The organism is Streptococcus sp. 79 (genome assembly GCF_013277425.1).
Taxonomy (GTDB): Bacteria; Bacillota; Bacilli; order Lactobacillales; family Streptococcaceae; genus Streptococcus; species Streptococcus pseudopneumoniae.
The window spans coordinates 1-55,622 of sequence record NZ_VMMW01000017.1 but is presented as its reverse complement, the minus strand read 5'-3'; the positions used below and the strand labels follow the sequence as shown (position 1 = coordinate 55,622).

General features: G+C 36.5%; 49 protein-coding genes, 4 tRNA genes and 2 pseudogenes. 31 read left to right on the top strand and 24 right to left on the bottom strand.

Annotated features, from left to right (window positions below; translation table 11 throughout):
• Nucleotides 1-177: 177 nt before the first annotated feature.
• Nucleotides 178-249 (bottom strand) — tRNA-Glu (locus HT729_RS04355).
• 98 nt (nucleotides 250-347) lie between these two features.
• Here HT729_RS04355 and HT729_RS04350 point away from each other — a divergent pair.
• Nucleotides 348-1,243 (top strand): annotated as a pseudogene (locus HT729_RS04350) (ISNCY family transposase); the annotation flags it as partial.
• A 296-nt stretch (nucleotides 1,244-1,539) separates the two neighbouring features.
• Here the strand turns inward: HT729_RS04350 and HT729_RS04345 are convergent.
• The 16 genes from HT729_RS04345 to HT729_RS04275 all read right to left on the bottom strand — a co-directional run bounded on the left by HT729_RS04345 (nucleotide 1,540) and on the right by HT729_RS04275 (nucleotide 18,482).
• Nucleotides 1,540-2,019: a sigma-70 family RNA polymerase sigma factor gene (locus HT729_RS04345; RefSeq protein ID WP_000588858.1), complete on the bottom strand. Its 480-nt coding sequence runs from the start codon at nucleotides 2,017-2,019 to the stop codon at nucleotides 1,540-1,542.
• Between the two features lie 119 nt (nucleotides 2,020-2,138).
• Nucleotides 2,139-4,097 (bottom strand): ATP-dependent zinc metalloprotease FtsH, encoded by a 1,959-nt coding sequence (gene ftsH / locus HT729_RS04340; RefSeq protein WP_000744568.1) that lies wholly within the window; start codon nucleotides 4,095-4,097, stop codon nucleotides 2,139-2,141.
• A gap of 15 nt (nucleotides 4,098-4,112) precedes the next feature.
• Nucleotides 4,113-4,655 carry a hypoxanthine phosphoribosyltransferase gene (hpt, locus tag HT729_RS04335; RefSeq protein ID WP_000892175.1) on the bottom strand — a complete coding sequence of 181 codons (543 nt, stop codon included), beginning with the start codon at nucleotides 4,653-4,655 and terminating at the stop codon, nucleotides 4,113-4,115.
• A 4-nt stretch (nucleotides 4,656-4,659) separates the two neighbouring features.
• The gene (tilS, locus tag HT729_RS04330) at nucleotides 4,660-5,937 is read right to left on the bottom strand and encodes a tRNA lysidine(34) synthetase TilS (RefSeq protein ID WP_054388171.1); all 1,278 of its coding nucleotides are present in this window, start codon (nucleotides 5,935-5,937) and stop codon (nucleotides 4,660-4,662) included.
• On the bottom strand, nucleotides 5,934-7,202 hold the full coding sequence (locus HT729_RS04325) for a serine hydrolase (protein ID WP_172931714.1): 1,269 nt from the start codon (nucleotides 7,200-7,202) through the stop codon (nucleotides 5,934-5,936). The genes tilS and HT729_RS04325 overlap by 4 nt, the downstream gene beginning before the upstream one ends.
• The gene (locus HT729_RS12375; protein WP_000429334.1) at nucleotides 7,195-7,317 is read right to left on the bottom strand and encodes an SP_0009 family protein; all 123 of its coding nucleotides are present in this window, start codon (nucleotides 7,315-7,317) and stop codon (nucleotides 7,195-7,197) included. Before HT729_RS12375 ends, HT729_RS04325 begins: the two co-directional genes overlap by 8 nt.
• A 4-nt stretch (nucleotides 7,318-7,321) precedes the next feature.
• On the bottom strand, nucleotides 7,322-7,690 hold the full coding sequence (locus tag HT729_RS04320) for a septum formation initiator family protein (protein ID WP_000041903.1): 369 nt from the start codon (nucleotides 7,688-7,690) through the stop codon (nucleotides 7,322-7,324).
• Nucleotides 7,683-7,949, bottom strand: coding sequence for an RNA-binding S4 domain-containing protein (locus tag HT729_RS04315; RefSeq protein WP_001234978.1), 267 nt, complete (start codon nucleotides 7,947-7,949; stop codon nucleotides 7,683-7,685). Before HT729_RS04315 ends, HT729_RS04320 begins: the two co-directional genes overlap by 8 nt.
• 57 nt (nucleotides 7,950-8,006) lie before the next feature.
• Complete coding sequence (gene mfd, locus HT729_RS04310) at nucleotides 8,007-11,516, bottom strand: transcription-repair coupling factor (RefSeq protein ID WP_023936245.1); 3,510 nt, start codon at nucleotides 11,514-11,516, stop codon at nucleotides 8,007-8,009.
• Nucleotides 11,517-12,086, bottom strand: coding sequence for an aminoacyl-tRNA hydrolase (gene pth, locus HT729_RS04305; RefSeq protein ID WP_000163917.1), 570 nt, complete (start codon nucleotides 12,084-12,086; stop codon nucleotides 11,517-11,519).
• Nucleotides 12,087-12,157: 71 nt separating this feature from the next.
• On the bottom strand, nucleotides 12,158-13,273 hold the full coding sequence (ychF, locus tag HT729_RS04300) for a redox-regulated ATPase YchF (RefSeq protein ID WP_001218715.1): 1,116 nt from the start codon (nucleotides 13,271-13,273) through the stop codon (nucleotides 12,158-12,160).
• A gap of 83 nt (nucleotides 13,274-13,356) precedes the next feature.
• Nucleotides 13,357-13,551, bottom strand: coding sequence for a DUF951 family protein (locus HT729_RS04295; protein WP_000285186.1), 195 nt, complete (start codon nucleotides 13,549-13,551; stop codon nucleotides 13,357-13,359).
• Between the two features lie 64 nt (nucleotides 13,552-13,615).
• The gene (gene dnaN / locus HT729_RS04290; RefSeq protein WP_023940601.1) at nucleotides 13,616-14,752 is read right to left on the bottom strand and encodes a DNA polymerase III subunit beta; all 1,137 of its coding nucleotides are present in this window, start codon (nucleotides 14,750-14,752) and stop codon (nucleotides 13,616-13,618) included.
• A 158-nt stretch (nucleotides 14,753-14,910) separates the two neighbouring features.
• Nucleotides 14,911-16,272, bottom strand: a complete 1,362-nt coding sequence (gene dnaA, locus HT729_RS04285; RefSeq protein ID WP_023936251.1) for a chromosomal replication initiator protein DnaA — start codon at nucleotides 16,270-16,272, stop codon at nucleotides 14,911-14,913.
• A 212-nt stretch (nucleotides 16,273-16,484) separates the two neighbouring features.
• Entirely contained in the window at nucleotides 16,485-17,243 is a 759-nt protein-coding gene (locus tag HT729_RS04280; protein WP_000410378.1) for a ParB/RepB/Spo0J family partition protein, read from the bottom strand.
• Between the two features lie 57 nt (nucleotides 17,244-17,300).
• Complete coding sequence (locus HT729_RS04275) at nucleotides 17,301-18,482, bottom strand: S1C family serine protease (protein WP_000681604.1); 1,182 nt, start codon at nucleotides 18,480-18,482, stop codon at nucleotides 17,301-17,303.
• 182 nt (nucleotides 18,483-18,664) lie between these two features.
• Here HT729_RS04275 and rlmH point away from each other — a divergent pair, with 182 nt between their 5' ends.
• The 7 genes from rlmH to HT729_RS04240 all read left to right on the top strand — a co-directional run bounded on the left by rlmH (nucleotide 18,665) and on the right by HT729_RS04240 (nucleotide 21,845).
• Nucleotides 18,665-19,144 (top strand): 23S rRNA (pseudouridine(1915)-N(3))-methyltransferase RlmH, encoded by a 480-nt coding sequence (gene rlmH, locus HT729_RS04270; protein WP_000695932.1) that lies wholly within the window; start codon nucleotides 18,665-18,667, stop codon nucleotides 19,142-19,144.
• Between the two features lie 40 nt (nucleotides 19,145-19,184).
• Nucleotides 19,185-19,258, top strand: a tRNA-Arg gene (locus HT729_RS04265).
• 164 nt (nucleotides 19,259-19,422) lie between these two features.
• Nucleotides 19,423-19,548, top strand: coding sequence for a competence-stimulating peptide ComC (gene comC / locus HT729_RS04260; protein ID WP_000799687.1), 126 nt, complete (start codon nucleotides 19,423-19,425; stop codon nucleotides 19,546-19,548).
• Nucleotides 19,549-19,568: 20 nt separating this feature from the next.
• Nucleotides 19,569-20,894: a competence system sensor histidine kinase ComD gene (gene comD / locus HT729_RS04255; RefSeq protein ID WP_001048117.1), complete on the top strand. Its 1,326-nt coding sequence runs from the start codon at nucleotides 19,569-19,571 to the stop codon at nucleotides 20,892-20,894.
• The gene (gene comE / locus HT729_RS04250) at nucleotides 20,891-21,643 is read left to right on the top strand and encodes a competence system response regulator transcription factor ComE (protein ID WP_000866065.1); all 753 of its coding nucleotides are present in this window, start codon (nucleotides 20,891-20,893) and stop codon (nucleotides 21,641-21,643) included. Before comD ends, comE begins: the two co-directional genes overlap by 4 nt.
• A gap of 51 nt (nucleotides 21,644-21,694) precedes the next feature.
• Nucleotides 21,695-21,766: transfer RNA gene (locus tag HT729_RS04245), tRNA-Glu, on the top strand.
• A gap of 5 nt (nucleotides 21,767-21,771) precedes the next feature.
• Nucleotides 21,772-21,845: transfer RNA gene (locus HT729_RS04240), tRNA-Asn, on the top strand.
• A 40-nt stretch (nucleotides 21,846-21,885) separates the two neighbouring features.
• On the opposite strand, the gene HT729_RS04235 is transcribed toward HT729_RS04240, so the two are convergent.
• A complete protein-coding gene (locus tag HT729_RS04235; protein WP_119919413.1) occupies nucleotides 21,886-22,428 on the bottom strand; it encodes a TetR-like C-terminal domain-containing protein in 543 nt (180 codons plus the stop codon).
• 127 nt (nucleotides 22,429-22,555) lie between these two features.
• Between HT729_RS04235 and HT729_RS04230 the strand changes: the two are divergent.
• Nucleotides 22,556-25,198: pseudogene (locus HT729_RS04230) on the top strand (YhgE/Pip domain-containing protein).
• A 29-nt stretch (nucleotides 25,199-25,227) separates the two neighbouring features.
• Here the strand turns inward: HT729_RS04230 and HT729_RS04225 are convergent.
• Together HT729_RS04225 and HT729_RS04220 are read right to left on the bottom strand one after the other, a co-directional pair.
• Complete coding sequence (locus HT729_RS04225) at nucleotides 25,228-27,780, bottom strand: YfhO family protein (RefSeq protein ID WP_016397294.1); 2,553 nt, start codon at nucleotides 27,778-27,780, stop codon at nucleotides 25,228-25,230.
• Between the two features lie 59 nt (nucleotides 27,781-27,839).
• The gene (locus HT729_RS04220; RefSeq protein WP_172925908.1) at nucleotides 27,840-29,462 is read right to left on the bottom strand and encodes an ATP-binding cassette domain-containing protein; all 1,623 of its coding nucleotides are present in this window, start codon (nucleotides 29,460-29,462) and stop codon (nucleotides 27,840-27,842) included.
• A 205-nt stretch (nucleotides 29,463-29,667) separates the two neighbouring features.
• Here HT729_RS04220 and trpS point away from each other — a divergent pair, with 205 nt between their 5' ends.
• Both trpS and guaB read left to right on the top strand, forming a co-directional pair.
• The gene (gene trpS, locus HT729_RS04215) at nucleotides 29,668-30,693 is read left to right on the top strand and encodes a tryptophan--tRNA ligase (protein WP_000165458.1); all 1,026 of its coding nucleotides are present in this window, start codon (nucleotides 29,668-29,670) and stop codon (nucleotides 30,691-30,693) included.
• A 151-nt stretch (nucleotides 30,694-30,844) separates the two neighbouring features.
• Complete coding sequence (gene guaB / locus HT729_RS04210) at nucleotides 30,845-32,323, top strand: IMP dehydrogenase (protein ID WP_000073412.1); 1,479 nt, start codon at nucleotides 30,845-30,847, stop codon at nucleotides 32,321-32,323.
• Between the two features lie 56 nt (nucleotides 32,324-32,379).
• Here the strand turns inward: guaB and recF are convergent, their stop codons facing one another.
• Both recF and yaaA read right to left on the bottom strand, forming a co-directional pair.
• On the bottom strand, nucleotides 32,380-33,471 hold the full coding sequence (gene recF / locus HT729_RS04205; protein ID WP_172931713.1) for a DNA replication/repair protein RecF: 1,092 nt from the start codon (nucleotides 33,469-33,471) through the stop codon (nucleotides 32,380-32,382).
• Between the two features lie 2 nt (nucleotides 33,472-33,473).
• Nucleotides 33,474-33,842, bottom strand: a complete 369-nt coding sequence (gene yaaA, locus HT729_RS04200) for a S4 domain-containing protein YaaA (protein WP_000455902.1) — start codon at nucleotides 33,840-33,842, stop codon at nucleotides 33,474-33,476.
• A 158-nt stretch (nucleotides 33,843-34,000) separates the two neighbouring features.
• On the opposite strand from yaaA, the gene HT729_RS04195 reads away from it, so the two are divergent.
• The 12 genes from HT729_RS04195 to tsf all read left to right on the top strand — a co-directional run bounded on the left by HT729_RS04195 (nucleotide 34,001) and on the right by tsf (nucleotide 45,172).
• On the top strand, nucleotides 34,001-35,251 hold the full coding sequence (locus HT729_RS04195; RefSeq protein WP_166727474.1) for a pitrilysin family protein: 1,251 nt from the start codon (nucleotides 34,001-34,003) through the stop codon (nucleotides 35,249-35,251).
• A complete protein-coding gene (locus HT729_RS04190; RefSeq protein ID WP_023933019.1) occupies nucleotides 35,248-36,531 on the top strand; it encodes a pitrilysin family protein in 1,284 nt (427 codons plus the stop codon). The genes HT729_RS04195 and HT729_RS04190 overlap by 4 nt, the downstream gene beginning before the upstream one ends.
• A 41-nt stretch (nucleotides 36,532-36,572) precedes the next feature.
• Complete coding sequence (gene rodZ, locus HT729_RS04185) at nucleotides 36,573-37,415, top strand: cytoskeleton protein RodZ (protein WP_023936269.1); 843 nt, start codon at nucleotides 36,573-36,575, stop codon at nucleotides 37,413-37,415.
• Nucleotides 37,416-37,425: 10 nt separating this feature from the next.
• Nucleotides 37,426-37,971 (top strand): CDP-diacylglycerol--glycerol-3-phosphate 3-phosphatidyltransferase, encoded by a 546-nt coding sequence (gene pgsA / locus HT729_RS04180; protein WP_000712127.1) that lies wholly within the window; start codon nucleotides 37,426-37,428, stop codon nucleotides 37,969-37,971.
• The gene (locus tag HT729_RS04175) at nucleotides 37,968-38,795 is read left to right on the top strand and encodes an energy-coupling factor ABC transporter ATP-binding protein (RefSeq protein ID WP_000835726.1); all 828 of its coding nucleotides are present in this window, start codon (nucleotides 37,968-37,970) and stop codon (nucleotides 38,793-38,795) included. The genes pgsA and HT729_RS04175 overlap by 4 nt, the downstream gene beginning before the upstream one ends.
• Nucleotides 38,780-39,619: an energy-coupling factor transporter ATPase gene (locus HT729_RS04170; RefSeq protein WP_138699845.1), complete on the top strand. Its 840-nt coding sequence runs from the start codon at nucleotides 38,780-38,782 to the stop codon at nucleotides 39,617-39,619. Before HT729_RS04175 ends, HT729_RS04170 begins: the two co-directional genes overlap by 16 nt.
• Complete coding sequence (locus HT729_RS04165) at nucleotides 39,612-40,406, top strand: energy-coupling factor transporter transmembrane protein EcfT (protein WP_023936273.1); 795 nt, start codon at nucleotides 39,612-39,614, stop codon at nucleotides 40,404-40,406. The genes HT729_RS04170 and HT729_RS04165 overlap by 8 nt, the downstream gene beginning before the upstream one ends.
• Before the next feature lie 59 nt (nucleotides 40,407-40,465).
• Nucleotides 40,466-41,284, top strand: a complete 819-nt coding sequence (mreC, locus tag HT729_RS04160) for a rod shape-determining protein MreC (protein ID WP_023933021.1) — start codon at nucleotides 40,466-40,468, stop codon at nucleotides 41,282-41,284.
• Complete coding sequence (gene mreD, locus HT729_RS04155; protein WP_001249443.1) at nucleotides 41,284-41,778, top strand: rod shape-determining protein MreD; 495 nt, start codon at nucleotides 41,284-41,286, stop codon at nucleotides 41,776-41,778. The genes mreC and mreD overlap by 1 nt, the downstream gene beginning before the upstream one ends.
• Nucleotides 41,779-41,871: 93 nt before the next feature.
• Nucleotides 41,872-43,050, top strand: coding sequence for a CHAP domain-containing protein (locus HT729_RS04150; RefSeq protein WP_000727004.1), 1,179 nt, complete (start codon nucleotides 41,872-41,874; stop codon nucleotides 43,048-43,050).
• Between the two features lie 223 nt (nucleotides 43,051-43,273).
• A complete protein-coding gene (rpsB, locus tag HT729_RS04145) occupies nucleotides 43,274-44,053 on the top strand; it encodes a 30S ribosomal protein S2 (RefSeq protein ID WP_000268466.1) in 780 nt (259 codons plus the stop codon).
• 78 nt (nucleotides 44,054-44,131) lie between these two features.
• Nucleotides 44,132-45,172, top strand: coding sequence for a translation elongation factor Ts (gene tsf / locus HT729_RS04140; protein ID WP_172931712.1), 1,041 nt, complete (start codon nucleotides 44,132-44,134; stop codon nucleotides 45,170-45,172).
• Nucleotides 45,173-45,293: 121 nt separating this feature from the next.
• On the opposite strand, the gene cysK is transcribed toward tsf, so the two are convergent.
• Together cysK and HT729_RS04130 are read right to left on the bottom strand one after the other, a co-directional pair.
• Nucleotides 45,294-46,220 carry a cysteine synthase A gene (gene cysK / locus HT729_RS04135; protein WP_000029884.1) on the bottom strand — a complete coding sequence of 309 codons (927 nt, stop codon included), beginning with the start codon at nucleotides 46,218-46,220 and terminating at the stop codon, nucleotides 45,294-45,296.
• 285 nt (nucleotides 46,221-46,505) lie between these two features.
• Nucleotides 46,506-47,141, bottom strand: a complete 636-nt coding sequence (locus HT729_RS04130; RefSeq protein ID WP_050259866.1) for a YigZ family protein — start codon at nucleotides 47,139-47,141, stop codon at nucleotides 46,506-46,508.
• Nucleotides 47,142-47,196: 55 nt separating this feature from the next.
• On the opposite strand from HT729_RS04130, the gene HT729_RS04125 reads away from it, so the two are divergent.
• The 8 genes from HT729_RS04125 (at nucleotide 47,197) to cbpD (ending at nucleotide 55,211) form a co-directional block, all read left to right on the top strand.
• Complete coding sequence (locus HT729_RS04125; RefSeq protein ID WP_172931711.1) at nucleotides 47,197-48,495, top strand: DEAD/DEAH box helicase; 1,299 nt, start codon at nucleotides 47,197-47,199, stop codon at nucleotides 48,493-48,495.
• A complete protein-coding gene (locus HT729_RS04120; protein WP_172931710.1) occupies nucleotides 48,492-49,154 on the top strand; it encodes a ComF family protein in 663 nt (220 codons plus the stop codon). The genes HT729_RS04125 and HT729_RS04120 overlap by 4 nt, the downstream gene beginning before the upstream one ends.
• 79 nt (nucleotides 49,155-49,233) lie before the next feature.
• Entirely contained in the window at nucleotides 49,234-49,782 is a 549-nt protein-coding gene (gene raiA / locus HT729_RS04115) for a ribosome-associated translation inhibitor RaiA (protein WP_000599099.1), read from the top strand.
• A 135-nt stretch (nucleotides 49,783-49,917) separates the two neighbouring features.
• Nucleotides 49,918-51,891 carry a DHH family phosphoesterase gene (locus HT729_RS04110; protein ID WP_119941818.1) on the top strand — a complete coding sequence of 658 codons (1,974 nt, stop codon included), beginning with the start codon at nucleotides 49,918-49,920 and terminating at the stop codon, nucleotides 51,889-51,891.
• Nucleotides 51,888-52,340 (top strand): 50S ribosomal protein L9, encoded by a 453-nt coding sequence (gene rplI, locus HT729_RS04105; protein ID WP_000864214.1) that lies wholly within the window; start codon nucleotides 51,888-51,890, stop codon nucleotides 52,338-52,340. Before HT729_RS04110 ends, rplI begins: the two co-directional genes overlap by 4 nt.
• Before the next feature lie 43 nt (nucleotides 52,341-52,383).
• A complete protein-coding gene (gene dnaB, locus HT729_RS04100; RefSeq protein ID WP_000852490.1) occupies nucleotides 52,384-53,736 on the top strand; it encodes a replicative DNA helicase in 1,353 nt (450 codons plus the stop codon).
• Between the two features lies 1 nt (nucleotide 53,737).
• Nucleotides 53,738-54,004, top strand: coding sequence for a Veg family protein (locus HT729_RS04095; RefSeq protein WP_001278160.1), 267 nt, complete (start codon nucleotides 53,738-53,740; stop codon nucleotides 54,002-54,004).
• Between the two features lie 88 nt (nucleotides 54,005-54,092).
• Entirely contained in the window at nucleotides 54,093-55,211 is a 1,119-nt protein-coding gene (cbpD, locus tag HT729_RS04090) for a choline binding-anchored murein hydrolase CbpD (RefSeq protein WP_172931709.1), read from the top strand.
• Nucleotides 55,212-55,622: the final 411 nt, after the last annotated feature.

Below are 55,622 nucleotides of genomic sequence, written 5' to 3'. Positions count from 1 at the left end.
ACAGTTTTTGTAGTGCCCTGCACATTGGTTCGTTTTTTTCAGTTTTAAAAGGTCTTTGTCACTCGCTTCCCTCAAGCGACAACTATATTAGTATATCACAGTCGCTTTCGCTTGTCAACACTTTTTTGAAACTTTTTTAATCTTTTTTTTACCAAGTGTTCCTACCGCAACATACCATAGTCCGTACGGGATTCGAACCCGTGTTACCGCCGTGAAAAGGCGGTGTCTTAACCCCTTGACCAACGGACCAGAGTTGTTATTTTCAACTCTTACTATTATACCGACTTTTTCAGACTTGTCAACACCTTTTTCTAATTTTTTTTAAACTTTTTACAATTTTTTGGCGAGAAGTCATCTAAATGGAGGCTAGCCCTCATGCCTGGTTTGGAGCAGAAACCTCTAACTTACACCTAGCCATTGATGATGCTTCTGGCAATATCCTAGGCGCTTATTTTGATAAACAAGAGACCTTGAATGCTTACTATCATGTCCTCGAACAAATTTTAGACAACCACGGCATTCCCCTTCAAATCAAAACAGATAAAAGAACAGTCTTTACCTATCAAATCTCCAACTCTAAGAAAATGGAGGACGATACCCATACACAATTCGGATACGCCTGTCACCAACTGGGGATTCTCCTTGAGACAACCGCTATCCCTCAAGCTAAAGGGAGAGTCGAAAGACTCAATCAGGCACTACAATCTCGCCTGCCTATTGAACTGGAACGAAACAATATTCATACCTTGGAAGAAGCCAATACTTTCCTTCTTTCCTACATTCAAACCTTTAATGAACAGTTTGGAAACAAGACAAAACTCTCTGTCTTTGAGGAGGCTCCTAAGCCCTCTGAACGAAATCTCATTCTGGCTAGACTGGCGGAGAGAGTCGTCGATAGTGGACACCATATCCGATTCCAAAATCGTTGCTATATCCCTGTTGAACAAGGAAAAGAAGTCTACTTCAGCAGAAAGACGAAAGCATTCGTTATAAAAGAAGTTGACGGTGACATCTACCTCAATATCGCTGACAAGATCTATCACACAAAGGAGCTACTAGTTCATGAACTCTATTCGAAAAACTTTGAATCAGAACCAGAACAAAAAAAGAAAGACGCAAGTATGTCCCTCCACAAACCCATCCGTGGAAACTCACATCTTTCAAACAATATCTTCAGAAAAATAAAAAGGATTATGAAGAGTTTACTAGTGAGGAGCTTCATTCTCCTCAGCTACAAGTATAATCTATTTCTCGCTAAATGGGAAGCTGTTCCTTAAAGGAAATCACTCTATCCCTTACATTTAGGAGAGAGAAAGTAAGGAGTCTAAGACAAGCATTTCATTTGATAAGAGGCTTGGAGTTGTGAGGCTAGAGAGCCAAGGCTAAGACTAGCCTTGGTTTAGCTGAAAAAACAGCTTCAAGGGTTCCTCGTGTCAAATGAAAGCAAAATAATTGCCCTCAATCTCACCATTTTTTGGGGCATCATCACTTTCGATTGACACACCTTTTCCTATTTTTTTCATTTTTTTGCATTGCTTCTTACCGGCTACGGATGTCAAACTCTTTAAACACAATACGTAAGTCTCTTAACACTCTTTGACGCCCTCGGAATCGTTCATTTCTTAAAATGCGTTCTAGCTCTTCTTGTTTCTCTTTACTTTGTTTGTTTCTATAATCTCTTAGTGTTTCATAAAAGAGATAATAGTCATCTATCCACAGACCTCCCTCACTTATACGATGACTAATCTCACCTACTTCTTCATATGGTTCTTTATTATATCTTCGTTTGTAGCTTTCTTGTTTACGGATATAGTCTAGAATTCGATTCCGAAACTTAGTCTTAAAATATTTCCTTAAACGAGAGATATCTTCTACTAATCCTTCTTCTTTACTAATCAATTCATATAGACATATCATTCCCTCTTGGTCCCAATCCGACAATTCCCATAAATGAAGGTAATATTCATTTCTACACTTATACACAGTCCCTTGGACTTCTTCATACAATTCTTTAATCATAATTTTCCCCTTTCTAGATACAGTCTAACAGATTAGAAACACTTTTGGTACATTTCATCCATTCTGCACCCTTTAGCTCCTCAACTGCACAAAAAAGAGAGGTCTTGCCTCTCTTTGGGTTATTTTTCATCATTCATTTTTGACTTTACTTCATCATAAGATAATGCATGAGATTCCTCTTCTACTGCTTCAGGCATCTTTCCTGTTTCATAGAGAGATTTAATTTGTGTACTATCCAATGTTTCGTATTTCAATAGTGCTTCTGCAATCAACTTGTGAGTTTCACGATTTGACTGAATAATTTCAGCAGCTTTATTTCGTGCTTCATTCAATAATAAACGAACCTCTTCGTCAATTTCATAAGCTGTTTGTTCTGAAATTGATTTTTGAGGACTCTGTGCACCAAACATAGCATGATTTCCTTCATATTGTACTGGGCCAAGTTTTTCACTCATACCGTACTCTGTAACCATTGCACGCGCCATTTGTGTCGCCTGTTCAAAGTCGTTTGAAGCTCCTGTAGTTTGGACATTAAAGATAATTTCTTCAGCTACACGTCCACCCATTAAGCCAGCCAATTGCTCTTTCATATCTTCTTTAGATAGAAGCATTTGATCTTCTTTAGGAAGTGCAATCATGTATCCGCCTGCACGGCCTCTTGGTACAATTGTAACCTTATGAACAACGCGGGCATTCGATAAGACTAGGCCAACAATGGTATGTCCTGCCTCATGGTAGGCAACCAATTCACGTTCTTTTTGTGAAACTGTCTTATCTTTCTTAGAAGGTCCAGCAATCACTCTATCTTCTGCTTCATCAATATCTGAAGCATCAATTATCGATTTATTGCGACGAGCAGCAACCAAGGCTGCTTCATTCAAGACATTCTCTAAATCAGCACCAACAAAGCCTGGAGTTTGTTGAGCCACTAATTTCAAATCAACATCTTCTGCTAAAGGCTTGTTCTTAGCATGAACTTTCAAGATTGCTTCACGACCTTTAACATCAGGGCGACCAACCAATACTTTTCTATCAAAACGTCCTGGACGTAAAAGGGCAGGGTCTAGTACATCTGAACGGTTTGTCGCAGCAATGACGATAATCCCTTCATTTCCCTCAAAACCATCCATCTCAATCAAGAGTTGGTTCAAGGTTTGCTCACGTTCATCATTTCCTCCACCGAGGCCGACACCACGTTGGCGACCAACAGCATCAATTTCATCGATAAAGATGATAGCTGGCGCTGCTTTTTTGGCATCTTCAAAAAGAGAACGAACACGACTAGCTCCAACTCCGACAAACATTTCTACAAAATCAGAACCTGAGATACTCAAGAATGGAACACCTGCTTCTCCGGCGACTGCTTTAGCAAGCAAAGTTTTACCTGTTCCCGGAGGTCCCTCCAGAAGGACACCTGCTGGAATACGAGCCCCAAGTTTTGTAAATCGTTTTGGATCTTTTAAGAATTCAACAACTTCAACTAGTTCTTGTTTTTCTTCCTCAGCTCCAGCAACATCTGAAAATCTTACTTTAATATCTTCTTTATTTGCAGCTTTAGCCTTACTACGTCCAAAACTCATTGGATTACGGCCATTTCCTCCTCCCATATTTCCCATCATAGAGAATAGGAAGAAGAATAGAATTCCAAATGGCACAATGGATACGAGTAGATTAATCCACATACCACTTGAACTTTCATGCTTAACAGTTACTTCTGCTTTATGGTCAGTAGCAAGTTTTTGCAATTCTGATACGGTAGTATCTGCAGGAAGAATAGTGCTGGTAAATTTCTCTACCTTAGTAACAGATGGCGTGAAAAACTGAATGCCTGTTTCTTCTCTACTTGTTTTAGGATTTTTATAAACACCCGAAACTTCGATAACACTGCCATTTGGTTGGTAGGTTAATTCTTTTACATTGTCATCGGTAATTTCTTTTACCAATTCTGTATAATTAATTTGCTCACTTTTCCCTGCAACACTACCTGTACTAAAATACTGGTAAGCTGTAACTAGGAAAAAAATAAGTAATAACCATAGAAATGGATTTTTAATTAAACCATTATTTTGTTTTTTCATTAAAAATTATTCTTTCTAATTTGAATACACTTCTTCTTTCAATACTCCAACATAAGGAAGATTACGATAATTTTCTTTGTAGTCTAAACCATAACCTACTACAAACTCATTTGGGATAGTAAAGCAGGTATAGTCTGCCTCAATTTCTACAACACGTCCTTCTGGTTTATCCAACAAGGTTGCAATCTTAACAGAAGCTGCTTCTCTTGCAATAAACATATCTCGCAAATTCTTCAAAGTTTGACCTGTATCAATGATATCTTCTACAAATAGAACATGTCTTCCTTTGATATCTTGAGTCACATCTTGTTTAATATTGATAACACCACTACTTGCTGTTCCACCATGGTAGCTAGAAACCATCATGAAGTCCATTTCAATATGTGTATCAATATGTTTAACCAATTCAGCCATAAAAGGAATAGATCCTTTTAAAATCCCGACTAAGATTGGATTTTTTCCTGCATAGTCTTTAGTGAGTTGAGCACCTAATTTTTTAGCAGCTTCTGTAATTTCATCGTGTGAAACGAGAATTTTTTTAATATCGTTTTCTAACATTTTTTTACCTATCTATTTTTTCTATATAAAGTACAGTGTTCATTATATCATTTTTCGTGTTTTTACTCAAATTACTGGTCGCAATTCCCAAAATTGAGACAATTTCACCAAATTGCTCAATAATCAGAGCAGATTTTCGCTTTTCCATAGGGATTTTCAAATCAATAAATAAACGTCTGAGTTTTTTTCTATGCCCATTTTGAATCAAAACATCTCCTGTTTTTCGATGACGAATGTGTATGGATGTTTCACGTGAAACAGGTATTTGTTGAATTGATTCACCTTCTAATGGAAGTCCAAAAGAAAATAAATATCCTTGATAAGCTACCTGATTTTGATAGTGTAACACAAGTTCATCTTCCTTTTCATCAGCCTGCGGACTGATTTTACAAATCTGAAACTGTTGGTACTCTTTTATCAATTCATAGCCATTTTTAATCGGATGACGATACTGGCTTTTAGATTTTAAAATCTGCTGAACTTCAGCAAACTGAGCTTTTGTAAGATTCAAATCTGGAAAACGATTCAGATAAGTTTGAAGTAAAACTCTTTGTGTAGACTCAGAGTAAGAAAATAACTGCTGTAAATCTTCCACATTAATATTGTTAGATAATTCAGCTATTGCCAAATCATAATCTAAAATTTCATTGCCAATGCCTAAGATTGCATCCCTAAATCGAGGATTTTCTTTTTCCAATTCTGGTAAGTAAGAGTTTCGAATACGATTTCGAAAATAATGATTCTCCTGATTTGATGTATCTTCAAAGTGAAAAATTGATGGAAAGTCTTTTTTCTGAAAATGCAAGAAGGGACGAATGATTTCTATCTCTCCGACTACTTGCTTCTCCTTAATTCCTGATAGATAGCGCAAGCGAGTACCTCGAATCAAGCGCATCAAAATCGTTTCCACCTGGTCATCCGCATGGTGGGCAGTGACTAAGGCTGTCGCACCTGTCTTTTTCATGACCTCTTGAAAAAAATCATAGCGAAAATTTCGTGCACGCGCTTCTGAAAATTCTCCTGAAAAATTGCTGACATAAATAGGAAGTCCAGATTCAGCAGCCAACTTCCTTAATTCCTGTTCTTCCCAATCTGATTCAATTCTCTGCTTATGATTCACATGAGCCAGAATCAATTCAATCTCTAACTCTTTTTGATAAGTAAACAATACCTTAAATAGAAACATAGAATCTAATCCACCAGAAAGAGCTAGCACCACCTTAGTATGCTTTTTAAAATATCCTCTCTTGAGAAAATGATTTAAAAAATCTTGTTCTCTCATTTTAGAACCTCATAAACATCCTTGGCTATCTGAGAAATCGTATCATAATCAGAATTCTTAGTGAAAATAGAAAGAATAAATGGAAAATCTGCGTAGATAACACCCGTATCATGCTTAAATTCGTCCGCATCCCCAATTTTATGAGCTACCTTCACAGAAACACCTTTGGCAATTCGCTGATTATCAAAATCTGTTTTAGTCAAAGACTCTAGCACAAATCCATTTTGATTATAAATAGCTTCCATGACCTTCCCGGCCATCTTGGAAGAAATCAATTTTTCTTTTGGATTCCAATCATCTCCCATAATGGCAGACATCTTGGATTTGAATGTGGCATCAGATTGGTTTGAAATGTAATAACCCAATAGATTATGAGCTACATTATCAGATTCTTTAGATACTTTTGTGATTAAGTCCTTGAGAGAATACTCTTTATTATCCTCTTTTTTAGGAAGACTACCACTTCCCTCTGGTTTATAAGAACCTGGAAAATCATTGACTGCAGATACGTATTTTACAGTCGTATCTAACTGATAAAGACCATCATTTATTTTTTCTTGCGCATAATAGAGATAAGGGAGTTTCAAAACGCTAGCTGCATACATCTTTTCATCTTGATTGATACCTGCTTCTTTTCCAGTAGTCAGTTGCTTAACATAAATAGAGAATGAATCCTTCTGATATTTTTCCGATAACATTTCTTGGACTTTACTCATCCGATTATCTTCTTCAGAAGTTGATTCTTTAGCTACCCATCCAGCCTGATCAATATGTAGAAATTCTCTTCCTTCTACAAACATGGTTTTGTCGATTGATACTTGCGAATAAGCTGATAAGGATGATTTCACTTCTTTTAAATCATAAGGGCTATTATACAGTTTAAAGTCAGATTCTAACCATACTTTTTTTATTGTTGAAGTTACCTCTGACTGATCATATAAAAATCGTTTGTCCGCAGCTATAAATTGATGATTTGATAGCTTAAATACCGGAATTCCTTGTTTATTTAAGCGCCACTCGGTTATTTGAAAACTTGTTTTAGGAGTCAATTTTCCAGATTCCACTACTAAATCTTCATTCGCATAGACAGGAACTTCTCCATAAACCATAGGAGAACTTAGCTTTTCTCTAAAATAAATACCAAAGTCAGATTGTGAAAGGTAATAAATTTCTTTCGAAGTATAGACGACTTCTTTTTCTGTGCTAACGACTTTTGAGATGGTCAAAAAACTCGGTAGCAACAAAATAATTAAGAATTTACGCATTCTTCCTTTCCTTTTCTTCTTGTAAACGCAATAATTGATTTTTATCAGCCAATTCTTCCAGCTTTTCATCTGATAAACTCAAAAATTGCTCAATTACATCTAATAAATTTTCCATTTTATCACCTTTGAAGCAAGTCAGGAATCGTATAAACTATTTCCCTCGACTTAGAATAATAGTACTTCGCTCGTGTATATTTGGCAGCATAATCCTCATCTTTCAACTTGGTAGCAAATGCTGTCTCCTTATCCTTTTCATCACTCAAGGTTTGATACTGAGTTTGCAAGTCTGCTAATTGCTGACGTCTTTGGAGTAATTGCTGATAGCTCTGCGCTAAATTAAAAGTTGGCAAGATAAATAATAGCATAATCAAAATCAATACCCACCCCATAAAACGATTCCGTTTTTGTCGTTCTTTCATCAGGTAGCGACGACGTTGGTGTTCATTTTGAATAAAAGAATTATTCAATTGTACAATATTTTTAGACATTTTCTTCTACCCGTGTTTCACTGATAATTTCATACATGCCTGCTGCATCTTCTTTTTTTGTACTATCTTTCATCTCCAGTACTTTTACAAGTAGCAACTTATTGCCAAAGCGAATTTCAACTTGGTCATTAACTTTCAAATCCGTTGAACTTTTGGCCAAGATTCCATTAACCTTAATTCTGCCTTTATCTGCTACTTCCTTTGCGACTGTACGACGCTTGATAATTCGTGATACTTTTAAATATTTGTCTAATCTCATCCTTATTACCTCAACTTATTATTGTACCATTTTTATCTACTTTATAGAAGAAAAATATCAAATGGAATTTTCTTTCTTAGACTCTTTTATCTCTAATAAACTTTCTCCAAAAATCAGCAGACCTTCTAAAATTTCATAATCTTTCTTATTTCGGACATCAAATACAAGCTCCATTGATCCCTTATTCTCAGCGATGCCTGCTTTTAAGTTCGTTGCGGATAAAGATTTAAAATAATCTTGAGCTAAAAACAGTCGTTGAGTGACTTTTTCAAATTGAATTGTAATTTTATTATCTTTTCTTTCCACACGTTGAACAAAGACCTTGTCCAAATATGACTTGACTAAACCAATCTCTAAAAGATAAGCAACTACATCTGGGTATTCTCCAAAACGGTCTATCAACTCCTCTTGTAACTCTTCATAATTGACACGGCTGTCAATTTGACGAATTTTCTTGTAAATTTCAATCTTATGTCGTTGGTCAGAAATATAAGTATCAGGAAGATAGGCATCAATTTGCAAAATCAACTCAGCATTCCCTTTGGTTCTTGTGTTAGCGTTAGCATTACCGTTTCGTTTAGCAATAGCTTCCTCTAGTAACTGTGAATACAATTCAAAACCAACAGAATCAATGAAACCAGACTGGGATTTTCCTAGGAGATTCCCTGCTCCACGAATCGAAAGATCTCGCATAGCAATCTTAAATCCAGAGCCCAATTCTGTAAATCCTTTGATTGCCTCTAATCTCTTTTCAGAGACTTCACTGATTGATTTTTCTGGACGATACATGAGATAGGCATAAGCAATACGATTACTACGACCGACTCTTCCTCTTAACTGATACAAGGTTGACAAACCCATATGGTCCGCATTTTCAATAAACAAAGTATTGGCATTTGGAATGTCCACCCCTGTCTCAATAATGGTAGTCGTCACCAAGATATCGTATTGTCCCTCAATAAAGTCTAGTAGAGTATTTTCCAACTGGATTTCACTCATTCTACCATGAACATAACCAATCGAAGCCTCTGGAATCAACTCCTGTAATTCTGAAACCTTCTGGTCAATCGTGTCAACTTTGTTGTAAAGGTAGTAAACTTGACCTCCACGCTCCATTTCACGCAAAACAGCATCACGAATGACACTATCATTCTTTTCCAAAACATATGTCTGAACAGGATAACGATTAGTCGGCGGAGTTTCAATAACAGACAAATCTCTGATTCCCAACATAGACATATGGAGGGTACGAGGGATTGGAGTAGCGGTCAAAGTTAGGACATCCACTTGTTTCTTCAACTCTTTCAAGGTTTCCTTGTGCTTGACACCAAATCGTTGTTCTTCATCAATAATCATCAAGCCCAAATCAGCAAACACAACATCTTTTGACAAAACACGATGGGTTCCAATCAAAATATCAACTTGACCGTTTTTTAATTTTTCAAGTGTTTCAGTCTGCTCTTTTTTACTTCTAAAGCGACTCAATACATCAATATTAACTGCAAAATTTTGGAATCGTTCCTTAAAATTTGTATAGTGCTGTTGCGCTAAAACCGTCGTCGGAACTAAGACGACAGCCTGTTTGTGATCATTGACTGCCTTAAAGGCTGCACGCATAGCAACTTCAGTCTTTCCAAAACCAACATCCCCAACTAAAAGTCTATCCATTGGCTGAGAAGCCTGCATATCTCTCTTGATTTCCTCAATACTACGAAGTTGATCATCCGTTTCAACATAAGGGAAAGCATCATCAAAGGCATCTTGATCTTCATTATCAGCTGAAAAAGCAAAACCCTTCAACTGGTTACGTTCAGAGTAGAGTTTAATTAAATCGTCAGCTATATCCTCTACCTGGTTCTTAACCTTTTGCTTGGCCTTTTTAAAATGACCGTCATTTAATTTATTGAGCTTTGGAGCTTTCCCATCACTTGAAACATATTTAGACAGTAGATGAATCTGTTCTACTGGGATAGAGATTTGATCCCCGTTTTGGTATTGAACACTAACATAATCACGGTGAATCCCCTTGATTTCAATTGTTTCAATTCCTAGATATTGACCAATCCCATGAATATGGTGAACAACGTAATCTCCTTTTTCAAGTTCATTGTAATCTTTTAATCTCTCTGCGTTTGAAACATGCTGTCTTCGAAAACGACGTTTCAATTTCTTTTGAAAAATCTCATGTTCAGTTATCAATAAAATCTTTTCATCTACAAAATGAAAACCATGTCTTAGGTTACTCTCAATTAAGTTTACAGATTGTTGATAGATTCTTGACTTATCTCTGGAATCCAATTTAATCTGATATTCCTCTAACATATCCTCCAATGTTTTACTTCCCATTGAATTGCTAGATTGCAGGATAATAGTGTAATCCATTTTTTTGTATCGTTCAATTTCTTCTTTTAAAAAAGAAAATTGATTGAAAAACTCCTGCATAGGATATTGATTAAATTGATAAATTTGGTCAAACTTGAGATTTCCTAGTCCCTTTTGAAGATTAGAGAAAAAAGTCACCGGACTTTGTTTTTTATAGATTTGTTCAATATCAGCAAAATACTGCATATCAGAAAATGCTTTACTATTCTGTAATTCTTCTGTAAAGTACTGCGCTAATTCTCTTTCAAAGACTTCATACTGATTCATCAATTTTTGATAATCATCAAAGAATATTGGTATGTTTTTTTCAATATAATCAAATACAGTCCATGTCTTATCATAGCATAAAGATAAAAATTTCCGTGAATCAGAATGCATTTGTTTTTGGTGAAAACTTGAAAGAATTTCTTCTAAGTATGATTTTAAAATAGGTGATAACGTTTTTGAAATCTGTTTTTCTAAAGCTGACTGACCTCGTTGATAATCATTTTCTCTCAAAAGTATGTCGCTAGCTGGAAAGATTGTGAGTTCTGTCTTATTTTCTTTCGATAATTGTGTTTCTACTTCAAATGACCTGATACCATCAATTTCATCACCAAAAAACTCAATTCGGCAAGGTTCTAACTGGGATATTTCAAAAATATCTAAAATATCTCCTCGCAGACTAAATTCGCCTTGAGTTTGTACTTGTGTAACTTTTCGATAGCCAATTTCCTTTAACTGATGGATAAGCGCGTGTTGATCATATTCTTCACCAAGTGAGATTTTTACAATACTATCTTTGAATACATTGGGAGACGGTAAAATCAATCGACTTGCTGCGATATTACAAACTAAAATCCCTCTCTTAGATGAATCAGTCAAAAAACGCAAGGCTTCAACCCGTGAAATGATTTTTTCTTGTGAAGACATCAAAAACTCCACCATAGGAGTATCATCTACCAAAAATGGATAGACAAGTTCCTCACCCAAGATAGATAGAAGATCACTAACAAGTCCTTCTGCTTCTCCATAAGTTGACGTCAACAATACAATCTTATCTTCTTTTTCTAAACTGCTTGCAATTGCAAGAGACTTAGTAGACGTTGATAAACCAAGTATCAGTTGTCTTTTCTTATCTGTTAAATTTTGATGCCATTTTTTGATCTGATTATTTTCTGAGAATAAATCTAATAAGGTCACCATTTATCCATTATACCTCTGCATTGTTTTCTCAAAATTTTTCTCTTGTAAATAGTAGTTTACAGAATCGTCAACCTTGTCAATAGACTGTAAAATACCGATATAATCATCCCTGTCAAAGGTACTCAAAACATGGTGAACAACTGACATACCATTTTTAGGTCTCCCAATTCCAATCTTAACACGGTTAAAGACCTGAGTTCCAATATGTTGAATAATAGACTTAATACCATTGTGACCACCTGCTGAGCCCTTTGCTCTTAAACGAATCTTTCCAACTTCCATGTCAAGGTCATCGTAAATGATAAGTAAATCTTCAATATCCAAACCATAGTAAGTCAATAAAGCATGAACTGCTTTTCCACTTTCATTCATAAAGGTCGTTGGTTTAACCAGATAAATTTTTTCTCCATTGAAGAAAAAGGATGCTAGGTCTGCTTGAAATATCTTATCGTGTGTAAAAGTGACATTTTGTTTTTTCGCTAGTTGGTCAATCAACATGAAACCAACATTGTGTTTTGTTTCAAAATATTTATCCCCTGGATTTCCCAAGCCTACAAGTAATTTGGTCATTTATTTTTCCTTTCAAAAGCCAAAAGGGTTGGAATTTTTTTCCAACCTAATTGACACCATTTATTAATTTTTTAGACATTAAAGCGGAATTCCATGATATCGCCATCTTGAACGATATATTCTTTTCCTTCTTCACGCAAGCGTCCAGCTTCTTTTACGGCCTTTTCAGATCCGTATTTCACTAAATCCTCATATGACATGGTTACTGCACGAATAAATCCTTTTTCAAAGTCTGAGTGGATAATCCCAGCTGCTTGAGGAGCCTTCATACTACGTTTGAAAGTCCAAGCGCGAACTTCTTTTTCACCAGCTGTGAAGTAAGTTCCCAATCCAAGCAAGTGGTAAGCTGCACGCGTCAACTTATCTACACCTGATTCTGTCAAACCAATGGCTTCAAGAAACTCTTTTTTATCTTCATCGTCCAATTCAGAAATTTCTTCCTCAGCACGCGCAGAAATGACGACTACTTCAGCATTTTCTGTCGCTGCAAATTCACGAATTTGTTTGACATAGTTGATAGAGTCAGGTTCTGAAACCACATCCTCGTCAACATTAGCAACATAGAGCACTGGTTTAGTCGTCAAAAGGAAAAGACCTTTTACAACCTTTTGTTCCTCATCTGTAAATTCAATAGTTCGAGCTGATTTCCCATCTTCAAGGACTGGTTTAATCTTTTGAAGAACATTAAACTCAGCTACTGATTCTTTATCTTTTTGCGTACGTGCCATCTTTTCTACACGCGCATATCGTTTGTTCACCGATTCTAAGTCAGCAAGAATCAATTCTAGGTTAATGGTGTCAATATCGGCAAGTGGATCTACAAAGGCGTCTTCACGTCCTTGCTCGCGCATCACATTTTCATCATCAAAAGCACGAACTACGTGAACAATCGCATCTACTTCACGAATATTGGCCAAGAATTTATTCCCTAGCCCTTCTCCTTTTGAAGCTCCTTTTACAATCCCTGCAATATCTGTAAATTCAAATGTTGTTGGCACTGTCTTTTTAGGAGTAATCATTTCAGTTAGTTTTTGTAGGCGTTCATCTGGAACTTCAACCATTCCAACGTTTGGATCAATCGTCGCAAATGGGTAGTTTGCTGCCTCTGCTCCTGCTTTTGTAATTGCATTAAATAGTGTTGATTTACCAACGTTTGGCAAACCAACGATACCTGCTGTCAAAGCCATATTTCTCATTCTCCGTTTTCATTTCAATCCCTAATATTATAACACAAAAAGGGAAAACTTGCTAACCCTCTAACTAAGGGTTCTCAGTCAATAATTTTATTCATTTTTCGATCAAAATCATAGCGTCCCATCATGACAACATGGTCACAATTACTGCATTTGATTTTGATATCTGCTCCTACACGTGTAATTTCCCAACGATTAGCTTTTTTTCCTGTTGACTTGATGGTGCAAGCATGTGGTTTTTTCATTTCAACAAAATTTCCAACTTGATACATACTATTCTCCTTTTCTTTTTCGATTATATCATAAAAGAGGCGAGCTAAGCTCAACCTCTTTCACTTAATTTGTACGAACTGGTGTAATGAGCTGCATGAAGTCTTCGTCAGTATCTGCTGGCACAAGAGTAAATGGACGAACAGCTGAGATAAAGCTAATGGTAACCTTTTCGCTATTTAAAGCTTTAAGAGAATCAATTAAGTAAGTTGGGTTGAAACTAATGGTCAAATCTTCACCAGTAACCTGATCAGTATCGATTTCTTCGTTTACTTTACCAACTTCTGGAGAGTGAACATGGGCGCTAACAATACCACCTTTAATTTCAAGTTTCACAGTACCATTTTGAGTCGCACTTGATAAAAGACGAGCACGCTCCATTGACTGGCGTAAGTTTACCACATCAAAAGTAATAGTAGTGTTAAAGTCTGTTGGAATCAAGCGATCTGTATCAGGATAGTTTCCTTCTAGGAGACGAGTATAGAAGCTAATATTTTCGCTTCTAAAGAGGATTTGGTTATTGGCAAAGAAAATCTCTACAGTTTCGATATCATCTGTAAATACCACTGAAAATTCGCGTAGAGAACGGCTAGGAATCACGACATCAAAATCATCACTATTTTTCTCAAGCATTAATTTTTTCTGGCTTAGACGATGAGAGTCTGTTGCCACTGTTTTTAGCTCCTTATGCTGACTCAATACAAAATGAACACCTGTTAAAATTGGACGACTTTCTTGTGTACTTGCAGCAAAAGCTGTTTCATTGATAATTTTCTTGAGCAATTTTGTTTCAAGAACCAAAGGAGTGCTTGCTGAAATTTCTTGGATTCGTGGATACTGTTCACTATCTTTTCCTTTTAAGGTAATTTCTGATTTGCCGCTGGTTAAAACAATTTGATTTTGTTCAATTTCTTTAAAATCAAGAGTTACATCAGGTAGGCTAGATACCACATTGATAAAGAAAGAAGCTTCAAGAAGGATCGAACCTAAAGAAGTAATTAATAGACCAGCATCTTCATTTTTTTGAGAAATAAAATTTTCAATTGAAATTTGACCATTTGAACCAATTAAAGTAACACCTTCATTGGTCACGTCAATTTTGACAGTTGATAAAATAGGAATGGCATTTTTAGAACTAATAGCTCTTTTAGTTGTATTTAAGGCTTGTAGAAATAAATTTTTATTAATTGAAAAATGAATCATGGATTCTCCTTTATTTATTTTTAGTATTAGAAGGATAATAGTAATAATAGAGTCTGTGAAATCTGTGGAAAACAGACTTTAAACAAGTCATATCAAGTTTTTTGGCTTGTTTAAAAAATGTGGATAAAAAAGATAATAAAGTAAAAGTTATCCACAACTTATTTGATTTTCTTTTTGATTGATTCAATTTCTAAGCGTAAATTATCGTCTTCATCAATCAAAGATTTAATTTTAGCATGGGCATGAATAACTGTTGTATGATCTTTTCCACCAAATTCCTTCCCAATTTTTGGAAGACTATTATCTGTTAGTTCTCTAGATAAATACATGGCTACTTGACGGGCTAACACAATGTTTTGAAGGCGTCTGCTTCCCTTCATTTCTTTGACACTAACTCCATAGAAGTTACCAACTTCATTTTGGATTTTGTCAATTGGGATGACGAGCATTTGGCTAACATCTTGTTTTCGAGCTCTAATAGCTTCTGCAGCAATATCAATAGTGATATCCTTGATATTTTTTACTCTGGCAATTAAAGTGATGTCGTTTATGGCTCCCTCAAGATCTCGAACATTTGAATCAAATTGCCCAGCTAGGTATTCTAGAGTATCACTTTGGAAATTGTAGCCTAAATGTTCCGTTTTACTTTGTAAAATGGCAATGCGTGTTTCAAAGTCAGGGGGTGTGATAGTTTGTGTCAATCCCCAACTAAAGCGCGTGACAAGCCTCTCCTCGAGCCCTTCTAAATGTTTTGGACTACGATCACTGGTTAGGACAATCTGTTTTTGCTTGTCATGAAGGGCGTTAAAGGTATTGAAAAATTCTTCCTGAGTTGCGACTTTTTTTCCGCTGAGTGACTGGATATCATCGATTAACAAAAGATCAAGACTACGATAGGTTTTTTTAAATTTTTCCATTTCCCCAAGTCTTAGGTGATCAAGAAAGTCATTAATAAAGCTTTCAGCAGGTATGTATTTGACACGTGCATTTGGAATATTTTTTAGAATTTCATTTCCAATAGCGTTTAATAAGTGAGTCTTACCAAGGCCTGGTCCTCCATAGATAAAAAGAGGGTTATAGGTCAGAGCCAAATCTTCAGAGACAGCTAAAGCGGCTGATACAGCCCAAACATTTCCATCCCCTTGAATAAAGTTATCAAAGGTATACTTTTCTTTTAATCCCGTATCTGAATAAGGAATAGATACTAACTTTGGACTATAGTCATAAAGAGTTAAATTTGTAGCTTCTTCAACTTGTGAGCTAGTCGTATCTTGAGGTTTGGTGAAAATATAGTGGGGAGTTATTTCAGCGTCATAAATTTCAAAACCAGCTACTACAATAATATCTTTTAGTTGTTTTTCCCAGACCATTTCCATTTCAGAGCGAGGTAGAAATATAGTGGCAACATTTTCCTCTACCTTGATGAGTTCAGCTTGAATAGCATAGAAATCATACATGGATCGAGTCAGTCTTTCTTGTGCAAATTCTAATATACGATTCCAAAATTGTTTTTCTTTCAATCTTTTCTCCTCCTTTACTATTTAAAAGTTTAATACTAGAGATATTTTACCATAGATAGCAAGAATTTTCCACAAGCTGTGAAAAATAATCCACAATGTTACCAAACTTTATCCACAGGTTGGGGATAAAAGAAAAAATTATTGATTTATTAAGCTTTTTATCGAAAAACATAGTGGATAACCTTGTGAGATAAAAAAATAAAAGAACAGCCTTATTTCAGGCTGTTGATAATTCTACTATATTCTTCTTGATTTGAAAAAGAAATAATGATTTTTCCACTGTCTTTTTTAGATAGTTTAATTTCTACATCTAATCCGAGTAGTTTTCTTAACTGTTTTTCTTCATTTTGTATGAAATGATTCGTTTTTTGCTGTTTCTTTTGTTTTTTCTCTGTCAGAAGAGCTTCTAACTTCCTTACAGAAATATCTTCTTCTATAATCCGTTGAAAGAAATAGTCTTGTTGTTCCTTATTTAACCCAACTAGGGAACGCGCATGGGCTTGTGATAGTTTGCCATTTTCTACTTCTGAGAGAATCTGTTCTGGCAAGGAAAGTAAACGAATGGAGTTGCTGATATATGGACGAGACTTGCCCATTTTATCTGCAATTTCAGCATGGGTGAATCCTTTCTCTACGAGAGATTCATAGGCGCGTGCTTCTTCTATTGGGTTTAAATTTTCTCTCTGTAAATTTTCAATAATGGACTGAACCATCATCTCTTGGTCTGAAATCTGTTTAACAACAGCTGGGATAGACCGTAGACCAGCTAAAAGTGAAGCCCGATAGCGTCTCTCTCCTGCAAGGATTTCATAACCAATAACAGGAGATTGACGAACAATAATCGGTTGAATGACCCCATTTTCTTTGATAGACTGTGCTAGTTCATCTAGTTTTTCTCTATCAAATTCTTTTCGGGGTTGATAGGGATTTTTTTGTATATCTGTGATAGAAATCATCTCAAATTTTTCCATGATTCTACACTAACACATCTTTTCTCTTATGTAAAGCTTTCTTTACATAGATGTCAATTAAGATTCTAAATCACCTGAACTCTTGTCAAGTTTAATAGATGTAGTTTCTTCTTTACCGTTGCGATAGTAAGTGATCTTAATGGTGTCTCCGATAGAATGATTGTAAAGAGCACTTTGTAAGTCTGTTGATGAAGCAATCTCTTTGTCATCTACTTTTGTAATTACATCGTATTTTTCAAGGTGACCATTGGCAGGCATATTACTTTGTATCGAACGAACAACTACACCAGATGTAACATTACTTGGAATATTGAGTCTTCTGATGTCGCTTGTACTCACATTAGATAAATTAACCATCTGGATTCCCAAAGCTGGACGCGTCACTTTTCCGTTTTTTTCTAACTGTTCAATAATATTGATAGCATCATTTGCAGGGATTGCAAAACCAAGACCTTCTACAGATGTTCCTCCATTTGTGGCAATTTTACTTGAGGTAATTCCGATAACCTGTCCTTGGATATTGATCAGTGGGCCACCAGAGTTACCTGGATTAATAGCAGTATCAGTTTGGATGGCTTTTGTAGAAATGGCTTGTCCATCTTCAGATTTTAAAGATACATTTCGATTAAGACTAGATACGATACCTTGAGTGACAGTATTTGCATATTCAGAACCTAACGGACTACCAATGGCAATAGCAGTTTCTCCTACGGTTAACTTGCTAGAATCACCAAACTCAGCTACTGTTGTCACTTTTTCTGAAGAGATTTTGACGACAGCAATATCAGAGAAAGTATCCGCTCCGACAATTTCTCCAGGTACTTTAGTCCCATCTGATAATCGAATATCTACTTTGCTAGCGCCATTTATAACGTGATTGTTGGTGACGATGTAAGCTTCTTTATCATTCTTTTTATAAATAACGCCAGATCCCTCACTAGAGATTTGCTGAGAATCTGTATCAGTCTCATCATTGCCAAATACGCTATTTTGTCTATTTGCTGAATAAGTAATAACGGATACAACGGCATCTTTTACTTTATTAACAGCCTGTGTTGTTGAATTTTCGTTCTTATAGGCAGTTTGTGTAATAGTACTATTGTTGTTAGAGTTGTTTACACTACTTTTTTGAGTTAGTTGAGTTATTGAAAAACTACCCAAGGCTCCACTAAAAAAGCTAATGACGATAACGACTAATAATTGAAACCATTTTTTGTAAAATGTTTTTAGATGTTTCATATTTGCCTCCATATGTTTGAATTACTGAAAGTATAAACTGACTAGCTTAATTATAACTTAAACACAAAAGTTTTACACAAACTGTGGATAACTCTTTTGAAGCTGTGATTTTCTTAATTGAAATCTATTTTTTATTTTGTGAATAAGATGTGAAAAAATAGAGAATATGTTAGAATAGAGTCATGAAAATTAAAGTTGTAACAGTTGGGAAACTGAAAGAAAAGTATTTAAAAGATGGTATCGCAGAGTATTCAAAACGAATTTCTAGATTTGCTAAGTTTGAAATGATTGAGTTATCAGATGAAAAAACACCAGATAAGGCCAGTGAATCAGAAAATCAAAAGATTTTAGAAATAGAAGGTCAGAGAATTTTATCAAAAGTTGCTGACCGTGATTTTGTTATTGCATTAGCTATTGAAGGGAAAATGTTCTCTTCAGAAGAATTTAGTAAGCAGTTAGAAGAAGCTTCTATAAAAGGATTTTCTACTCTTACCTTTATTATTGGGGGAAGTTTAGGATTGTCATCAGCTGTAAAAAATAGAGCCAATCTTTCTGTCAGTTTTGGTCGCCTAACCTTGCCCCATCAGTTAATGAGACTAGTTCTTGTTGAACAAATCTATCGCGCTTTTACGATTCAGCAGGGATCACCCTATCATAAATAAATTGACTTTTAATTGAATTTTTGGTAGAATAATTGTGTTAGGTCTCATAGCTCAGCTGGATAGAGCATTCGCCTTCTAAGCGAACGGTCGCAGGTTCGAATCCTGCTGGGATCAATATAATAGCAAAGCTGGGAATTTTCCCGGCTTTTTTCTTAAAAAAGTACACTTTGGGAGAAAAAAATGACAGTTGAGAGAATTTTATCTAAAACGAAATTCCATTTTGTATAATGGTTTTTGTAAGTTAGCTTACAAGAAAAAACATTTTAGGAGATTTTATTATGAAAAACACAGTTAAATTGGAACAGTTTGTAGCCTTGAAGGAAAAAGACTTGCAAAAGATTAAAGGTGGGGAAATGAGACTTCCAAAAATCCTCCGTGATTTTATTTTCCCAAGAAAAAAGTAATAAAATAAGGGGAAAGAGTAATGAATTTATTTGGATTTGGGACAGTTATTGGTCATTTTTTAATTATTAGTCACAGTTACCGTTTAATTTGTAAAGGTCAAATAAAATCAAAGGAACTATATTTTTTTGGTCTCTATACATTACTAGTAGAAGCAGTACTTGAACTTTCCTTTTATCTTCTATATTTAGATGAAATAGTGATTGAAAGATTTTTATTTCCTTTGGGCCTATATTCCTATTTTCGATGGATTAAACAGTATGAGAGGGATAGAGGACTATTCCTAAGTTTACTACTATCTCTTTTATATGAGAGCACTCATAACTTTCTGTCCGTAACTTTCTCTTCTATAACAGGAGACAATTTTGTTTCACAATATCATGCCCCATTCTTTTTCGTTGTAACGGTGTTGACCTATTTTGTTGTCTTAAAAATCATTCATTATTTCCATTTGGAACTAGCCTATTTTGACAAAGACTACCTCTATCCTTTCTTGAAAAAAGTATTTTTTGCCTTACTACTGCTCCATATTGTATCTTTCGTTTCAGATATGGTAAGTACGGTTAAACATTTGAATAGTTTTGGAAGTATTTTGTCATCTATTGTTTTTATCTCGTTACTTTTGACCTTCTTTGCAATGAATTCGCATAAAGAACAAATGGAAAAAGAGATTGCTTTGAAGCAGAAGAAATTTGAACAGAAACATTTACAAAACTATACAGACGAAATTGTCGGACTGTATAATGAAATCCGTGGTTTTCGACATGACTATGCTGGAATGCTTGTCAGCATGCAGATGGCAATTGACAGTGGTGATTTACAAGAAATTGACAGAGTTTACAATGAAGTTTTGGTCAAAGCTAATCACAAACTGCGTTCAGATAAGTACACTTACTTTGATTTGAACAACATAGAAGATTCAGCTTTACGAAGTTTGGTTGCTCAGTCCATTGTCTATGCTCGAAATAATGGTGTAGAGTTTACACTGGAAGTAAAAGATACGATTACCAAGCTCCCAATTGAACTATTGGATTTGGTTCGTATTATGAGTGTTTTATTGAACAATGCTGTCGAAGGATCGGCTGATAGTTATAAAAAGCAGATGGAAGTAGCAGTTATTAAGATGGAAACTGAAACAGTGATTGTGATTCAGAATTCATGTAAAATGACGATGACTCCTTCAGGAAATCTATTTGCCTTAGGATTCTCCACTAAGGGAAGAAATCGCGGAGTCGGATTAAATAATGTGAAGGAACTACTAGATAAGTACAACAATATTATTTTAGAAACAGAGATGGAAGGCAGTACATTTAGACAAATCATTAGATGTAAGAGGGAATTTGAATGAAAGTTTTAATTTTAGAAGATGTTATTGAACATCAAGTGAGACTAGAGAGAATATTGGATGAAATTTCGAAAGAATCGAATATTCCAATATCATACAAGACAACGGGAAAAGTCCGTGAATTTGAAGAATACATTGAAAACGATGAAGTAAATCAGCTTTATTTCCTAGATATTGATATTCATGGAATTGAGAAAAAGGGATTTGAAGTGGCTCAGCTCATTCGTCATTACAATCCTTACGCTATTATCGTCTTTATCACCAGTCGATCAGAGTTTGCGACTCTAACCTATAAATACCAGGTATCAGCCCTAGATTTTGTTGATAAGGATATCAACGATGAGATGTTTAAGAAGAGAATTGAGCAAAATATCTTTTACACGAAGAGTATGTTACTTGAAAATGAAGATGTGGTGGATTATTTTGACTACAATTACAAGGGAAATGATTTAAAAATCCCTTACCATGATATTTTGTATATTGAAACGACAGGAGTCTCTCATAAATTACGTATTATTGGTAAGAATTTTGCCAAAGAGTTTTACGGTACTATGACAGATATTCAGGAAAAGGACAAACATACTCAGCGATTTTATTCTCCTCATAAGTCATTTTTGGTAAATATAGGCAATATTAGAGAGATTGATCGAAAAAATCTAGAAATTGTTTTCTATGAAGATCATCGTTGTCCTATTTCAAGATTAAAAATTAGAAAATTAAAAGATATTTTAGAGAAAAAATCTCAAAAGTGATTGACAATTAGCAAGAAATTGATATAATGGTTATATCTGCTACAGATAGAAGGTCCGTTGGTCAAGGGGTTAAGACACCGCCTTTTCACGGCGGTAACACGGGTTCGAATCCCGTACGGACTATTTTATCCGCCATAGCTCAGTTGGTAGTAGCGCATGACTGTTAATCATGATGTCGTAGGTTCGAGTCCTACTGGCGGAGTATAGATAAAAGGGAACACAGCTGTGTTCCTCTTTTTGTATCAATTTGTATCACCAAGCATTTTCATAAGGAAGTTTGTTATTTCTTGAGAACTTTCTTTTTTTCCATGTGCAATCCAAGTTTGGCAGACACCAAAAAGTGCATGAGTTAGATAGATGCTACTATATTCTAATTCAGTGGTATTTAGATTCAGTTGCATAAATCGCTTTTGTAAATCTGTACTGAGCATGATATGAAGTTTATTTCGTAAGAAATTTTGGATTTCTTTAGTCCCATTTTCAGAAAGAAGGGCAGCCAGAAGTGGTTCTGACTCTAGATATTCAAAAACTTCTAAAATAGCGTCTCTTTTGTGATGAGCATGTTTTTGAAAAATATATTCAAATGTATGAAATAGCTTGCTTTGATAGTGCTCAATCATATCATACTTATCCTTATAGTGCGTATAGAAGCTGGAACGGCTAATTCTGGCTTTTTCTACTAACTTGACAGTAGAAATTTGATCAAATGGCTGTTCCATCAGTAATTGTACCATAGCATTTTCAATAGTTCGCTTTGTTTTTAAGCGTTTGTTACTTTCTTTCATATTTCCTCCTTATAAACAAATTAGACTATATGTCTAAAAATAGATTTTTTATCTTGTAATTTAGATTTTTTAATGTATAATCTATTATATCAAAATTTTAGACAATATGTTTAAAAAAGGAGAAACTATGTTTAAAGAATGGAAATCAATTTTTAAAAAACCAACCTTTATTATTGTCATGATCGGGATTTCTCTTATTCCAGCTCTGTACAATATCATATTTTTGTCATCAATGTGGGACCCATATGAGCAATTGTCTGACTTACCCGTGGCAGTTGTAAATAATGATAAAGAGGCTTCCTATAATGGTAATACTATGGCAATAGAAAAAGACATGGTGTCCAATTTAAAAGAAAATAAAACCTTGGATTTTCATTTTGTAAATGAAGAGGAAGGAAAGAAGGGATTGGAATATGGCGATTACTATATGGTAGTGACTTTACCAAGTGATTTATCTGAAAAAGCAGCTTCTATTTTAACGGACCATCCAGAGCAAATGCAAATTGATTATCAGACTTCAAGTGGTCATAGCTTTATTGCCAGCAAGATGAGTGATTCTGCTATGACACAATTAAAGCAGAATGTTTCTACCAATGTAACCAAGACCTATACTAAAGCTTTATTTAACAAAATGGTCGATTTAAAGGATGGCATGAGTCAAGCAGTTTCTGGTATTGAAAAATTAACTGATGGAGCGAATCAGTTAGTGACAGGAAGTCAAACATTAACTACTAACCTACACTCTTTAGCAGCTTCAAGTTTAACATTTTCAAATGGAACGGAGCAGTTTACTAAAGGATTATCCTCTTATGTCTCTGGTGTTGAACAACTTCATCTTGGCTTAGGAAATTTTAATAGTGGTTTAGTTACATATACTGGTGCAGTGAGTCAATTAGATAGCGGATTAGGTCAATTAGCTTCTAAAAATCCTGAATTAGTGAGGGGAATTAATCAATTATATATTGGTGTAGAATCTTATACTGGCGGTGTTTATCAGCTCAATACTGGTCTTAATCAATTCTCATCTGGTGTTAGTGCCTATACAAATGGAGTGGGAAGTCTTGCCACAGGTGCTAATCAGTTATCCAATCAATCAGCTACACTTCGAATAGGTGTGGAGCAATTAAGTGAAGGAATTCAACAACTTTCTAGCAAGTTAGATGCTTCGTCCGAGCAAAAAGATCAAATTAATCAATTATCCTCTGGTCTGAATCAGTTAAATCAAGCTATTCAAAATATTGATGTTGGAGATACAAAACAATTAGATTCTGTTTTATCAAGTATAGTATCTCTTTCTAATCAAATGTTAGCAAGTGCTCAGTCTGATAAAGCGACTACATTAGCTAATATTCAATCGACAGGAGCTTATCAATCATTGACAAGTGAGCAACAAGCTGAGATAAGTTCTTCTGTATCTCAAAATTCGACTGATAGTATTCAATCGGCTCAGTCAATAATAGCTTTAGTACAAGGTTTACAGGGAAGTTTGGAAAACTTACAAAATCAATCTTCAAATCTTTCGACATTAAAAAATTAAGCTAATCAAGTATTACCGCTTGCTTCTACTTCTTTGACAGGATTGTCAAGTGGATTAACAGAAATACAGGGAGCAGTGACGAGTAAATTAGTTCCTGCTAGTCAGTCGATTGCATCAGGTGTAAACGCATATACTGCAGGTGTTGATAAAGTTTCTCAAGGTGCAAGTCAACTAAGTGAAAAGAATTCCACCTTGACAGGTAGTTTGGATCAACTAGTTTCAGGCTCAAACACCTTGACACAAAAATCTTCTATCTTGACAGCAGGAGTTAGTCAATTAGTTGAAAAAACTCCAGAATTAGTATCTGGTATTGAAAAATTATCAACTGGCTCTAACCAATTGAATCAAAAGAGTCAAGAATTGATAGCAGGAGTTGATAAATTGCAGTCAGGATCTAGCCGACTAGCTGACAAATCCAGTCAGTTAATTTCAGGTGCTTCTCGATTAGAAAGTGGAGCTAATAAATTGGCAGATGGATCTGGGAAACTTGCAGAAGGTGGAACAAAGTTAACTTCTGGATTGGAAGATTTACAGTCAGGAGTTGCTTCTTTGGGACAAGGATTAGGTAATGCTAGTGATCAACTCAAGTCAGCATCAACAGAATCTAAAAATGCAGAGATTTTGTCAAATCCTCTCAGTCTCTCCAAAACTGACAATGACCAAGTTCCTGTAAATGGAATTGCAATGGCTCCGTATATGATATCAGTTGTTCTTTTTGTTGCAGCAATATCAACGAATATGATCTTTACGAAGTTGCCTTCAGGATGTCATCCGGAGAGCCGTTGGGCTTGGTTGAAATCTCGAGCTGAAATAAATGGTATTATAGCTGTTTTAGCAGGGATTTTGGTATATGGAGGAGTTCATCTTATTGGTCTAACTGCTAATCATGAAATGAAAACATTTATTCTCATCATATTAACAAGTTTAGTATTCATGTCCATGGTGACCTCTTTAACAACATGGAATAGCCGTATAGGAGCTTTCTTTTCTCTTATTTTGCTTTTATTACAGTTAGCATCAAGTGCAGGTACTTACCCACTTGCTTTGACAAATGATTTCTTTAGAGCTATTAATCTCTGTTTACCAATGAGTTATTCAGTTTCGGGATTACGACAAACAATCTCTATGACAGGAAATATTCATTATCAAGTCATTTTCCTTGCTGTCATACTAGCTCTATTTACTGGTTTAGGTATACTAGCCTATCAACCTAAGAAAATGGAAGAAGATTAAAAAAATCGACCGATTAACTGGTCGATTTTTTATGCCTTAGATGACTTTCGTCTGTGATTATAGATTCCAAATAGTAAGAGAGAAGTAAAGGAACAGATTGCTCCAGTAATAAAACCATTGGGAATGAAGGAAAGTGTAATAGTTCCTTTCCCCTTGGGAATGTCAACTTTCATAAATCCAGTTTGAGCTTGTTTAATTTCTATTTTCTTACCATCTTGGTAGGCAGACCAACCTTTGTCATAAGGAATGGTGAAGAAAATAGATGTATCTTGTTGGACATCATATGTAGCAAAAACCTTGTTTTTAGAAGTTGATACTGTGACAGGTTGTTCTTTAATTTTTTGAATTGCCTCGGTGAAAGTTTTGGTATCTAAACGATAGAAGGTAGGAGATTCAAATGATACTTGTGAATTTCCAGGGAAACTAACATTGATATTGAAAGTTTTTTTCTCTTTAGTATAGCCTAGATTAAAGAAGGAGAAGACATTATCAGTTGTAAAAGTCTTTTTTTCACCATTTACAAGGATGTCAACCTTCTTTTGTTTATCGTTAGAAAAGTGAAGGTTTATGAAAGAGAGATAAACTTGGCTGTTTTCTGGAACTTCAATTTGATACTGGATTGCTGCATCTTCATTTGAAGAACTTGTGACACTAATCAAATCATTAGTATTTTCTATTTTTTCTGTTTTTTCATAAGGTATTGGAGAAAAATAATCAAAATTGACGTTAGCAAGTTGATTTAAAAATGAGGCCTGATTATCCAAGGTATGTTCATTGAACTTGACATCATTGTAAACAGATTGACTAGCAACTGCAATCGGAAGAGAGTATTGATTTTCATATAGGGTAAGATTATCTTTTTGATAGATATCTTTAAAGCCATACTTATCGATAGGACTGTCTGAGATATTGTACTGGATACCAAATAAACTATCAGCCAAAATACTATTATTTGCATATCGGAGATTGAGATTAGTCCCAGAGGATTTAAAACCAAGTTTATCTAAAGTAGAGCTTGATGAACGATTTCGAACAGATGAAAATTGAGAGATTCCATTGTAGTTGAATTTCATACTGTCATTTCCTGTCTGAGTTTGTAGTTTTTCAGTACGAGTAAATTGATTTCCAATATATGTTGAGAAAGATTCCATAGCTGGGATATCTCGACTATAAGCACTTCGAGAAGCAAATCCCCATTCCTTAGCAATTCCGTCCATTTGAGATGAAGCATTTAAACTCATTTCAACCAGTATAAATAAAGAGATTAGAATGGCAAATAGATTCACAGATATAAACTTTTTGATAACTGCAAGGAGTAAAAGAGAATAGACAACCAAAAATTCAAGAGTAAGCAGAATATTCAAATCTGTTAAAAAAGAATAATGCGATTTTAGATAGATGGTAGCTAAAAATCCTGCTACTACAAGAAAAAGCGAAACTAAAAAATTCCAGACTTTAAGTTCTTTCAGACGCTTTAAGACTTCTGCTGCTGTGTAAATTAACAAGGTAGAGAAAATCCAAGCATAGCGATGTAAAAACATGTTTGGAGTATGCATGCCTTGCCAAAATAAGTCAAGAGCTTCTATGTAAAAGCTTGCAATTAGAAATGCAAAGAATATTACATATATGAGTTTCACGTGAAACTTAATAGATTTCAGCGTAAAAAATAAAATGGTCAAAATAAAGGGAAGTAGTCCAACAAAAATCATTGGGATGGCCCCATACTTTGTTGTGTCAAAGGAACCAATGAATTGCTTAGCAAAGAGATCAAGATACCAGCTACTTTCAGTTTGAAACTTTGTAACTTCAGTCAATTTTTCCCCATGTGTCTGTAAATCAAATAGAGTGGGAAGAGTCATAATCAAACTAGCCATACCAGCTAAAAAGGAGATAACTATGAAATCAAGAACAGATGATTTTCGAGTCTTAAAGTCCCACGAAATTTGACAGAGATACCAGAAAATAAGAAACAATACTGTCATATATCCAAAATAATAATTTTGAATAAATAAGATTGACAGACTTGTAAAGTACAATAGGAGTTTCTTTTCAGTTATCAGTAGATGTAAACCAGTTATAATTAAAGGAATCAAGATAAAAACATCTAGCCAGGTTTTTATCTCTAATTGACTGACAGTGAAACTCATCAGAGCATAGGAAGTAGATAAGGCTAGTTTTAAAGTCTGAGGGATAGATTGAAACAATTTATTCAAACTAAAAAAGGTTGACAGACCAATCAATCCAAATTTTAAGAGAGTGGTCAGATAGACAGCATCTGGCATATTCGTTAGATCAAAAAAGTAAACTAGAGGCGCGAGAAAACTACCCAAGTAATAACTAGATAGGGCATAGAAGTTTAGCCCTAGACCACTTGTAAAGGTGTAAAACAGACTACTATTTCCATGTAGGATATTTCGTAAGGCTACATCAAAAATAACGTATTGATGAAAGCCATCTCCTAATAGAGGAGAGTTGTCGCTATTCCAGTAGATACCTTGAGATAGATATACTCCAGACATAATCACTACAGGAATGATGAAAGAAATAAAATAGATTCGATATGTTTTTAAAAATGATTTCATGTTACCTCGTAGAATGATAGAAAACTCAGCTGGTTAACCCAACTGAGTTTTGAATTTTTTTAGTCTTTCCAAAGTTCTTTAACTTTTGCTTGTACTTCTGCATTTTCTAGGAATTCATCATAGGTTTCATCGATACGGTCAATGACGCCATTTTTAGACAAGACAATGATATGGTTAGCTAGAGTTTGAATAAACTCGTGGTCATGGCTGGCAAAGATGATTGATTCTTTAAAGTTTTTCAATCCATCATTCAAGCTTGAGATAGATTCCAAGTCCAAGTGATTTGTTGGATCATCAAGTACAATGACATTTGATTTTAAAAGCATGAGTTTTGAAAGCATGACACGAACTTTTTCTCCCCCTGACAAGACATTTACAGGTTTGTTAACCTCATCTCCAGAGAAGAGCATACGGCCGAGGAAGCCACGTAGGAAAGTATTGTCATCTTCTTCTTTACTTGCGAATTGACGCAACCAGTCAAGGATTGACTCTCCTCCTGCAAAATCTGCCGAGTTATCTTTTGGCAAGTAAGAACGGCTAGTAGTTACTCCCCACTTGACAGTTCCTTCATAGTCAATGTCCCCCATGATTGCACGAATTAATGCAGTCGTTTGGATGTCATTTTGACCAATAAGCGCTGTCTTATCACCTGGACGCAAGATAAAACTGATATTATCTAAAATAGTCTCACCATCAATCTTTACAGTTAGATTTTCTACTGTCAGGAGATCATTACCTATTTCACGCTCCGCTTTAAAGTTAATAAATGGATATTTACGACTAGATGGTACAATCTCTTCTAGTTCAATCTTATCAAGCATTTTCTTACGTGATGTTGCTTGTCTTGATTTAGAAGCATTAGCAGAGAAACGAGCAACGAATTCTTGCAATTGTTTAATTTTTTCTTCTGCTTTAGCATTACGGTCTGCTAGCAATTTAGCAGCGAGTTCAGAAGATTCCTTCCAGAAGTCGTAGTTTCCGACATAGAGTTTGATTTTTCCAAAGTCAAGGTCGGCCATGTGAGTACATACTTTGTTTAAGAAGTGACGGTCGTGGGATACTACGATAACTGTGTTATCAAAGTCAATCAAGAAGTCTTCTAACCATGTAATTGATTGGATGTCTAAACCGTTGGTAGGCTCGTCCAAGAGAAGAACATCTGGTTTACCAAAAAGTGCTTTGGCAAGGAGAACCTTTACTTTCTCACCGTTGGCCAATTCGCTCATGTTTTGGTAGTGTAATTCTTCTGGAATGTTTAGGTTTTGAAGGAGTTGAGAGGCTTCGCTTTCTGCTTCCCAGCCTCCAAGCTCAGCAAACTCTCCTTCGAGTTCGGCAGCACGAACCCCGTCCTCGTCTGAGAAATCTTCCTTCATGTAGATAGCATCTTTCTCTTTCATGATGCTATAAAGTTTTTCATTTCCCATGATAACAACATCAATGGCACGTTCATCTTCATAGTCAAAGTGATTTTGACGAAGAACAGAGAGACGTTCATCTGGACCAAGAGAGATGTGACCAGTAGTAGGTTCGATATCTCCGGCTAAAATTTTTAAAAAGGTTGATTTTCCGGCACCATTAGCACCGATTAATCCGTAAGTATTTCCTTCTGTAAATTTGATATTGACATCATCAAAAAGTTTGCGATCACTAAAACGTAGTGAAACATCAGATACTGTAAGCAATGTTTTTCTCCTATATGTGTAATATATTTATTCTACTAGAAAATACGGAAATATTCAAATTTTTATCTGTCAATTTTGTGTAAATTAATTTTACAGCATACTTTACACAAATCCGTGAATAGTAAGGTTGATTTATTTTGATAAATTGCGGTTATTTCATTAAAAAAATGCTATAATTGAAGGGACTATATCGAAGGAGAACAAAATGACTAAACCCATTATTTTAACAGGAGACCGTCCAACAGGAAAATTGCATATTGGACATTATGTTGGAAGTCTCAAAAATCGAGTATTATTACAGGAAGAGGATAAGTATGATATGTTTGTGTTCTTGGCTGACCAACAAGCCTTGACAGATCATGCCAAAGATCCTCAAACCATTGTAGAGTCTATCGGAAATGTGGCTTTGGATTATCTTGCAGTTGGATTGGATCCAAGTAAATCAACTATCTTTATTCAAAGCCAGATTCCAGAGCTGGCTGAGTTGTCTATGTATTATATGAATCTGGTTTCATTAGCACGTCTGGAGCGTAATCCAACTGTCAAGACAGAAATTGCTCAGAAAGGATTTGGAGAAAGCATTCCGACAGGATTCTTGGTCTATCCAATAGCTCAAGCAGCTGACATCACAGCTTTCAAGGCTAACTATGTTCCTGTTGGGACAGATCAGAAACCAATGATTGAGCAAACTCGTGAAATTGTTCGTTCTTTTAACAATGCATATAACTGTGATGTCTTGGTAGAACCGGAAGGTATTTATCCAGAAAATGAGAGAGCAGGGCGTTTGCCTGGTTTAGATGGGAATGCTAAAATGTCTAAATCACTCAATAACGGTATTTATTTAGCTGATGATGCGGATACTTTGCGTAAAAAAGTAATGAGTATGTATACAGACCCAGATCATATCCGCGTTGAGGATCCAGGTAAAATTGAAGGAAATATGGTTTTCCATTATCTAGATGTTTTTGGTCGCCCAGAAGATGCTCAAGAAATTGCTGAAATGAAAGAACATTATCAACGAGGTGGTCTTGGTGATGTGAAGACCAAGCGTTATCTACTTGAAATATTAGAACGTGAACTGGGTCCTATTCGTGAGCGCCGTATCGAATTTGCTAAGGATATGGGAGAAGTTTATAATATGCTTCAAAAAGGTAGTGAAAGAGCGCGTGAAGTTGCAGGTCAAACCCTATCTGAGGTTAAAGGAGCAATGGGACTTCATTACTTTAACTAAGTTTATTTTACAAGAAACTATCATTTCTATCTCGAAGAAAAGATAGTTTTTTATTTACCCCTGTAACATTTGACAAATTTTTATAGAATGGTATGATAGATACAATATAAAAAGAGTCAAGCTCAAAAAGAAAGAAAAGAGGAAACTTCGAATGTCTAATTGGGACACTAAATTTTTGAAAAAAGGTTTTACCTTTGATGATGTATTACTTATTCCAGCTGAAAGTCATGTGTTGCCTAACGATGCAGATTTAACAACTAAATTGGCAGATAATCTGACTTTAAATATCCCAATTATTACCGCTGCCATGGACACAGTTACAGAGAGTCAAATGGCTATTGCTATTGCTCGTGCAGGCGGTCTCGGAGTTATCCATAAAAACATGTCAATTGCTCAACAAGCAGACGAGGTTCGTAAGGTAAAACGTTCTGAAAATGGAGTTATTATTGATCCGTTCTTCTTGACACCTGAACATACAATTGCTGAAGCAGATGAGCTTATGGGTCGTTACCGCATCAGTGGTGTTCCAGTTGTTGAAACACTTGAAAATCGTAAATTGGTTGGTATTTTGACAAACCGAGATCTTCGTTTTATTTCAGATTATAACCAACCAATCTCAAACCATATGACTAGTGAAAATCTTGTTACTGCTCCTGTGGGTACAGACCTTGCAACAGCTGAGAATATTCTTCAAGAACACCGTATTGAAAAACTTCCGTTGGTAGATGAAGAAGGTCGTCTTTCTGGCTTGATTACTATCAAAGATATTGAAAAAGTTATTGAGTTTCCAAATGCTGCTAAAGATGAGTTTGGTCGTCTTCTAGTTGCAGGTGCAGTAGGTGTTACTTCAGATACATTTGAACGTGCAGAGGCTCTTTTTGAGGCAGGAGCGGATGCGATTGTTATTGATACTGCACATGGTCATTCTGCAGGTGTCTTGCGTAAAATTGCTGAGATTCGTGCTCACTTCCCAGATCGTACTTTGATTGCTGGAAATATTGCTACTGCTGAAGGTGCACGTGCCCTTTATGAAGCAGGTGTAGATGTTGTCAAGGTTGGTATTGGCCCAGGTTCTATCTGTACTACTCGTGTGATTGCTGGTGTTGGTGTTCCGCAAGTAACAGCTATCTACGATGCTGCAGCTGTTGCGCGTGAATATGGTAAAACGATCATTGCTGACGGTGGAATCAAGTATTCTGGAGATATTGTAAAAGCCCTTGCTGCAGGTGGAAATGCAGTTATGCTTGGATCAATGTTTGCTGGAACTGATGAAGCTCCAGGCGAAACTGAAATCTTCCAAGGACGTAAGTTTAAGACTTACCGTGGTATGGGATCAATTGCTGCTATGAAGAAAGGTTCAAGCGATCGTTACTTCCAAGGTTCTGTCAATGAAGCAAACAAACTCGTTCCAGAAGGAATTGAAGGTCGTGTTGCTTATAAAGGAGCGGCAGCTGATATTGTCTTCCAAATGATTGGTGGTATTCGCTCTGGTATGGGTTACTGTGGTGCAGCTAACCTTAAAGAACTACACGATAATGCTCAATTTATTGAAATGTCTGGTGCTGGTTTGAAAGAGAGCCATCCTCATGATGTACAAATTACTAATGAGGCGCCAAATTATTCTATGTAAAAAACAATGAAAAGAACTCCCGTGAAAACAGGAGTTCTTTTACGATAGTGTCAATTTTAATTTACAGTAACTTTACCATCCTGAATAGTGAAGATACTTAGATTTTCTGGTAGATTTTGGAGATGATCTAAGCTTGTTGTTGTGATAAAGGTTTGGATTGAATGAGAAATCGTTTCTAATAATTTTAGTTGTCTAGTGTTGTCAAGTTCGCTCATAACATCGTCAAGTAGTAATATTGGAGATTCTGTAGTAATACTTTCCATTAACTCAATTTCTGCTAATTTTATAGAGAGGACGAGACTACGATGTTGACCTTGACTTCCAAAACTAGCATCCATCCCATTTATATAAAAAGAAATATCATCTCGATGAGGACCAACACCAGTATTCTTTTTAAATAAATCTCTGGATCTACTTTTTTCTAAAGCAATTTTGAAAGATTCGGATAAGTCTTCCTTGTCAGTTATCTTTACAGAAGATTGATAGAATATTGACAGTTCTTCAATCTGATTAGAAAGTTCAAAATGTTTCTTACGCCCAAATGATTCTAGTTTTTTTATGAAATCTAAGCGGTGATTCATTACACGACATCCATAATCAATTAGCTGATCATCTAAGACTGAAAGGAAGGTTTCATCTATTTTTTGAACTGATTTTAGATAAGTGTTTCTTTGTTTTAGGATGTGATTATAATTGGTTAAATCTGATAAATAGATTGGCTTAATTTGCCCAAGCTCCATATCAATGAATTTTCGTCGAATCGAAGGGGCTCCTTTAATTAGTTGTAAATCTTCAGGAGCAAATAAGACAACATTCATGTGTCCTACATAATCTGAAAGTCGTGCCTGTTTTAAGTGATTAACTTTTGTAACACGTCCTTTTTGTGTTAGTTCAATTTCGAGAGGAATAGATCCCGTTTTTTTCTGAACGAGACCTGAAAGATGAAGTTGTTCCTCATCAAAATGAATGAGATTTTTATCTGTTCGAGTTCGATGGCTACGTGTTAAGGCTAAAAAATAGATAGCCTCTAACATATTTGTTTTACCTTGTGCATTACGTCCTAAAAAGACATTTAATTTAGGATTAAAGTCTATTTTCGTCTCTTTGTAGTTACGAAAAGTTTTGAGAGATAGGTGTTGTAGCCACATGATTATCTACCAGGGAATCGTGGAGCTTGTTTGCTTTTTGGTGATGAAGCAGGTTTCGATTTGTCTTTTTTAACTCCCTTATTCATCTTTTTGACAAGTTTAGCGATCCGTTCTTTTTCAACTTTATCAGCTTGGTATTCATCTTGTTCTTCAGAAGTAGGTTGTGTCAACAAGATGTCAATGTTCATGTCAGGGATGTCAACTTTATCGCCAATACGAAGTTTTTTTCCACGACGACTCTCTAATTCCCTATTAAAGTAAACAGAATGTTCAGAGAGAAATGATTTAATAGCTCCTCCGCTATGTGTAATTCCAAGTTCTTTGAGTAGTGCTTGGAGGGTAATAAATTCTTCAAATAATTTGTATTCCATAATTCACCTCAATCTTTGGTATTATACCATATTTTCCTAAAAATAGTGAGAGAGACAGCGAGAAATGTAAGCGATTTTTATTTCAAAAGTGTTACAGGGAACAAGAAAATTTCAGGTTTTCGTGATATAATAGAAGTCTGTATATAAGGAGGTAAATCATGGAGTTAGTGCATGGAATTTCAACACATTTTATCCAATCAAAAAAGTTTAAAACAAACAAAATTACCGTGCGTTTTACCGCTCCATTATCCCTTGATACGATTGCAGGTCACATGTTGAGTGCAAGTATGCTAGAGACTGCTAATCAGATGTACCCCACTTCTCAAGATTTGAGGAGATACTTGGCCAGTCTATACGGTACAGATATGTCAACCAATTGTTTCAGAAGAGGGCAAAGCCACATTATAGAATTGACATTTACCTATGTTCGTGATGAGTTTTTAAGTAGGAAAAACGTGCTAACCTCTCAGATTTTGGAACTTGTAAAAGAAACTCTTTTTTCACCCGTAGTAGTTGATAATGGGTTTGATCCGGCCTTATTTGAAATTGAGAAAAAACAATTGCTAGCAAGTTTAGCAGCTGATATGGATGATTCTTTTTATTTTGCACATAAAGAATTGGATAAATTGTTTTTTCATGATGAACGTCTTCAATTGGAATATAGTGATTTACGAAATCGTATTTTAGCTGAAACTCCACAAAGTTCTTATTCTTGTTTCCAAGAATTTTTGGCCAATGATCGAATAGATTTCTTTTTCCTAGGTGATTTTAATGAGGTTGAAATTCAAAATGTATTAGAATCATTTGCCTTTAAAGCTCGAAAAGGAGATATGAAGGTTCAGTATTGTCAACCTTATTCCAATATCCTTCAGGAAGGTATGGTTCGGAAAAATGTGGGACAGTCTATTTTAGAGTTGGGATATTATTGCTCTGCTGAATATGGCGATGAGCAACATTTACCCATGATTGTAATGAATGGTTTACTTGGTGGATTTGCTCACTCTAAGCTCTTTACAAATGTCCGTGAAAATGCTGGATTAGCTTATACCATTTTAAGTCAACTCGATTTGTTTAGTGGATTCTTGAGAATGTATGCTGGTATCAATCGAGAAAATAGGAATCAGGCTCGAAAAATGATGAATAATCAATTACTTGATTTAAAAAAAGGTTATTTTACAGAGCTTGAGCTAGAGCAGACCAAGGAAATGATTCGTCGGTCTTTGTTGCTTTCTCAAGATAATCAAGGTTCATTGATTGAACGTGCTTATCAAAATGCCTTACTTGGGAAATCTTCAGCAGACTTTAAAAGTTGGATTGCAAAACTCGAGCAAGTTGACAAAGATGCTATTTGTAGAGCAGCTAATAATGTGAAACTACAGGCGATTTACTTTATGGAAGGAATAGAATGACAAAGGTTGTTTTTGAAGAAAAATACTATCCAGCTGTAAAAGAAATGATTTATCGAACTCGTTTGGCCAACGGATTGACAGTTGCTCTTTTGCCTAAAAAGGAATTTAAAGAGGTTTACGGGAGTGTAACTGTACAATTTGGTTCGGTAGATACGCTTGTCACAGAAGTTGACGGAGATGTAAAAGAATATCCTGCGGGAATTGCTCATTTTCTTGAACATAAATTATTTGAGAGAGAAGATTCTAGCGATTTGATGTCGGCTTTTACGAGTCTAGGTGCAGATAGTAATGCCTTTACAAGCTTTACAAAAACAAGCTATCTTTTTTCAGCAACGGATCATTTTTTAGAAAATTTAGATTTACTTGATGAATTGGTAACATCAGCACATTTTACTGAAGATTCCATTTTAAGAGAGCAGGATATTATTCAGCAAGAACGAGAAATGTATCAAGATGATCCAGATTCGTGTTTATTCTTTTCAACCTTAGCGAATTTGTATCCAGGTACACCTTTAGCGACGGATATAGTTGGAAGTGAGGAGTCCATTTCCCAAATAAATCTAACTAATTTGCAAGAAAATTTTGCAAGATTTTACAAACCTGTAAACATGTCTCTGTTTTTAGTTGGTGATTTTGATGTGGAGCGAGTACAGGACTATTTTGAAAGCAAAGAACTGAAAGATTCAGATTTTCAGGAAGTAGCAAGAGAAAAGTTGTTTTTACAGCCTGTAAAGCCAACAGATAGTATGAGAATAGAAGTATCTTCTCCCAAACTAGCGATTGGAGTTAGAGGTAAGCGAGAAGTTTCTGAAGCGGATTGCTATCGACATCATATTTTATTAAAATTATTGTTTGCAATGATGTTTGGTTGGACTTCGGATCGTTTTCAAAAATTATATGAATCAGGTAAAATTGATGCGTCCTTATCTCTTGAAATTGAAGTAACAAGTCGTTTTCATTTTGTTATGTTGACAATGGATACGAAAGAGCCAGTTGCTTTATCCCATCAATTTAGGAAGGCCATTCGTAATTTTACAAAGGATTTAGATATTACAGAGGATCATTTAGATATTATCAAAAGAGAGATGTTTGGAGAATTTTTCAGTAGCATGAACTCTCTTGAATTTATTGCAACGCAATATGATGCTTTTGAAAATGGTGAGACAATTTTTGATTTGCCGAAAATTTTACAGGAAATTACTTTAGAGGATGTCCTTGATGCTGGACATCATTTAATAGATGATGGTGACATAGTTGATTTTACAATATTCCCATCGTAGTAACCTATTATAATAGACACTAGAAAGAAGGGATGACAAGTATGAGAAAAAAAACAATTGGAGAGGTTTTACGATTAGCTAGAATCAATCAGGGATTGAGTTTAGATGAATTGCAGAAAAAGACAGAAATCCAGTTAGATATGTTGGAAGCAATGGAAGCAGATGATTTCGATCAACTTCCAAGTCCTTTTTACACACGTTCTTTCTTGAGAAAATATGCATGGGCTGTTGAGTTAGATGACCAAATTGTCTTGGATGCTTATGATTCTGGGAGTATGATTACTTATGAGGAAGTAGATGTTGATGAAGACGAGTTGACAGGGCGCAGACGTTCAAGTAAGAAAAATAAGAAAAAACCATCCTTTTTACCTTTATTTTATTTTATCCTTTTTGCCTTATCTATTTTAATTTTTGTGACCTATTATGTTTGGAACTATATTCAAACTCAACCAGAGGGGCCTTCTCTTTCTAATTACAGTGTGGTTCAATCAACAAGTTCAATAAGTTCAACTAGCTCTGTTCCCCACTCCTCAAGTAGTAGTTCATCTAGCAGTTCTTCTAGTATAGAATCAGCTATAAGTGTATCAGGTGAAGGAAATCATGTAGAAATCGCTTATAAGACAAGTAAGGAAACAGTTAAATTGCAATTGGCAGTTTCAGATGTTACAAGTTGGGTCAGCGTTTCAGAAAGCGAACTTGAGGGCGGTGTAACCTTATCGCCAGAGAAGAAAAGTGCAGAAGCAACAGTTGCAACTAAAAGTCCTGTAACAATTACCTTAGGTGTTGTAAAAGGTGTTGCTTTGACAGTAGATAATCAGACTGTTGATTTATCGAAATTAACAGCTCAGACTGGACAAATCACTGTAACCTTTACTAAAAATTAAGGAAAAACGAATGAAAAAAGAACAAATTCCCAATCTTTTAACAATAGGTCGAATTCTCTTTATACCTATTTTTATCTTTATTTTAACGATAGGAAATTCGATAGAGAGTCATATAGTGGCAGCTATTATCTTTGCTATTGCTAGTATTACAGATTATTTAGATGGATATTTAGCTCGTAAATGGAATGTGGTCAGTAATTTTGGTAAATTTGCAGATCCTATGGCGGATAAGTTACTAGTTATGTCGGCTTTTATTATGCTGATTGAGTTAGGTATGGCTCCAGCTTGGATTGTTGCAGTGATCATCTGTCGTGAGTTGGCTGTGACAGGTTTAAGGCTTTTATTGGTTGAAACTGGTGGAACAGTTTTAGCAGCAGCAATGCCTGGAAAAATTAAAACTTTTAGTCAGATGTTTGCCATTATTTTCTTGCTATTACATTGGACTTTGCTTGGTCAAGTTCTACTTTATGTAGCCTTGTTTTTCACTATCTACTCTGGCTATGATTATTTCAAGGGTAGTGCCTATGTATTTAAAGGGACATTTGGTTCGAAATGAAATCAATAATTGATGTAAAAAATCTTTCTTTTCGTTATAAGGAAAGTCAAGAATACTATGATGTGAAGGATATTACGTTTCACGTGAAACGTGGAGAATGGCTTTCGATTGTAGGGCATAATGGTAGTGGTAAATCAACGACGGTTCGATTAATTGATGGCTTACTGGAAGCAGAATCTGGAGAGATTGTAATAGATGGTCAACGGTTGACTGAGGAAAATGTTTGGAAAATACGTCGTCAAATCGGTATGGTTTTTCAAAATCCAGACAATCAATTTGTTGGAGCGACTGTTGAAGATGATGTAGCCTTTGGTTTGGAAAATCAGGGTCTTTCTCGTCAAGAAATGAAAAAGAGAGTGGAGGAAGCTCTAGATTTGGTTGGCATGTTGGACTTTAAAAAGAGAGAGCCGGCGCGTCTATCAGGTGGCCAAAAACAACGTGTGGCCATTGCAGGTGTTGTAGCCCTAAGACCAGCTATTTTAATCTTAGATGAAGCAACGAGTATGTTGGACCCTGAGGGGCGTAGAGAACTGATTGAGACAGTACAGGGAATTCGGAAAGACTATGATATGACGGTCATTTCTATTACCCATGATTTGGAAGAAGTTGCCATGAGTGACCGCGTATTGGTCATGAAAAAAGGGGAAATTGAATCAACTAGTAGCCCAAGAGAACTTTTCTCTCGAAATGATTTAGATCAAATTGGATTAGACGATCCTTTTGCCAATCAAGTAAAATATTCTTTGAGCCAGAATGGCTATGATTTACCTGAAAATTATTTGACAGAAAGTGAGCTAGAGGATAAATTATGGGAATTGCTCTAGAAAATGTGAGTTTTACATATCAAGAAGGGACTCCCTTAGCTTCAACAGCTTTGTCGGATGTTTCTTTGACGATTGAAGATGGTTCTTATACGGCTTTAATTGGGCACACAGGTAGTGGTAAATCAACTATTTTACAACTCTTAAATGGTTTATTGGTGCCAAGTCAAGGGAGTGTGAGGGTTTTTGATACCTTAATCACCTCGACTTCTAAAAATAAAGATATTCGTCAAATTAGAAAACAGGTTGGCTTGGTATTTCAGTTTGCTGAAAATCAGATCTTTGAAGAAACAGTTTTGAAGGACGTTGCTTTTGGACCACAAAATTTTGGAGTTTCTGAAGAAGATGCGGAGCAGATTGCGCGTGAAAAACTGGCTCTGGTTGGAATTGATGAATCACTTTTTGATCGCAGTCCGTTTGAGCTATCAGGTGGACAAATGAGACGTGTCGCCATTGCAGGCATACTTGCCATGGAACCAGCCATATTAGTCTTAGATGAGCCCACAGCAGGCCTAGATCCCATGGGAAGAAAAGAGCTGATGAATTTGTTCAAAAAACTCCACCAGTCAGGGATGACAATTGTCTTGGTAACGCATTTGATGGATGATGTTGCTGAATATGCGAATCAAGTCTATGTGATGGAAAAGGGACGTTTGGTGAAGGGTGGTAAACCAAGTGATGTCTTTCAAGATGTTGTCTTTATGGAAGAAGTGCAGTTGGGAGTACCTAAAATTACGGCCTTTTGTAAACGATTGGTGGATAGAGGCGTGTCATTTAAACGATTACCGATTAAGATAGAGGAGTTCAAGGAGTCGCTAAATGGATAGTATGATTTTGGGGCGTTATATCCCAGGGGATTCGATTGTTCACCGATTGGATCCACGTAGCAAATTGCTTGCTATGATGCTACTGATTTTGATTGTGTTTTGGGCTAATAACCCCTTGACGAATCTGATTCTTTTTATAGCGACAGGGATATTTATTGCCTTGTCAGGAGTATCTCTTTCATTTTTTATTCAGGGCTTGAAGTCTATGTTTTTCTTGATTGCCTTCACAACTATTTTTCAACTATTTTTCATTTCTAATGGGAATGTTTTATTTGAGTTTTCGTTTGTGAGAATCACGGATTATGCTTTGCAACAAGCTGGAATTATTTTTTGTCGTTTTGTATTGATTATTTTCTTTTCAACTTTGTTAACCTTAACGACCATGCCCTTAAGTTTAGCATCAGCTGTCGAAGCTTTGTTAGCGCCTTTAAAGCGTGTGAAAGTTCCAGTTCATGAAATTGGATTGATGCTGTCCATGAGTCTACGTTTTGTCCCAACATTAATGGATGATACGACGCGGATTATGAATGCGCAGAAAGCGCGTGGAGTGGATTTTGGTGAAGGAAGCATTGTTCAAAAAGTAAAGGCGATGATTCCCATTTTGATTCCTCTTTTTGCAACAAGTTTAAAACGTGCGGATTCCTTGGCTATCGCTATGGAAGCGCGTGGTTATCAGGGTGGAAAAGGCAGAAGTCAATACCGACAATTGAAATGGACTCTAAAGGATACGCTGACCATTCTTGTTATTATCGTACTTGGTTGTTGCTTATTTTTCTTAAAATCTTAGTAGCTTTCAGGAATTGATAAAAAAGTTACTGTAACAGTTCTTGATATAAAGGTAGGGATATGAACCGTTTTAAAAAATCAAAATATGTCATTATTGTTTTTGTCACTGTTCTGCTTGTCTTAGCTCTCTTAGCGACGACTTATTCAAGTACAATTGTGACAAAATTAGGAGATGGAATCTCATTGGTTGATAGGGTTGTGCAAAAACCTTTTCGGTGGTTTGATTCTGTCAAATCAGATTTGGCTCATTTGACACGAGCATATAATGAAAATGAAAGTTTGAAGAAACAGCTTTACCAGTTAGAAGTCAAATCAAATGAGGCGGAAAGTTTAAAGACGGAAAATGAACAACTGCGTCAATTGCTTGATATGAAGTCTAAATTGCAAGCCACAAAGACTTTGGCAGCAGATGTTATTATGCGTTCTCCGGTATCTTGGAAGCAGGAGTTGACCTTGGATGCAGGTAGATCAAAAGGTGCTTCTGAGAATATGTTAGTAATTGCAAACGGTGGTTTGATTGGGAGTGTTTCAAAAGTGGAGGACAACTCTACTATGGTCAACCTTCTGACAAATACGGAAAATGCTGATAAGATTTCTGTTAAAATTCAACACGGCACTACCACAATTTATGGTATTATTGTTGGCTACGACAAGGAAAATGAAGTTCTTAAAATTAGCCAATTAAATAGTAATAGCGATATTAGTTCAGGCGATAAGGTGACAACGGGTGGATTAGGAAACTTTAATGTTGCGGATATTCCTGTTGGTGAAGTGGTTGCCACAACGCATAGTACAGACTATTTGACACGAGAAGTAACTGTTAAATTGAGTGCAGATACTCATAATGTGGATGTGATAGAATTAGTGGGGAATTCATAATGAGACAGTTGAAGCAGGTTGGAGTATTTTTATTGCTTCCTTTCTTTGTTCTAATTGACGCCCATATTAGCCAGCTTCTGGGCTCATTTTTCCCCCATGTACATTTGGCTAGTCATTTTCTGTTTCTATTTCTCTTATTTGAGACGATAGAAGTATCAGAGTATCTCTATCTAGTCTATTGTTTTGTTATAGGCTTGGTTTATGATGTTTACTTTTTCCATCTAATAGGGATTGCAACTCTCTTATTTATCTTATTGGGAGCCTTCCTTCATAAATTGAATAGTGTTATTTTGTTGAATCGTTGGACAAGAATGCTAGCTATGATTGTGCTGACATTCCTGTTTGAAATGGGTAGTTATCTTTTGGCTTTTATGGTAGGGTTGACAGTAGATAACATGTCTATTTTTATAGTCTATAGCTTGGTACCAACGATGATTTTAAATTTTTTATGGATTACTGTTTTTCAATTTATTTTTGAAAAATATTATCTATAAGAACGACATATAAATGTAACAAAGGCGTAATATTTATTGGAGTTTTTTTTGGTATACTAGTATTGTCTTAAACAGAAGGAGTATTTATTAACCATGAAGAAAAAAATCTTAGCCTCGCTTTTATTAAGTACAGTAATGGTTTCCCAGGCAGCAGTATTGACGACTGCCCATGCAGAAACGACTGATGATAAAATTGCTGCTCAAGATAATAAAATTAGTAACTTAACAGCACAACAAGAAGAAGCACAAAAACAAGTTGATCAAATTCAGGAGCAAGTATCTGCTATTCAAGCAGAGCAATCTAACTTGCAATCTGAAAATGATAGATTACAAGCAGAATCTAAGAAACTCGAGGGTGAGATTACAGAACTTTCCAAAAACATTGTTTCTCGTAACCAATCTTTGGAAAAACAAGCTCGTAGTGCTCAAACAAATGGAGCTGCAACTAGCTATATCAATACCATTGTAAACTCAAAATCAATTACAGAAGCTATTTCACGTGTTACTGCAATGAGTGAAATCGTATCTGCGAACAACAAAATGTTAGAACAACAAAAGGCAGATAAAAAAGCTATTTCTGAAAAACAAGTAGCAAATAATGATGCTATCAATACTGTAATTGCTAATCAACAAAAATTAGCTGATGATGCTCAAGCATTGACTACGAAACAGGCAGAACTAAAGGCTGCTGAATTGAGTCTTGCTGCTGAGAAAGCGACAGCTGAAGGGGAAAAAGCAAGTCTATTAGAGCAAAAAGCAGCAGCTGAGGCAGAGGCTCGTGCAGCTGCGGCAGCAGAAGCAGCTTATAAAGAAAAACAAGCTAGCCAACAACAGTCAGTACTTGCTTCAGGTAATACAAACCTAACAGCACAGGTACAAGCAGTATCTGAATCTGCAGTAGCACCTGTTCAGGCTAAAGTACGTCCAACATATAACACAAATGCCTCAACTTATCCAATTGGTGAATGTACATGGGGAGTTAAAACATTAGCACCTTGGGCTGGAGACTATTGGGGTAATGGAGCACAGTGGGCCACAAGTGCAGCAGCAGCAGGTTTCCGTACAGGTTCAACACCTCAAGTTGGAGCAATTGCATGTTGGAACGATGGTGGATATGGTCACGTAGCGGTTGTTACAGCTGTTGAATCAACAACACGTATCCAAGTATCAGAATCAAATTATGCTGGGAATCGTACAATTGGAAATCACCGTGGATGGTTCAATCCAACAACGACTTCTGAAGGTTTTGTAACATATATTTATGCAGACTAATTATAGAGGGACTCGAATAGAGCCCTCTTTTCAGATTTTACCAGAGACAATAACTATTAAAAATCCCATCAAAATAGCTTGAAAATATCGAAAAAGTATGGTAGAATAAAAATTGTCGTATGAACGATAATACTCATTCTTGATGAATTGTGAAGCAGTTGCCCTTGGGTCGTTTTGCGAGTTGAAGTCAAGAAGAGGAAAAAAACAAAAAGGAGAAATACTCATGGCAGTAATTTCAATGAAACAACTTCTTGAGGCTGGTGTACACTTTGGTCACCAAACTCGTCGCTGGAACCCTAAGATGGCTAAGTACATCTTTACAGAGCGTAACGGAATCCACGTTATCGACTTGCAACAAACTGTAAAATATGCTGACCAAGCATACGACTTCATGCGTGATGCAGCAGCTAACGATGCAGTTGTATTGTTCGTTGGTACTAAGAAACAAGCAGCTGATGCAGTTGCTGAAGAAGCAGTACGTTCAGGTCAATACTTCATCAACCACCGTTGGTTGGGTGGAACTCTTACAAACTGGGGAACAATCCAAAAACGTATCGCTCGTTTGAAAGAAATCAAACGTATGGAAGAAGATGGAACTTTCGAAGTTCTTCCTAAGAAAGAAGTTGCACTTCTTAACAAACAACGTGCGCGTCTTGAAAAATTCTTGGGTGGTATCGAAGATATGCCTCGTATCCCAGATGTGATGTACGTAGTTGACCCACATAAAGAGCAAATCGCTGTTAAAGAAGCTAAAAAATTGGGAATCCCAGTTGTAGCGATGGTTGACACCAATACTGATCCAGATGATATTGATGTAATCATCCCAGCTAACGATGACGCTATCCGTGCTGTTAAATTGATCACAGCTAAATTGGCTGACGCTATCATCGAAGGACGTCAAGGTGAGGATGCAGTAGCAGTTGAAGCAGAATTTGCAGCTTCAGAAACTCAAGCAGATTCAATTGAAGAAATCGTTGAAGTTGTAGAAGGCGACAACGCTTAATTTATATAAATAGTAATTACCTAGGAGGGCGGGGCTTAGCCCGGCTCTCCTATTTTTAAAAAATATAGGAGAATCAAAATGGCAGAAATTACAGCTAAACTTGTAAAAGAGTTGCGTGAAAAATCTGGTGCCGGTGTTATGGACGCTAAAAAAGCGCTTGTAGAAACAGACGGTGACATCGAAAAAGCGATTGAATTGCTTCGTGAAAAAGGTATGGCTAAGGCAGCTAAGAAAGCTGACCGTGTTGCTGCAGAAGGTTTGACTGGTGTTTATGTTGACGGTAACATTGCAGCAGTTGTTGAAGTAAATGCTGAAACTGACTTCGTTGCGAAAAACGCTCAATTTGTTGAGTTGGTAAACGCAACAGCTAAAGCAATCGTTGAAGGAAAACCAGCTAACAACGAAGAAGCTCTTGCTTTGACAATGCCTTCAGGTGAAACTCTTGAAGCTGCATACGTATCTGCAACAGCAACTATCGGAGAAAAAATCTCATTCCGTCGCTTTGCTTTGATTGAAAAAACAGATGCACAACACTTCGGAGCATACCAACACAACGGTGGACGTATCGGTGTTATCTCTGTAATCGAAGGTGGAGACGAAGCACTTGCTAAACAAATTTCAATGCACATCGCAGCGATGAAACCAACAGTTCTTTCATACAAAGAATTGGATGAGCAATTTGTTAAAGATGAGTTGGCACAATTGAACCACGTTATCGACCAAGATAACGAAAGCCGTGCAATGGTTAACAAACCAGCTCTTCCACACTTGAAATATGGATCAAAAGCTCAATTGACTGATGATGTTATTGCTCAAGCTGAAGCTGACATCAAAGCTGAGTTGGCTGCAGAAGGCAAACCAGAAAAAATCTGGGATAAAATTATCCCAGGTAAAATGGATCGCTTCATGCTTGACAACACTAAAGTTGACCAAGCTTACACACTTCTTGCACAAGTTTACATCATGGATGATAGCAAGACAGTTGAAGCATACCTTGAATCAGTTAACGCTTCAGTAGTTGAGTTCGCTCGCTTTGAAGTTGGTGAAGGTATCGAAAAAGCTGCAAACGACTTCGAAGCTGAAGTTGCAGCTACAATGGCAGCAGCCTTGAATAACTGATTATAGAAAGGAAGTAAATTTGCTTCCTTTTTTCTATGCAGTCGATCCCTATAGGGAGAGCTTCCTATTTTTAAGGTAAAAATAAAAAACCCTATAATAAGGGCCAATTGTATTTAGGAGACTAAACTTCAAATTCATAGAGTGCTGTAGAGAGATAACGTTCACCGTTATCTGGTGCTAGAGCAAGGACCTTTTTACCTGTACCTAATTTTTTGGCAACCTCGATGGCTCCGTAGATAGCTGCAGCTGAAGAAATCCCTACAAGGAAGCCTTCTTTTCCACCAATTTCACGTCCGAGTGCAAGAGCATCATCTGATGTTACACGAACAATACCATCATAGGCGTTTGTATCAAGTGTATCAGGAATAAATCCAGCTGAGATACCTTGAATTTTGTGAGGACCAGGTTTTTCACCAGATAGAATAGCAGATTCATCTGCTTCCACTGCATAAACTTGAATGTTTGAATTTGCTGATTTGAGTGCATGAGAAACACCAGAAATTGTTCCACCAGTACCCACTCCAGCAACAAAGGCATCTAGTCCATCTTTACCGAAAGCAGCTAGTATTTCAGCTCCTGTTGTTCTTTCGTGTACTTCTGGATTTGCTGGATTGTCAAATTGAAGAGGAAGGAAACCATCACGTTCAGCAGCGATTTCTTGAGCCTTAGCAATAGCACCTTTCATTCCTTCGCTACCAGGAGTAAGGACGAGTTCAGCACCATAGGCTTGGATAATCTTACGTCGTTCCACACTCATAGTTTCAGGCATAACGATAACAACTTTATACCCTTTAGCAGCCCCTACCCATGAAAGTCCAATACCAGTGTTTCCACTTGTTGCTTCAACAATAGTAGAACCAGGTTTCAGAATACCGTCTTGTTCAGCTTTTTCAATCATGCTAAGAGCAATACGGTCTTTTACAGAAGAACCAGGGTTAAATGCTTCAAGTTTTACATAGACATCTGCAGCACCTTCTGGCACAATGTTGTTTAGTTTAACAATCGGAGTTTGACCGATTAGTTCAGTAATGTTGTTATAAATAGACATATGAATACCTCTTTGTATAAGATATTTCTAGTATAACGCTAACTATACCATTTGTAAAATATAGAAATCCTATCGGAGCGATAGGATTTTTTTATATCACAGGTCTAAGCCATTAATTTTTAAGCGATTGTGATAGGCTAATTCTAGTAAATAGGTGTAAAGGAGAACGCTATCCGTTTTCTTTTTGAATTGCTTCATTTTCTAGTAAGTCTTGGCAAGCGCCTTTTTATGTTGCTAATTAAAGTAGCGGTGAAAATATCAGCGAAACACTGTATTATCTATTGTTTACACTAAGTTTACAGGAACTTCAACTTCTCGTAAACCTTGATCAGTTAAAGTGACTTTTCCATTAAAAAACTCTATAAGTGAAGCTTTAATAGTTTCTTTTTCTTCTTTATCAACATAAATCATCGTATCGACTTGATCTGTAAAGTTTGTATCCAGCTCCATGAGATTATGTTCTTTAAGGAAGTTATTATATTCTTGGTACTGAGCGTAAGACATTTGAATAGCAATGCCCGCCTGTTCCTTTATTTCAATGATGCCAATTTCTTTGACAGCTAAGGCAACACTGCCAGCGTAAGCACGAATCAATCCTCCAGCGCCTAGTTTAATGCCACCAAAGTAGCGTGTCACGACTACACAGAGATTGGTGAGATTGTGATTTTCTAGTACTCCAAGCATGGGAACGCCAGCAGTACCACTAGGCTCACCATCATCACTTGTCCGTTTGATTTCACTACGTTCCCCAATAATGAAGGCAGAGCAGTTGTGCGTAGCTTTGTAGTGCTCTTTCTTGATGGCAGTAATGAAGTCACGAGCCTCTTCTTCGCTATAAACACGCTTGGCATGACAGATAAAGCGGGATTTTTTGATTTCTTCTTGGACTTGTCCGTCCTCTTTAATTGTTCTAAATTCCATGATTTAATTGTACTAAAAAATCATCTAAAGTGCTAGTTTTTACGAATAAAGAAGTATGAAAGTAAATCCAAATTATCTCGGTCGTTTATTTACTGAGAATGAATTAACAGAAGAAGAACGTCAGTTGGCGGAGAAACTTCCAGCAATGAGAAAGGAGAAGGGGAAACTTTTCTGTCAACGTTGTAATAGTACTGTTCTAGAAGAATGGTATTTGCCCATCGGTGCTTACTATTGTCGAGAGTGCTTGCTGATGAAGCGAGTCAGAAGTGATCAAACTTTATACTATTTTCCGCAGGAGGATTTTCCGAAGCAAGATGTTCTCAAATGGCGCGGCCAATTAACTCCTTTTCAAGAGAAGGTGTCAGAGGGACTACTTCAAGCAGTAGACAAGCAAAAGCCAACCTTAGTTCATGCGGTAACAGGAGCTGGAAAGACAGAAATGATTTATCAAGTAGTGGCTAAAGTGATTAATGGAGGTGGTGCAGTGTGTTTGGCTAGTCCTCGCATAGATGTTTGTTTGGAGCTGTATAAGCGCCTGCAACAGGATTTTTCTTGCGGAATAGCTTTGCTACATGGAGAATCGGAACCTTATTTTCGAACACCACTAGTTGTTGCGACGACCCATCAGTTATTGAAGTTTTATCAAGCTTTTGATTTGCTGATAGTGGATGAAGTAGATGCTTTTCCTTATGTTGATAATCCCACGCTTTACCACGCTGTCAAGAATAGTGTAAAGGAGAATGGATTGAGAATCTTTTTAACAGCGACTTCGACCAATGAGTTAGATAAAAAGGTCCGTTTAGGAGAACTAAAAAGACTGAGTTTACCGAGACGGTTTCATGGAAATCCGTTGATTATTCCAAAACCAATTTGGTTATCGGATTTTAATCGCTACTTAGATAAGAAGTGTTTGTCGCCAAAGTTAAAGTCCTATATTGATAAGCAGAGAAAGACAGCTTATCCGTTACTTATTTTTGCTTCAGAAATTAAGAAAGGGGAGCAGTTAAAAGAAATCTTACAGGAGCAATTTCCAAATGAGAAAATTGGCTTTGTATCTTCTGTAACAGAGGATCGATTAGAGCAAGTACAAGCTTTTCGAGATGGGGAGCTGACAATACTTATCAGTACGACAATCTTGGAGCGTGGAGTTACATTCCCTTGTGTGGATGTTTTCGTAGTAGAGGCCAATCATCGTTTGTTTACCAAGTCTAGTTTGATTCAAATTGGTGGACGAGTTGGACGAAGTATGGATAGACCGACAGGAGATTTGCTTTTCTTCCATGATGGGTTAAATGCTTCAATTAAGAAGGCGATTAAGGAAATTCAGATGATGAATAAGGAGGCTGGTCTATGAAGTGCTTGTTATGTGAGCAGACTATGAAGACTGTTTTAACTTTTAGTAGTCTCTTACTTCTGAAGAATGATGCCTCCTGTCTTTGTTTAGATTGTGATTCTACTTTTGAGAGGATTGGAGAAGAGCACTGTCCAAACTGTATGAAAATAAGATTGTCAACAAAGTGTCAAGGTTGTCAATTTTGGTGTAAAGAAGGAGTTGAAGTCAGTCATAGAGCGATTTTTACTTACAATCAAGCTATGAAGGATTTTTTCAGTCGGTATAAGTTTGATGGAGACTTCCTTTTAAGAAAAGTGTTTGCTTCAGTTTTAAGTGAGGAGTTAAAAAAGTACAAAGAGTATCAATTTGTAGTCATTCCCCTAAGTCCTGATAGATATGTTAACAGAGGATTTAATCAGGTTGAGGGCTTGGTAGAGGCAGCAGGTTTTTCGTATCTGGATTTACTAGGGAAAAGAGAAGAGAGAGCCAGTTCTTCTAAAAATCGTTCAGAACGCTTGGGGACAGAACTTCCTTTCTTTATAAAAAGTGGAGTCACTATTCCTAAAAAAATCCTACTTATAGATGATATCTATACTACAGGAGCAACTATAAATCGTGTCAAGAAACTGTTGGAAGAAGCTGGTGCTAAGGATGTAAAAACATTTTCCCTTGTAAGATGAGGAAAAAATTTGCAAAAATAGAATGAAAGCGTTATAATAAAATCATAAAAACAAAAATGTTTAGAAAGAAGGTACTCATATGATTAAATATAGTATACGTGGTGAAAACCTAGAAGTAACAGAAGCAATTCGTGATTATGTAGTTTCTAAACTCGAAAAGATCGAAAAGTATTTTCAAGCTGAACAAGAGTTGGATGCTCGAGTTAACTTGAAGGTGTATCGTGAAAAAACTGCTAAAGTGGAAGTAACGATTCCGCTTGGCTCTATTACTCTTCGTGCAGAAGATGTATCTCAAGATATGTATGGTTCAATTGACCTTGTAACTGATAAAATTGAACGTCAGATTCGTAAAAATAAAACAAAAATCGAGCGTAAAAATAAAAATAAGGTAGCAACTGGTCAATTATTTACAGATGCTTTGGTGGAAGATTCAAATGTTGTCCAGTCTAAAGTTGTTCGTTCAAAACAAATTGATTTAAAACCAATGGATTTGGAAGAAGCAATTCTACAAATGGATTTATTGGGGCATGATTTCTTTATCTATGTGGATGTTGAAGATCAGACAACCAATGTGATTTATCGTCGTGAGGATGGCGAAATTGGTTTGTTAGAGGTTAAAGAATCTTAATTTCAATATGTGTAAAGGTAGGTTTACTGAATTGTAAACTACCTTTTTCTTATAATTGATAGAATTACTGATTACACTTTTAAAAAGTCGCTTTTTGAGGGGTATTATGGTATAATGGGTGCCAAGAGGTTTTGAATGAAAAAATTTTATGTAAGTCCAATTTTTCCTATTCTAGTAGGATTGATTGCGTTTGGAGTCTTATCCACTTTCATTATTTTTGTTAATAATAATCTGTTGACGGTTTTCATTTTGTTTCTTTTTGTAGGAGGCTATGTTTTTTTATTTAAGAAACTGAGAGTGCATTATACAAGGAGTGATGTAGAACAGATACAGTATGTAAACCACCAAGCGGAAGAAAGTTTGACATCTCTATTGGAACAGATGCCTGTAGGTGTTATGAAATTGAATTTATCTTCTGGAGAGGTTGAGTGGTTTAATCCCTATGCTGAATTGATTTTGACCAAGGAAGATGGCGATTTTGATTTAGAAGCTGTTCAAACGATTATCAAGGCTTCAGTAGGAAATCCGTCTACTTATGCTAAGCTGGGTGAGAAGCGTTATGCTGTTCATATGGATTCTTCTTCCGGTGTTTTGTATTTTGTAGATGTATCCAGGGAGCAAGCCATAACAGATGAATTAGTAACGAGTCGACCAGTGATTGGAGTTGTGTCTGTGGATAATTATGATGATTTGGAGGATGCAACTTCTGAGTCAGATATTAGTCAAATCAATAGTTTTGTAGCTAATTTTATATCAGAGTTTTCAGAAAAATACATGATGTTTTCTCGTCGGGTAAGTATGGATCGATTTTATCTATTTACTGACTATACGGTGCTTGAGGGCTTGATGAATGATAAATTTTCTGTTATTGATGCTTTCAGAGCAGAGTCGAAACAGAGGCAGTTGCCCTTGACCTTAAGTATGGGATTTTCTTATGGCGATGGAAATCATGATGAAATAGGGAAAGTTGCTTTGCTCAACTTGAACTTGGCTGAAGTACGTGGTGGCGACCAGGTGGTTGTCAAGGAGAATGATGAAACGAAAAATCCAGTCTACTTTGGCGGTGGGTCGGCTGCGTCCATCAAGCGCACTCGTACCCGTACTCGATCAATGATGACAGCCATATCTGATAAGATTCGTAGTGTGGATCAAGTGTTTGTAGTTGGGCATAGAAATTTAGATATGGATGCTTTGGGCTCTGCTGTAGGTATGCAGTTGTTCGCCAGCAATGTGATTGAAAATAGCTATGCTCTTTATGACGAAGAACAAATGTCTCCAGATATTGAACGAGCTGTTTCATTCTTAGAAAAAGAAGGAGTTACGAAGTTGTTGTCTGTTAAGGATGCAATGGGGATGGTGACCAATCGTTCTTTGTTGATTCTTGTAGACCATTCAAAGACAGCCTTAACATTATCAAAAGAATTTTATGATTTATTTACCCAAACTATTGTTATTGACCACCACAGAAGGGATCAGGATTTTCCAGATAATGCAGTTATCACTTATATCGAAAGTGGTGCAAGTAGTGCCAGTGAGTTGATAACGGAGTTGATTCAGTTCCAAAATTCTAAGAAAAATCGTTTGAGTCGTATGCAAGCAAGTGTCTTGATGGCTGGTATGATGTTGGATACTAAAAATTTCACCTCACGAGTGACTAGTCGGACATTTGATGTTGCTAGCTATCTCAGAACGCGCGGAAGTGATAGTATTGCTATCCAAGAAATCGCTGCGACAGATTTTGAAGAATATCGTGAGGTCAATGAACTGATTTTACAGGGGCGTAAATTAGGTTCAGATGTACTAATAGCAGAGGCTAAGGACACGAAATGCTATGATACAGTTGTTATTAGTAAGGCAGCAGATGCCATGTTAGCTATGTCAGGTATTGAAGCGAGTTTTGTTCTTGCGAAAAATACACAAGGCTTTATATCCATCTCAGCTCGGAGTCGTAGTAAACTGAATGTGCAACGGATTATGGAAGAGTTAGGCGGTGGAGGTCACTTTAATTTGGCAGCAGCTCAAATTAAAGATTTAACCTTGTCAGAAGCAGGTGAAAAACTGACAGAAATTGTATTAAATGAAATAAAGGAAAAGGAGAAAGAAGAATGAAAGTAATCTTTTTAGCAGATGTTAAAGGAAAAGGTAAAAAAGGCGAAATTAAGGAAGTACCAACAGGGTATGCGCAAAACTTTCTTATCAAAAAGAACCTAGCAAAAGAAGCGACTGCTCAAGCTGTAGGTGAACTTCGTGGTAAACAAAAATCTGAAGAGAAAGCTCACGCTGAGATGATTGCAGAAGCAAAAGCAATTAAAGCCCAGCTTGAAGCAGAAGAAACGGTTGTAGAATTTGTTGAAAAAGTTGGTCCAGATGGTCGTACCTTTGGTTCTATTACCAATAAGAAGATTGCAGAAGAATTGCAAAAGCAATTTGGAATTAAGATTGATAAACGTCATATTCAAGTACAAGCTCCGATTCGAGCGGTTGGTTTGATTGATGTGCCAGTGAAAATCTATCAAGATATCACAAGTGTAATCAATCTTCGTGTGAAAGAAGGATAAGTTTACACCTTCTTGACAAGATTGTAAAAGGAAGGGAAGCCTGATGGCAGAAGTAGAAGAGTTACGAGTACAACCTCAAGATATCTTAGCTGAGCAATCTGTTTTGGGGGCTATCTTTATTGATGAGAGTAAACTTGTTTTTGTGCGAGAATACATTGAGTCTCGGGACTTTTTTAAGTATGCCCATCGTTTGATTTTCCAAGCCATGGTCGATTTATCCGATCGTGGTGATGCCATAGATGCAACAACGGTTCGCACCATTCTTGATAATCAAGGGGATTTACAGAATATTGGTGGCCTGTCTTACCTAGTTGAGATTGTCAATTCTGTGCCAACTTCTGCTAATGCGGAGTATTATGCTAAAATCGTTGCAGAAAAGGCTATGTTACGGCGATTAATCGCTAAGTTGACAGAGTCTGTCAACCAAGCTTACGAAGCGTCGCAACCAGCTGATGAAATCATTGCTCAGGCAGAAAAAGGCCTGATTGATGTCAGTGAAAATGCTAATCGAAGCGGGTTTAAGAACATTCGAGATGTGTTGAATGTCAACTTTGGAAATCTGGAAGCTCGCTCGCAACAAACGACCGATATTACAGGTATTGCGACAGGTTATCGTGATTTGGATCATATGACGACTGGTCTACACGAGGAGGAGTTGATTATTCTAGCAGCTCGTCCGGCGGTTGGTAAGACAGCTTTTGCCTTGAATATCGCTCAGAATATTGGGACTAAGTTGGACAAAACGGTTGCTATCTTTTCGCTGGAAATGGGTGCGGAAAGTCTAGTCGATCGTATGTTAGCGGCAGAAGGGTTGGTTGAGTCGCATTCTATCCGTACAGGTCAATTGACCGATGAGGAGTGGCAAAAATATACCATTGCTCAAGGGAACCTAGCAAACGCAAGTATCTATATCGATGATACGCCAGGGATTCGAATTACAGAGATTCGTTCTCGTTCTCGTAAACTGGCTCAAGAAACGGGCAATCTAGGTTTGATTTTGATAGATTACTTGCAGCTTATCACGGGAACTGGGCGAGAAAACCGCCAACAAGAAGTTTCAGAAATTTCACGTCAGTTGAAAATCCTAGCCAAGGAACTGAAGGTTCCAGTAATCGCTCTGAGTCAGTTGTCTCGTGGTGTAGAACAACGTCAGGATAAAAGACCAGTCTTGTCTGATATTCGTGAATCTGGGTCTATCGAGCAGGACGCTGATATCGTAGCCTTTCTTTATCGCGACGATTACTATGAGCGTGGTGGTGAAGAAGAGGAAGGCATACCAAATAATAAGGTGGAAGTTATTATCGAGAAAAACCGTAGTGGAGCTCGTGGAACTGTGGAATTGATTTTCCAAAAAGAATACAATAAATTTTCAAGTATCTCAAAGAGGGAGGCATAAGATGTCAGATGCATTTACAGATGTAGCCAAGATGAAAAAAATCAAAGAGGAAATCAAGGCGCATGAGGGTCATGTAATTGAAATGACTTTGGAAAATGGGCGCAAGCGCCAAAAAAATAGATTGGGTAAGTTAATTGAAGTTTATCCATCCCTATTTATTGTGGAATTTGGGAACGTTGAAGGAGATAAACAAGCTAATGTTTACGTTGAATCCTTTACCTACTCAGATATCCTTACAGAAAAGAATTTGATTCATTATCTGGACTAAAGTGAGAAATTTTCTCACTTTTTCTTTTTTCTCCGAATAGTTTAAGTGAAGGCAATCTTCGATTTATATTATTTTTCAAGGAGGAAGAATGAAAATTTTACCGTTTATAGCAAGAGGGACAAGTTATTACTTGAAGATGTCAGTTAAAAAGCTTGTTTCTTTTTTAGTAGTAGGATTGATGCTAGCAGCGGGTGATAGTGTCTATGCCTACTCTGGAGGGAATGGATCGATTGCGCGTGGAGATGATTATCCTGCTTATTATAAAAATGGGAGCCAGGAGATTGATCAGTGGCGCATGTATTCTCGTCAGTGTACTTCTTTCGCAGCCTTTCGTTTGAGTAATGTCAATGGTTTTGAGATTCCAAGGGCTTATGGAAATGCGAATGAATGGGGGCATCGTGCTCGTCGTGAAGGCTATCGTGTAGATAATACACCGACGATTGGCTCCATTGCTTGGTCTACTGCAGGAACTTATGGGCATGTTGCCTGGGTGTCAAATGTAATGGGAGATCAGATTGAGATCGAGGAATATAACTATGGTTATACAGAAGCCTATAATAAACGAAGTATAAAAGCAAATACGATGACAGGATTTATTCATTTTAAAGATTTGGCTGGTGGCAGTGTTGGGACTAGTCAATCCTTAGCTTCAACAGGGGGCACACATTATTTTAAGACTAAGTCAGCTATCAAAAATCAACCTCTAGCTAGCGCAACTGTGATTGATTACTATTATCCTGGGGAGAAGGTTCATTATGATCAAATTCTCGAAAAAGATGGCTACAAGTGGTTGAGTTATACGGCTTATAACGGAAGTCGTCGCTATATACAGCTAGAGGGAGTGACTTCTTCACAAAATTATCAGAATCAATCAGGAAATAGCTCTAGCTATAGATCCAATAGTAGTCCAACTGTCGGTTGGAAGAAAATAAATGGTAGTTGGTATCATTTCAAATCAAATGGTTCTAAATCAACAGGCTGGCTGAAAGACGGTTCTAGCTGGTATTATTTGAAATTATCTGGTGAAATGCAGACAGGATGGTTAAAGGAAAATGGCTCGTGGTATTATCTGGATAGTTCAGGGGTAATGAAAACAGGTTGGTATCAAGTTTCTGGTAAGTGGTATTATTCTTACTCTTCAGGTGCCCTAGCTGTTAATACGACGGTGGATGGCTACAGAGTAAACAGTGATGGAGAACGAGTGTAGAAAATTGGAGTAGGAAATTTTTCCTGCTCTTTTCTGGTACGACGGGCATGTCGTGCATCTGAGGTACAAGTCCTTGGTGGGCACCTGCTACCGGTGAACCCAATAGCGATTCCCAAGCCTGACTATCGTGAGGTAGCGGATTAAAACGGTCTGGGGATAGACCGTTTTAAGTCTGACGCTGGAAATAAGAATCGTCAGAGGAAGGGATAGCGAAATCGTGGCTCTACGAACAGGAAGGTGATAGTAAGGCGTATATAGCGGATAGGGGGGCGCGAAACCTTAAAGTCCAAAAAGGTAGTCGTAACCTATATGCGTAAATCACGAGAGTAATTGAATTCGAACTAAGATTTATCTTTTTCCACTGTAACCTTTTAACGTCCTCATGTCTAGTCTAAACGAGGAAAGATGTAG

Excerpts from the sequence above, each read along its gene's own strand:
- HT729_RS04315 (WP_001234978.1), bottom strand. The coding sequence starts at position 7,949 with ATGAGATTAGACAAATATTTAAAAGTATCACGAATTATCAAGCGTCGT.
- HT729_RS04110 (WP_119941818.1), top strand. The coding sequence starts at position 49,918 with ATGAAAAAATTTTATGTAAGTCCAATTTTTCCTATTCTAGTAGGATTG.
- rodZ (WP_023936269.1), top strand. The coding sequence starts at position 36,573 with ATGAGAAAAAAAACAATTGGAGAGGTTTTACGATTAGCTAGAATCAAT.
- dnaN (WP_023940601.1), bottom strand. The coding sequence starts at position 14,752 with ATGATTCATTTTTCAATTAATAAAAATTTATTTCTACAAGCCTTAAAT.
- pgsA (WP_000712127.1), top strand. The coding sequence starts at position 37,426 with ATGAAAAAAGAACAAATTCCCAATCTTTTAACAATAGGTCGAATTCTC.
- rplI (WP_000864214.1), top strand. The coding sequence starts at position 51,888 with ATGAAAGTAATCTTTTTAGCAGATGTTAAAGGAAAAGGTAAAAAAGGC.
- HT729_RS04295 (WP_000285186.1), bottom strand. The coding sequence starts at position 13,551 with ATGTATCAAGTTGGAAATTTTGTTGAAATGAAAAAACCACATGCTTGC.
- rpsB (WP_000268466.1), top strand. The coding sequence starts at position 43,274 with ATGGCAGTAATTTCAATGAAACAACTTCTTGAGGCTGGTGTACACTTT.
- HT729_RS04195 (WP_166727474.1), top strand. The coding sequence starts at position 34,001 with ATGGAGTTAGTGCATGGAATTTCAACACATTTTATCCAATCAAAAAAG.
- HT729_RS04120 (WP_172931710.1), top strand. The coding sequence starts at position 48,492 with ATGAAGTGCTTGTTATGTGAGCAGACTATGAAGACTGTTTTAACTTTT.
- HT729_RS04320 (WP_000041903.1), bottom strand. The coding sequence starts at position 7,690 with ATGTCTAAAAATATTGTACAATTGAATAATTCTTTTATTCAAAATGAA.
- mreC (WP_023933021.1), top strand. The coding sequence starts at position 40,466 with ATGAACCGTTTTAAAAAATCAAAATATGTCATTATTGTTTTTGTCACT.
- tsf (WP_172931712.1), top strand. The coding sequence starts at position 44,132 with ATGGCAGAAATTACAGCTAAACTTGTAAAAGAGTTGCGTGAAAAATCT.
- yaaA (WP_000455902.1), bottom strand. The coding sequence starts at position 33,842 with ATGGAATACAAATTATTTGAAGAATTTATTACCCTCCAAGCACTACTC.
- HT729_RS04235 (WP_119919413.1), bottom strand. The coding sequence starts at position 22,428 with ATGAAAGAAAGTAACAAACGCTTAAAAACAAAGCGAACTATTGAAAAT.
- HT729_RS04170 (WP_138699845.1), top strand. The coding sequence starts at position 38,780 with ATGGGAATTGCTCTAGAAAATGTGAGTTTTACATATCAAGAAGGGACT.
- HT729_RS04190 (WP_023933019.1), top strand. The coding sequence starts at position 35,248 with ATGACAAAGGTTGTTTTTGAAGAAAAATACTATCCAGCTGTAAAAGAA.
- HT729_RS04345 (WP_000588858.1), bottom strand. The coding sequence starts at position 2,019 with ATGATTAAAGAATTGTATGAAGAAGTCCAAGGGACTGTGTATAAGTGT.
- HT729_RS04150 (WP_000727004.1), top strand. The coding sequence starts at position 41,872 with ATGAAGAAAAAAATCTTAGCCTCGCTTTTATTAAGTACAGTAATGGTT.
- HT729_RS04165 (WP_023936273.1), top strand. The coding sequence starts at position 39,612 with ATGGATAGTATGATTTTGGGGCGTTATATCCCAGGGGATTCGATTGTT.
- pth (WP_000163917.1), bottom strand. The coding sequence starts at position 12,086 with ATGACCAAATTACTTGTAGGCTTGGGAAATCCAGGGGATAAATATTTT.
- HT729_RS04280 (WP_000410378.1), bottom strand. The coding sequence starts at position 17,243 with ATGGAAAAATTTGAGATGATTTCTATCACAGATATACAAAAAAATCCC.
- HT729_RS12375 (WP_000429334.1), bottom strand. The coding sequence starts at position 7,317 with ATGGAAAATTTATTAGATGTAATTGAGCAATTTTTGAGTTTATCAGAT.
- tilS (WP_054388171.1), bottom strand. The coding sequence starts at position 5,937 with ATGAGAGAACAAGATTTTTTAAATCATTTTCTCAAGAGAGGATATTTT.
- comC (WP_000799687.1), top strand. The coding sequence starts at position 19,423 with ATGAAAAACACAGTTAAATTGGAACAGTTTGTAGCCTTGAAGGAAAAA.
- cysK (WP_000029884.1), bottom strand. The coding sequence starts at position 46,220 with ATGTCTATTTATAACAACATTACTGAACTAATCGGTCAAACTCCGATT.
- recF (WP_172931713.1), bottom strand. The coding sequence starts at position 33,471 with ATGTGGCTACAACACCTATCTCTCAAAACTTTTCGTAACTACAAAGAG.
- trpS (WP_000165458.1), top strand. The coding sequence starts at position 29,668 with ATGACTAAACCCATTATTTTAACAGGAGACCGTCCAACAGGAAAATTG.
- comE (WP_000866065.1), top strand. The coding sequence starts at position 20,891 with ATGAAAGTTTTAATTTTAGAAGATGTTATTGAACATCAAGTGAGACTA.
- HT729_RS04130 (WP_050259866.1), bottom strand. The coding sequence starts at position 47,141 with ATGGAATTTAGAACAATTAAAGAGGACGGACAAGTCCAAGAAGAAATC.
- ychF (WP_001218715.1), bottom strand. The coding sequence starts at position 13,273 with ATGGCTTTGACAGCAGGTATCGTTGGTTTGCCAAACGTTGGTAAATCA.
- HT729_RS04225 (WP_016397294.1), bottom strand. The coding sequence starts at position 27,780 with ATGAAATCATTTTTAAAAACATATCGAATCTATTTTATTTCTTTCATC.
- HT729_RS04175 (WP_000835726.1), top strand. The coding sequence starts at position 37,968 with ATGAAATCAATAATTGATGTAAAAAATCTTTCTTTTCGTTATAAGGAA.
- comD (WP_001048117.1), top strand. The coding sequence starts at position 19,569 with ATGAATTTATTTGGATTTGGGACAGTTATTGGTCATTTTTTAATTATT.
- mfd (WP_023936245.1), bottom strand. The coding sequence starts at position 11,516 with ATGGTGACCTTATTAGATTTATTCTCAGAAAATAATCAGATCAAAAAA.
- cbpD (WP_172931709.1), top strand. The coding sequence starts at position 54,093 with ATGAAAATTTTACCGTTTATAGCAAGAGGGACAAGTTATTACTTGAAG.
- HT729_RS04095 (WP_001278160.1), top strand. The coding sequence starts at position 53,738 with ATGTCAGATGCATTTACAGATGTAGCCAAGATGAAAAAAATCAAAGAG.
- guaB (WP_000073412.1), top strand. The coding sequence starts at position 30,845 with ATGTCTAATTGGGACACTAAATTTTTGAAAAAAGGTTTTACCTTTGAT.
- ftsH (WP_000744568.1), bottom strand. The coding sequence starts at position 4,097 with ATGAAAAAACAAAATAATGGTTTAATTAAAAATCCATTTCTATGGTTA.
- rlmH (WP_000695932.1), top strand. The coding sequence starts at position 18,665 with ATGAAAATTAAAGTTGTAACAGTTGGGAAACTGAAAGAAAAGTATTTA.
- mreD (WP_001249443.1), top strand. The coding sequence starts at position 41,284 with ATGAGACAGTTGAAGCAGGTTGGAGTATTTTTATTGCTTCCTTTCTTT.
- dnaB (WP_000852490.1), top strand. The coding sequence starts at position 52,384 with ATGGCAGAAGTAGAAGAGTTACGAGTACAACCTCAAGATATCTTAGCT.
- HT729_RS04275 (WP_000681604.1), bottom strand. The coding sequence starts at position 18,482 with ATGAAACATCTAAAAACATTTTACAAAAAATGGTTTCAATTATTAGTC.
- raiA (WP_000599099.1), top strand. The coding sequence starts at position 49,234 with ATGATTAAATATAGTATACGTGGTGAAAACCTAGAAGTAACAGAAGCA.
- hpt (WP_000892175.1), bottom strand. The coding sequence starts at position 4,655 with ATGTTAGAAAACGATATTAAAAAAATTCTCGTTTCACACGATGAAATT.
- HT729_RS04325 (WP_172931714.1), bottom strand. The coding sequence starts at position 7,202 with ATGCGTAAATTCTTAATTATTTTGTTGCTACCGAGTTTTTTGACCATC.
- HT729_RS04125 (WP_172931711.1), top strand. The coding sequence starts at position 47,197 with ATGAAAGTAAATCCAAATTATCTCGGTCGTTTATTTACTGAGAATGAA.